Origin of the sequence: Vibrio splendidus 12E03 (assembly GCF_000272105.2) — a bacterium.
GTDB classification, from domain to species: Bacteria; Pseudomonadota; Gammaproteobacteria; order Enterobacterales; family Vibrionaceae; genus Vibrio; species Vibrio splendidus_I.
Window position 1 is genome coordinate 1 of sequence record NZ_AJZD02000215.1, and the last position, 57,671, is coordinate 57,671.

Annotated in this window: 49 protein-coding genes (1 of these 49 running past the window's edge); 35 read left to right on the top strand and 14 right to left on the bottom strand. The window is 44.5% G+C overall.

Annotation, left to right across the window (positions count from 1 at the left end):
• The 15 genes from A142_RS14475 to A142_RS14545 form a co-directional block, all read left to right on the top strand.
• Nucleotides 1–441: prepilin peptidase (locus A142_RS14475; protein WP_019824850.1), on the top strand; the 441-nt coding region annotated here is incomplete at its 5' end.
• Between the two features lie 37 nt (nucleotides 442–478).
• The gene (locus tag A142_RS14480; RefSeq protein WP_019824851.1) at nucleotides 479–1,828 is read left to right on the top strand and encodes an ATPase AAA; all 1,350 of its coding nucleotides are present in this window, start codon (nucleotides 479–481) and stop codon (nucleotides 1,826–1,828) included.
• A complete protein-coding gene (cpaB, locus tag A142_RS14485) occupies nucleotides 1,821–2,570 on the top strand; it encodes a Flp pilus assembly protein CpaB (protein ID WP_019824852.1) in 750 nt (249 codons plus the stop codon). The genes A142_RS14480 and cpaB overlap by 8 nt, the downstream gene beginning before the upstream one ends.
• An 8-nt stretch (nucleotides 2,571–2,578) precedes the next feature.
• Nucleotides 2,579–4,033 carry a type II and III secretion system protein family protein gene (locus A142_RS14490; RefSeq protein ID WP_019824853.1) on the top strand — a complete coding sequence of 485 codons (1,455 nt, stop codon included), beginning with the start codon at nucleotides 2,579–2,581 and terminating at the stop codon, nucleotides 4,031–4,033.
• Entirely contained in the window at nucleotides 4,023–4,292 is a 270-nt protein-coding gene (locus tag A142_RS14495) for a hypothetical protein (protein WP_029405622.1), read from the top strand. Before A142_RS14490 ends, A142_RS14495 begins: the two co-directional genes overlap by 11 nt.
• A gap of 16 nt (nucleotides 4,293–4,308) precedes the next feature.
• Complete coding sequence (locus A142_RS14500; protein ID WP_019824855.1) at nucleotides 4,309–5,571, top strand: pilus assembly protein TadG-related protein; 1,263 nt, start codon at nucleotides 4,309–4,311, stop codon at nucleotides 5,569–5,571.
• Between the two features lie 2 nt (nucleotides 5,572–5,573).
• The gene (locus A142_RS14505; protein WP_019824856.1) at nucleotides 5,574–6,002 is read left to right on the top strand and encodes a TadE/TadG family type IV pilus assembly protein; all 429 of its coding nucleotides are present in this window, start codon (nucleotides 5,574–5,576) and stop codon (nucleotides 6,000–6,002) included.
• Nucleotides 6,002–6,499: a TadE/TadG family type IV pilus assembly protein gene (locus A142_RS14510; RefSeq protein WP_029405623.1), complete on the top strand. Its 498-nt coding sequence runs from the start codon at nucleotides 6,002–6,004 to the stop codon at nucleotides 6,497–6,499. Before A142_RS14505 ends, A142_RS14510 begins: the two co-directional genes overlap by 1 nt.
• A 26-nt stretch (nucleotides 6,500–6,525) precedes the next feature.
• Entirely contained in the window at nucleotides 6,526–7,746 is a 1,221-nt protein-coding gene (locus A142_RS14515; protein WP_019824858.1) for an AAA family ATPase, read from the top strand.
• Between the two features lie 33 nt (nucleotides 7,747–7,779).
• A complete protein-coding gene (locus A142_RS14520) occupies nucleotides 7,780–9,231 on the top strand; it encodes a CpaF family protein (RefSeq protein WP_029405624.1) in 1,452 nt (483 codons plus the stop codon).
• A 9-nt stretch (nucleotides 9,232–9,240) separates the two neighbouring features.
• Nucleotides 9,241–10,206, top strand: a complete 966-nt coding sequence (locus A142_RS14525) for a type II secretion system F family protein (RefSeq protein ID WP_019824860.1) — start codon at nucleotides 9,241–9,243, stop codon at nucleotides 10,204–10,206.
• Nucleotides 10,207–10,209: 3 nt separating this feature from the next.
• Complete coding sequence (locus A142_RS14530; protein WP_019824861.1) at nucleotides 10,210–11,181, top strand: type II secretion system F family protein; 972 nt, start codon at nucleotides 10,210–10,212, stop codon at nucleotides 11,179–11,181.
• Nucleotides 11,178–12,182: a tetratricopeptide repeat protein gene (locus A142_RS14535; RefSeq protein ID WP_019824863.1), complete on the top strand. Its 1,005-nt coding sequence runs from the start codon at nucleotides 11,178–11,180 to the stop codon at nucleotides 12,180–12,182. Before A142_RS14530 ends, A142_RS14535 begins: the two co-directional genes overlap by 4 nt.
• An 18-nt stretch (nucleotides 12,183–12,200) precedes the next feature.
• Nucleotides 12,201–13,982: a hypothetical protein gene (locus tag A142_RS14540; protein WP_019824865.1), complete on the top strand. Its 1,782-nt coding sequence runs from the start codon at nucleotides 12,201–12,203 to the stop codon at nucleotides 13,980–13,982.
• The gene (locus tag A142_RS14545) at nucleotides 13,975–14,895 is read left to right on the top strand and encodes a glycosyltransferase family 2 protein (protein WP_019824868.1); all 921 of its coding nucleotides are present in this window, start codon (nucleotides 13,975–13,977) and stop codon (nucleotides 14,893–14,895) included. The genes A142_RS14540 and A142_RS14545 overlap by 8 nt, the downstream gene beginning before the upstream one ends.
• A gap of 150 nt (nucleotides 14,896–15,045) precedes the next feature.
• On the opposite strand, the gene chrA is transcribed toward A142_RS14545, so the two are convergent.
• Nucleotides 15,046–16,194 carry a chromate efflux transporter gene (chrA, locus tag A142_RS14550; RefSeq protein ID WP_019824870.1) on the bottom strand — a complete coding sequence of 383 codons (1,149 nt, stop codon included), beginning with the start codon at nucleotides 16,192–16,194 and terminating at the stop codon, nucleotides 15,046–15,048.
• 101 nt (nucleotides 16,195–16,295) lie between these two features.
• Here chrA and A142_RS14555 point away from each other — a divergent pair, with 101 nt between their 5' ends.
• The gene (locus A142_RS14555; protein ID WP_019824872.1) at nucleotides 16,296–17,222 is read left to right on the top strand and encodes a LysR family transcriptional regulator; all 927 of its coding nucleotides are present in this window, start codon (nucleotides 16,296–16,298) and stop codon (nucleotides 17,220–17,222) included.
• Between the two features lie 271 nt (nucleotides 17,223–17,493).
• On the opposite strand, the gene A142_RS14560 is transcribed toward A142_RS14555, so the two are convergent.
• The 8 genes from A142_RS14560 to ebgR all read right to left on the bottom strand — a co-directional run bounded on the left by A142_RS14560 (nucleotide 17,494) and on the right by ebgR (nucleotide 31,503).
• A complete protein-coding gene (locus A142_RS14560) occupies nucleotides 17,494–18,834 on the bottom strand; it encodes an MATE family efflux transporter (protein WP_019824874.1) in 1,341 nt (446 codons plus the stop codon).
• 392 nt (nucleotides 18,835–19,226) lie between these two features.
• Entirely contained in the window at nucleotides 19,227–21,602 is a 2,376-nt protein-coding gene (gene ygjK, locus A142_RS14565) for an alpha-glucosidase (protein ID WP_019824876.1), read from the bottom strand.
• Nucleotides 21,603–21,617: 15 nt separating this feature from the next.
• Nucleotides 21,618–22,682: a protein YgjJ gene (gene ygjJ / locus A142_RS14570; RefSeq protein ID WP_019824878.1), complete on the bottom strand. Its 1,065-nt coding sequence runs from the start codon at nucleotides 22,680–22,682 to the stop codon at nucleotides 21,618–21,620.
• 350 nt (nucleotides 22,683–23,032) lie between these two features.
• Entirely contained in the window at nucleotides 23,033–24,466 is a 1,434-nt protein-coding gene (locus tag A142_RS14575; RefSeq protein ID WP_019824880.1) for an amino acid permease, read from the bottom strand.
• A 577-nt stretch (nucleotides 24,467–25,043) separates the two neighbouring features.
• Complete coding sequence (locus A142_RS14580; protein WP_019824882.1) at nucleotides 25,044–26,468, bottom strand: amino acid permease; 1,425 nt, start codon at nucleotides 26,466–26,468, stop codon at nucleotides 25,044–25,046.
• 141 nt (nucleotides 26,469–26,609) lie between these two features.
• Nucleotides 26,610–27,062, bottom strand: a complete 453-nt coding sequence (locus tag A142_RS14585) for a beta-galactosidase subunit beta (protein ID WP_019824884.1) — start codon at nucleotides 27,060–27,062, stop codon at nucleotides 26,610–26,612.
• Between the two features lie 3 nt (nucleotides 27,063–27,065).
• Nucleotides 27,066–30,197, bottom strand: coding sequence for a beta-galactosidase subunit alpha (gene ebgA / locus A142_RS14590; protein ID WP_019824885.1), 3,132 nt, complete (start codon nucleotides 30,195–30,197; stop codon nucleotides 27,066–27,068).
• Nucleotides 30,198–30,519: 322 nt separating this feature from the next.
• A complete protein-coding gene (ebgR, locus tag A142_RS14595; protein WP_019824887.1) occupies nucleotides 30,520–31,503 on the bottom strand; it encodes a transcriptional regulator EbgR in 984 nt (327 codons plus the stop codon).
• 394 nt (nucleotides 31,504–31,897) lie between these two features.
• Between ebgR and galE the strand changes: the two genes are divergently transcribed.
• The 4 genes from galE to galM all read left to right on the top strand — a co-directional run bounded on the left by galE (nucleotide 31,898) and on the right by galM (nucleotide 36,865).
• The gene (galE, locus tag A142_RS14600; RefSeq protein ID WP_019824889.1) at nucleotides 31,898–32,908 is read left to right on the top strand and encodes a UDP-glucose 4-epimerase GalE; all 1,011 of its coding nucleotides are present in this window, start codon (nucleotides 31,898–31,900) and stop codon (nucleotides 32,906–32,908) included.
• A gap of 319 nt (nucleotides 32,909–33,227) precedes the next feature.
• Nucleotides 33,228–34,280, top strand: a complete 1,053-nt coding sequence (locus A142_RS14605) for a UDP-glucose--hexose-1-phosphate uridylyltransferase (protein WP_019824891.1) — start codon at nucleotides 33,228–33,230, stop codon at nucleotides 34,278–34,280.
• Nucleotides 34,281–34,519: 239 nt separating this feature from the next.
• Nucleotides 34,520–35,680 carry a galactokinase gene (gene galK, locus A142_RS14610; RefSeq protein WP_019824893.1) on the top strand — a complete coding sequence of 387 codons (1,161 nt, stop codon included), beginning with the start codon at nucleotides 34,520–34,522 and terminating at the stop codon, nucleotides 35,678–35,680.
• A 105-nt stretch (nucleotides 35,681–35,785) separates the two neighbouring features.
• Nucleotides 35,786–36,865 carry a galactose-1-epimerase gene (gene galM / locus A142_RS14615; RefSeq protein WP_019824895.1) on the top strand — a complete coding sequence of 360 codons (1,080 nt, stop codon included), beginning with the start codon at nucleotides 35,786–35,788 and terminating at the stop codon, nucleotides 36,863–36,865.
• A gap of 224 nt (nucleotides 36,866–37,089) precedes the next feature.
• Here galM and A142_RS14620 read toward each other — a convergent pair whose 3' ends face one another.
• A complete protein-coding gene (locus tag A142_RS14620; RefSeq protein WP_019824897.1) occupies nucleotides 37,090–38,088 on the bottom strand; it encodes a substrate-binding domain-containing protein in 999 nt (332 codons plus the stop codon).
• A 197-nt stretch (nucleotides 38,089–38,285) separates the two neighbouring features.
• On the opposite strand from A142_RS14620, the gene A142_RS14625 reads away from it, so the two are divergent.
• Nucleotides 38,286–38,618, top strand: a complete 333-nt coding sequence (locus A142_RS14625) for a tRNA-binding protein (protein WP_008218676.1) — start codon at nucleotides 38,286–38,288, stop codon at nucleotides 38,616–38,618.
• A gap of 121 nt (nucleotides 38,619–38,739) precedes the next feature.
• Here A142_RS14625 and A142_RS14630 read toward each other — a convergent pair whose 3' ends face one another.
• Nucleotides 38,740–39,294: a gamma-glutamylcyclotransferase family protein gene (locus A142_RS14630; RefSeq protein WP_019824899.1), complete on the bottom strand. Its 555-nt coding sequence runs from the start codon at nucleotides 39,292–39,294 to the stop codon at nucleotides 38,740–38,742.
• Between the two features lie 288 nt (nucleotides 39,295–39,582).
• Between A142_RS14630 and A142_RS14635 the strand changes: the two genes are divergently transcribed.
• Nucleotides 39,583–40,767 carry an NnrS family protein gene (locus tag A142_RS14635; protein ID WP_019824901.1) on the top strand — a complete coding sequence of 395 codons (1,185 nt, stop codon included), beginning with the start codon at nucleotides 39,583–39,585 and terminating at the stop codon, nucleotides 40,765–40,767.
• A 73-nt stretch (nucleotides 40,768–40,840) separates the two neighbouring features.
• Here A142_RS14635 and A142_RS14640 read toward each other — a convergent pair whose 3' ends face one another.
• Nucleotides 40,841–41,851, bottom strand: a complete 1,011-nt coding sequence (locus A142_RS14640) for an adenosine deaminase (protein WP_019824903.1) — start codon at nucleotides 41,849–41,851, stop codon at nucleotides 40,841–40,843.
• A 352-nt stretch (nucleotides 41,852–42,203) separates the two neighbouring features.
• Between A142_RS14640 and A142_RS14645 the strand changes: the two genes are divergently transcribed.
• Nucleotides 42,204–42,521: a DUF3622 domain-containing protein gene (locus tag A142_RS14645; RefSeq protein ID WP_004741494.1), complete on the top strand. Its 318-nt coding sequence runs from the start codon at nucleotides 42,204–42,206 to the stop codon at nucleotides 42,519–42,521.
• A 171-nt stretch (nucleotides 42,522–42,692) separates the two neighbouring features.
• Here the strand turns inward: A142_RS14645 and A142_RS14650 are convergent, their stop codons facing one another.
• Nucleotides 42,693–43,739, bottom strand: a complete 1,047-nt coding sequence (locus tag A142_RS14650; protein WP_019824906.1) for a succinylglutamate desuccinylase/aspartoacylase family protein — start codon at nucleotides 43,737–43,739, stop codon at nucleotides 42,693–42,695.
• Between the two features lie 272 nt (nucleotides 43,740–44,011).
• Between A142_RS14650 and A142_RS14655 the strand changes: the two genes are divergently transcribed.
• A complete protein-coding gene (locus A142_RS14655; protein ID WP_004741496.1) occupies nucleotides 44,012–44,551 on the top strand; it encodes a DUF3332 domain-containing protein in 540 nt (179 codons plus the stop codon).
• 123 nt (nucleotides 44,552–44,674) lie between these two features.
• Here the strand turns inward: A142_RS14655 and A142_RS14660 are convergent, their stop codons facing one another.
• Complete coding sequence (locus tag A142_RS14660; RefSeq protein ID WP_019824910.1) at nucleotides 44,675–46,147, bottom strand: aminoacyl-histidine dipeptidase; 1,473 nt, start codon at nucleotides 46,145–46,147, stop codon at nucleotides 44,675–44,677.
• Between the two features lie 1,064 nt (nucleotides 46,148–47,211).
• Here A142_RS14660 and A142_RS14665 point away from each other — a divergent pair.
• From A142_RS14665 to ribH, 11 genes are all read left to right on the top strand, one after another.
• The gene (locus A142_RS14665; protein ID WP_017060789.1) at nucleotides 47,212–48,501 is read left to right on the top strand and encodes an NCS2 family permease; all 1,290 of its coding nucleotides are present in this window, start codon (nucleotides 47,212–47,214) and stop codon (nucleotides 48,499–48,501) included.
• Between the two features lie 84 nt (nucleotides 48,502–48,585).
• Entirely contained in the window at nucleotides 48,586–49,050 is a 465-nt protein-coding gene (gene tet(34) / locus A142_RS14670; protein WP_009847475.1) for an oxytetracycline resistance phosphoribosyltransferase domain-containing protein Tet(34), read from the top strand.
• A gap of 89 nt (nucleotides 49,051–49,139) precedes the next feature.
• A complete protein-coding gene (frsA, locus tag A142_RS14675; protein WP_017060788.1) occupies nucleotides 49,140–50,393 on the top strand; it encodes an esterase FrsA in 1,254 nt (417 codons plus the stop codon).
• Between the two features lie 144 nt (nucleotides 50,394–50,537).
• The gene (gene crl / locus A142_RS14680) at nucleotides 50,538–50,927 is read left to right on the top strand and encodes a sigma factor-binding protein Crl (RefSeq protein WP_017060787.1); all 390 of its coding nucleotides are present in this window, start codon (nucleotides 50,538–50,540) and stop codon (nucleotides 50,925–50,927) included.
• Nucleotides 50,928–51,003: 76 nt separating this feature from the next.
• Nucleotides 51,004–52,188, top strand: coding sequence for a glutamate 5-kinase (proB, locus tag A142_RS14685; RefSeq protein ID WP_019824916.1), 1,185 nt, complete (start codon nucleotides 51,004–51,006; stop codon nucleotides 52,186–52,188).
• A 66-nt stretch (nucleotides 52,189–52,254) separates the two neighbouring features.
• Complete coding sequence (locus A142_RS14690; protein ID WP_019824918.1) at nucleotides 52,255–53,505, top strand: glutamate-5-semialdehyde dehydrogenase; 1,251 nt, start codon at nucleotides 52,255–52,257, stop codon at nucleotides 53,503–53,505.
• Nucleotides 53,506–53,661: 156 nt separating this feature from the next.
• Nucleotides 53,662–54,111 (top strand): transcriptional regulator NrdR, encoded by a 450-nt coding sequence (gene nrdR, locus A142_RS14695; RefSeq protein WP_004734394.1) that lies wholly within the window; start codon nucleotides 53,662–53,664, stop codon nucleotides 54,109–54,111.
• Between the two features lie 40 nt (nucleotides 54,112–54,151).
• Complete coding sequence (gene ribD, locus A142_RS14700) at nucleotides 54,152–55,228, top strand: bifunctional diaminohydroxyphosphoribosylaminopyrimidine deaminase/5-amino-6-(5-phosphoribosylamino)uracil reductase RibD (RefSeq protein ID WP_029405627.1); 1,077 nt, start codon at nucleotides 54,152–54,154, stop codon at nucleotides 55,226–55,228.
• Nucleotides 55,229–55,300: 72 nt separating this feature from the next.
• Nucleotides 55,301–55,957: a riboflavin synthase gene (locus tag A142_RS14705; protein WP_010436361.1), complete on the top strand. Its 657-nt coding sequence runs from the start codon at nucleotides 55,301–55,303 to the stop codon at nucleotides 55,955–55,957.
• Nucleotides 55,958–56,065: 108 nt separating this feature from the next.
• Nucleotides 56,066–57,175, top strand: coding sequence for a bifunctional 3,4-dihydroxy-2-butanone-4-phosphate synthase/GTP cyclohydrolase II (gene ribBA, locus A142_RS14710; protein ID WP_019824919.1), 1,110 nt, complete (start codon nucleotides 56,066–56,068; stop codon nucleotides 57,173–57,175).
• Between the two features lie 295 nt (nucleotides 57,176–57,470).
• Nucleotides 57,471–57,671 carry the 5' portion of a 6,7-dimethyl-8-ribityllumazine synthase gene (gene ribH, locus A142_RS14715; RefSeq protein ID WP_004741508.1) on the top strand. The gene runs 270 nt beyond the window's last position, so 201 of the gene's 471 nt are visible here — the first part of the coding sequence; its start codon is at nucleotides 57,471–57,473; the stop codon falls past the right edge of the window.

Below are 57,671 nucleotides of genomic sequence, written 5' to 3' on the forward strand. Positions count from 1 at the left end.
TTAGTTCCACTGAATTACGCAACAAAGCCAATGTTTAACCGCAATTACACCTTTGATGTTTTTTTAATGTCCTTCGTTGGATTCGTGGTGTTTTTTTGTTTTGGATTACTCTTATATTTTTTAAGAGCTATGTCTGCAGGAGATGTGAAGCTATTAGGTATTGTAGGGATGTATCTTGGGTGGGGACAATTACTTGATGCATCGTACTTTATCTTAATTTCTGCTGGAGTGATCGGGACTTTCTACTTGCTATATAACTTTTCCAACTCGAACAGTCTTAGTATCAAAGGCTATTTTGAAAATAAGCTAATTGTGCTTGGTGGAGTAGCACCAGTATCAAATGAAAGTACTAGTTTGCACGCTAGGTATTCAAATAAGGTGACAATGCCTTTTGCACCCTCTGTTGTTATGGGATTAGCGATGTATAGCTACTTTACTTAAACCTGTTGTTGGTTAGCTTTGTGGAGAGGAATAATATATGGATATTATAGGGCATACTGCTCCAACAACTTTGAAGCCTCAAATTTCAGCCCCGGCGGTTCCTACATCTATTGATATGTTGGGGGTTCCTGAAGTCGTTATTGAAAACCTCGTACTCAAGCATTTGTCAGCTTACCCTAAGTCGGATGTGTTAGAACTCTCTAATTATATGTGTGTTGTCACCCATATTGTGGAAAGTGCTCTGGCCGTTTTAAGGAAAAAGTCGTTAATTGAGGTATTTCAGCCTACCTCAGATATTTCTCTATCATCAGTATCCCATAGTCATGTCCGTTACTCCCTTTCTGAGAAAGGGCTGGAAGAAGCTGATCTTGCCTTTAAACGTGATGCTTATTTAGGTCCCGCACCAGTTTCACTTACCCAATATAGTGATGTGGTAAAGCAGCAAGACCTGAGAGCAGAGCTAGTGACTCGGCCACATGTCGAAGCAGCACTGAATGATGTATATGGTGTCGACAAAATGATTTCGGTATTGGGGCCAGCAATAAATTCGGGACGAGCTTTGTTGCTGTATGGGCATGCTGGGACTGGTAAAACATTTGTAGCGTCGCGCATTGTCAACGCGCTGCATACGTCGGTTTTCATTCCTTATGCCGTTTATGCATTAGGAAATATCATTAAGGTATTTTCCGCACAACATCATAAACCGTTGGATAGTAACGGCAGCGATCAGAGTATTTCCCTCAAAGATCAATACGACAAGCGTTGGCTTAATTGTGAAAGGCCGAATATTCAGGTGGGTGGAGAACTGACTATGGATATGCTTGAAGTGAATCATTCTGAGAACAGTCGTGTTTGGTTAGCACCTGTACAAATGATGGCAAATAATGGGATTTTTATCATTGATGACCTTGGTCGTCAGCCTATGCCGGTGGATGCGCTTCTTAATCGTTGGATTGTACCGATGGAGTACTCATTCGACTATTTGTCGCTGCCTAATGGTCAGCAGATAACGATGCCATTTGTATTAACTCTTGCCTTTTCTACCAATCTAAATCCCAAGAAAATCAGCGATCCTGCCTTTTTACGTCGTTTAGGTTACAAGATTGAATTCAAGCCACTTAATCAGCGAGATTATGAAGCTTTATGGATGAGCGTCGTTGCTGATAAAGAGGTCGAGCTTCAAGACGGTTTTTTTGAGCGTTTGTCTCAAATGCACACGCTGCTTAAGGTGCCACTTTTCCCATGTTTACCGAAAGATCTCGTTGGTATAAGCAAAGATATTCTTTCGTTTGAGCAGCTACCACCTGTTATCACATTCGATATTCTTTCCATGGCATGGGAAGTTTATTTTACCTCTGATGGACACGAGGAAGAGAATAATGAATAAGAGTCAAGTTTTCCTACTGTTTTTACTGTCCGTAGTATTCGGCTTAGCGGCTGTATTTTTTGCTAAGCAGTGGATGGATGATCAAGTTCAGCCAACCGTTGAAGTTGAGACTGTGGAGCGTCATCCAGTCGTGGTGGCATCACAAGAAATTGAAGCCGGAACTATTATCGAGGATCAGTTTTTAACCACCAGATTGATGGAAGTTGATTGGATTAATGAAAATAACTACTCGGATAAAGCAGAGCTGATTGGCAAGGTTGTTGCGAATACTGTCTATGCGGGAGAGGTGCTTCACAAGTTACGATTTACTGTACCAGGAGAAGGGTCAACGCTTGCAGCTCTTATCCCTGAAAATAAACGTGCGGTAACGATACGTGTTGATGATGTTATTGGTGTGGCGGGTTTCTTATTACCGGGTAACAAGGTTGATATTCTCAATACCGTTTCTTACGGAAAAAATTCTGCCACGACTCAAACAGTATTAAAAGACATCAAGGTTTTGGCTGTCGACCAAACGGCTAAGACGAAAGAAAACAGTCCGATTATTGTACGAGCGGTAACACTTGAGATGACGCCGAAAGAGGCAGAGAAACTTCTCACGGCTAAAAGCAAGGGCGATATTCAGCTGACTTTGAGAAACCCACATGAAGTTGAGAAAAAAGTGGTTCGTCGATATGTGCCTAGACCGAGTGTCACCATTATCAAAGGTACAGAAACATCTAATGTGCGCGTCAAGGATTGAGGTGAAATATGAGAATATTAATTGCGTGTGTTTTGAGCCTGATTTGTATTTCGACGGCCAGTGTTGCGGCGTTACAAACGGGAAAAACAGTCACGGTTCCACATCATAAATCTACGCATGTCGTGCTGTCGGGAAAAGCGGCGAAGGTTTCTCTTGGTGATCCTGAAGTTTTAGATATTGTAATTTTAAAATCAAATGAAGTGTTTTTAATTGGTAAAAAATTAGGTGCGACAAACCTAATGGCTTGGGACTCTCGAGGTCGGTTAATTGAGTCTATTAACATTGAGGTTACTCATGATCTTAATAGCCTCAAAGCTAAATTATATGAATTCCTTCCAGATGAAACTATCGAAGTCCACAGCGCACAGAATCGTTTGTTGTTGAGTGGTCAGGTGAGTAATCAACAACAAATGAATGTCGCGATGCGAATTGCAGAAACGTATTCATCTGGGCAAACCGCTGACAAATCAAATGAAAGTGGTAGCGAGCAAGCCGCTGCTACCGGTGTTATCAATTTGATGTCCATTGGCGGGGCTCAACAAGTCATGTTAGAGGTGACGGTTGCCGAGGTGCAAAGAAGCTTGGTGAGAAAGTTTGATGCAAACTTCCACTTCTTCCAAACCAGTGGGTCTGACTTTTCTTGGGGGGCGTCTTCAGTCCCTGCTGGTGTGTTAGGTGCAACCCCAATTTTCAATATTCCTACCTCTACCGATTACGGCATTTTAGGTTCTTTCATTGATAGTAATACATTGTTTACTTTCGCACTGGACGTAGCAAAACAAAACGGGGTCGCTAAGGTATTGGCTGAACCGAACTTAACCGCATTAAGTGGTTCTAAGGCTGAGTTTTTAGCTGGTGGGGAGTTTCCAATTCCAGTGCCTGATGAGGATGGTATTACGATTGAGTACAAAGAGTATGGTGTGGGTTTAAAGTTCATCCCAACGGTACTCAGTGACAAAAAAATCAACCTAAACTTAGCGGTTGATGTGAGTGAAATTGCCAATAGTAGCTCGTTAACGATTGATCCTGGTACTACCAATGCGACTTACTTTATCCCTCCAATTACACGAAGAAGTGCGTCATCGACGCTTGAGTTAGCCGACGGTCAGACCATCGGTATTGCGGGGTTGTTGAGTGAGAATGTTAGGGACATCAGTAACAAGATGCCAGGCTTTGGCGATGTGCCGATTTTAGGTCAGCTTTTCAATAGCCAAGAGTATGTATCTGGTGAAACAGAGCTCGTTATTCTTGTTACTCCTCGACTCGCAAAGCCTATTGATCGAACGAAAGTGACGTTACCAACTGATGCCTTTGTTGACCCTAATGACTTGGAATATTACTTATTGGGTCGAAGCGCTTATATAGCTGAACCGTCTGAGTCTGATTCAGAACAGTCTCAAGCTTCACAGGATATATCACCGACCGATGGTGGTAGCGAAGGCTCATTTGGGCATGATTTATAAGGAGATAGATATGATTAGAATAATGATGGTCTTTCTCGTGATGGTGTTAGTTGGCTGTGCAAATGATGCTCGTTTAGGGCACTCAGTCGCACTGGTGAAAACAGAGCAAACGTATAACCCTAATGCGACCCAAGAGAATTTACTCGAAGTACCTGATGGTACAGGGGAGCGGATGCAGACTGGTTACGACAGATATGTAGGCAGAGGTGAAAATGATCTGTCCGGAAGTAGTAGCCAGATCTTAGAAGATTTTAACTAAATCTGGAGGTACTCACATGTTGTATCGAGTATCACAAAGCCCGAAAAAACAACAAGGCTTAGTTGCGGTGATGATTACTGCTGCCTTGTTGGTTTTTCTAGCTGTCTCAGCGCTAGCTGTAGACATAAACCATATGGTCGTGAATAAAACGCGCTTACAAAATGCAGTCGACTCTGCAGCGCTGGCTGCCGCAACCATATTAGACAATAGTAAAGATAAAGACGCTGTAGACGCAGAAGTGGGTACGGCACTTAATGCCATGGCGGCTTCAACTGGGAACCAAGAAATTGATTTCTCTACCGCTTCTATAGGTATTGATTATTCCAATGATCCACAGGACTTTACTGGCAGCGCAACTTTTGGTGCAAATGATGATGTTTATGTGCGTGTTCGCGTAGATGCACTAGAAATGGACGAATTCTTTATTCAACTGTTTGGCCTTGAAAAAGTGGTATCGGCAAGTGCTGTCGCAGGACCGAGTTCAGGCCTCGCTTATAATAATGTTGTACCAATTGGAGTGTGTATTGGTGATGGTACTTCTGATAATGATGTTAATGAAGATGGTTATCATGACGAAACCGGTGAAGAGATAACCAATGTGTTCGGTTATGAAGTTGGAACCGTTCACGCCTTAAAGGTTGGAGACAGTAGTCTATCTGAAATGGGTAATGGTAATTATCACCTGCTGGACTTTGGTTCTGGTGGTAACACTATCAAAGAAGGCTTAGGTGGTAGTTATGATCAGCCAGTTAAAATTGGTGAAGATATCACAACCAAACCTGGCGGCACGGTTGGTCCGACAGGTGATGGCTTAAATACTCGTTTTGGTGATTATGGCGGTGGATTATCGGCATCTGATTACCCTTCAGATTATGTGACCACAGAACCTACCAATGAAATAACGATTGATGCCAATACCGGAGAGATCACTTTCGATGATAGCTACGATTACGCTCAATATAAGTTAGATACCAATGCCTGTATAGCAAGTGGCGGTTCTGGGTGCGCATCTAATGGTGTTGCTTGGCGTCGTATTTTACCTATACCTATGGTGGACTGTTCGGGTAAAAGTGGCGGCTCTACCGACTTTACAGTGAATAAAATTGGCTGCTTTTTCTTGTTGCAAAAAGCACCAACGAACAACTCAGGTACACCAGCCGTTTTTGGTGAGTTTATACATTCTTGCAGTGTTACTGGTGGCTCTAGTAGTAATCAGTCGACAACCGAAGGAGCTTACAGGATTGTTTTGTATAAGGATCCTGATAGCGGGGAGTCGTAATTATGACACTATCTAATAAACATCAACGTGGTTTTGCTGCTGTAGAAATGGTCATTGCGACCCCTGTGTTACTGTTTTTTTTGGGGTTGGTGATCGAGCTTGGCAATATTTTGATTCACTACAATGTTATCTCTAAATCTGTACAAAATGGCGCACGATATGCTGTTAGTGAGGTTTACGATACCAAAGGTGGCACTATTGCCCCAACGTTGGAGATTCAAAATGTGGTGGTTTATGGCCAGAGCAGCGTAGGGACGGCAGTGTTATCTACATTGACGACATCAGATGTAACGGTAACACCACCCTCTATTGACAGCTATGTACGAGTCAGCGTGACATATGACTATGTGCCGTTGTTTTTGTCTATTCCTTTATCCGCCACAAGTTTTTCTATTCCGTTAAGTGTCACTTCGGTGATGAGGGTACTGTGATGAAAAGGTTTAAAGGACGTGTCAAAGGGCTTGCCATCATTGAATTCACTTTAGTCTCATCGTTAATTTTTCTACTGCTCTTTCTCATTTTAGCGTTGGGTGCCTATATATTTTCGCTACAAATGGTCAGTGAGGCGACGAGGAAGGCCGCTAGGTTAGCGACAGTCTGTTACGTCCTTGATAGAGATAATATTGCGGGAATGGTGGTGAATGATATTCCTCTTGTTGGGTTTACTAATGCGAATTTAGAAGTAGCTTACTTAGACGCGAGCGGTAGTGAAATCACGTCTGGTTACGAGACTAATCCCGGATTTGGCACCATTAAATTTGTGCGTGCTAGGGCTACGGGTTATGGCATTCAGTTAATCAGTAACCTAAGCTTTCTAGGAAATAATGGATTTCTTGCAGCCCCTGCGTTTGAAACAATACTGCCAGCAGAAAGCTTAGGGGTGGTAAGGGCTGAAGCTGGCACAGACATCAAAAATCGGTGCCCATAAGCGGTTATTTAAAAGGAGATGAATATATGGGGGAAGCGATCAAAATAACGCCTAATGAAAACGATAAGGATATGACGCGTTTAAGAACGAATCTAAAGATTTGGTTAGTCTACAGCACTGACGCCTTTCATTCGCATATGACTCAAGAGCTAAAAAAATGCCGAAATGTTCATGTGACGTCGTTTTCTCTTGCGGCAATGAGTGAGGAATACTTAAAAAGTGCGGATGTTCCAGAGCTTATTTTCGTTGAAGCTCACGGGAATTGGGCGCAAAAAATGGTTGAGTTGCAAGGGTATGATTTGTCTTTAGAAGACAAGGACTTGTCTTTAGTTGTGCTCGGTGATGAAAGTGATAATGGGTCACTAAAAATCGCACTGCGTTTAGGCGCTTCAGATTTTTTGTCTCACAATGTGACCCTATCGGACCTACTACCACTCTTGAAGAAAACGGCCTCTGAAAAGCTTGAGAACGCCAGTTACGGAGAATTTATCTTGTTTTTGAACACTAAAGGAGGGATGGGAGCAACCACCTTAGCGTTAAATACTGCCATTGAGATGGCCACGCAACATCCTAATGAAGTACTTTTGCTCGATATCGATCTTCAATTTGGCGTGATACCTGATTATTTGAACATAACTCCCACTTATAGTGTTTCGGATGCGATCAACAGTTCTAATGATTTGGATGAAATGTCTTTGGGGTCATTGGTAAACAAACATGAATCGGGTCTGCATGTTCTAAGCTTTAAGCATGAAAATAACGCAGATGATTTCGAACAGGCTCAGAAAATTGGCAGATTACTTCCAATTCTGCGTCGTTTTTACCCTTATGTGATCATTGATCTGTCTAGAGGCTTAGACCACGTGTTTGCATCAGCAATATCACCTGCGACGAAAGTACTTTTGGTTTTACAACAGAGCCTAGTGTCAGTAAAAAACACAAGTCGACTAATTAAGTCTCTGAAGTTTGAGTATGGCTTACAAAGTGACTCAATAGAGGTCATTCTCAACCGTTATGAAAAGCGACATTCAATTAAGTTAAAAGATGTAGAGCAGGCGGTGGGTAATCACAATATCCATCTTATGCCTAACGATTTTAAAGTTGCGCTGGAGAGTGCCAACTTGGGGCAGCCGTTAGTTCAGTCGAGAAAGAAAAGCTCTATTACTCGCTCTATCATTGATTTGTCTCATGTTCTATCACCACCAGAACAGGAAGAGAAAGGGTGGCTGAAAAAGTTGTTTTCATAATGGGTTGATGAAAAGTAAACACGAGGGATTGTGATGTTCTTTAAACGAAAAAATGTAAATCCAGAGTTTGAAAAAAAAATAGAACAGATTTCGCATGATTCAGAAGATGCCAATCCTGTTGACCGTTTATCCAATATTGAGGCGTCTAGTCACTCTCGAAATACGGAAGCGAGCGTTGAAAAAGAGAAGGCGATTGATGAGGCTCGAAAGATTTTAGAGCAGGAGCTATCAATCAAACACTTCTTTCATAAGCAGCTGCTGGAGACTCTAGATTTAGGGTTACTTTCTAGCTTGGAGAAAGAGCGCGCTAAGCTCGATTTACACGAAGCCATCGTACAGTTAATGGCTGAAGATGGTAGCCATGCATTGAGCGCGGAAGGGCGCAAGCGGGTTATCAAGCAGATAGAAGATGAGGTTTTTGGCCTTGGTCCGTTAGAGCCTTTATTAGCTGATCAAACCGTGTCAGATATATTGGTCAACGGCCCAAAAAGTGTTTACGTTGAGCGAAGAGGTAAACTCGAAAAAACGCCCTATACCTTTCTTGATGACCGCCATCTGAGAAACATTATCGACCGCATAGTAAGCCAAGTAGGGCGCCGCATAGATGAAGCGTCACCTATGGTAGATGCGCGCTTAGTTGATGGTTCACGTGTTAACGCAATTATCCCGCCTCTCGCACTTGATGGTCCTTCCGTTTCTATCCGTCGCTTTGCTGTTGACCGTTTGACTATGGATAACTTGATTGACTATGACTCAGTGTCTCCTCAGATGGCTAAGTTTGTCGAAGCTGCGGTTAAAGGTGAATTAAATATCTTAATCTCCGGAGGAACAGGGTCGGGGAAAACAACCACACTGAATATCTTTTCTGGCTTTATTCCTCGAGATCAACGAATTATTACCATAGAAGACTCGGCGGAATTACAACTTCAACAACCTCATGTCATTCGCTTAGAAACCCGCCCTGCCAACCTTGAAGGGAAAGGAGAAATCAGTCAGCGCGAATTGGTTAAAAATACCTTACGTATGCGACCTGATCGAATCGTGGTCGGGGAGGTACGTGGTAGCGAAGCCGTTGACATGTTAGCGGCGATGAACACGGGTCATGATGGTTCACTTGCCACCATTCACGCGAATACCCCTCGTGATGCCTTGAGTCGTGTCGAAAACATGTTCTCGATGGCTGGGTGGAACATATCAACCAAAAACTTACGAGCTCAAATAGCTTCGGCTATCCACCTTGTTGTTCAAATGGAACGCCAAGAAGATGGTAAGCGTCGTATGGTGAGTATCCAAGAGATCAACGGCATGGAAGGTGAGGTGATTACGATGTCTGAAATATTCCGTTTTCAGCGTAAAGGTATTGATGAAGATGGCAATATTATCGGTTATTTCACAGCAACGGGGGTTGTGCCTCAATACCATGACCAGTTAGTCAAACGTGGACTCGATCTGCCTTTCGAGCTCTTTAGTGAGACCAAAGGTTAAGGAGAGATTATGGACAATGTAAGCGTTTCATTAGGCCTATTGTTTATCGCAGTACTTTTTATTTCCCAAGCGTTGTTGTTACCTGCTGCAGGTAAGAAAGCGAAGCATAAAGAGCTGTCTCGTCGCTTGAAAGAGACGCAACGTAATATCGATGCAGAGAGTTTGTCATTACTCAAAGAGCACTATAACAAAGAACTCTCCCCGCTGGATCGTAAGCTCATCGTTATCTCTTTTTTCGCAGGCTTGAAAAAAATGTTGGAACTTGCAGGTATGAAAGTGGCATTAAGCCGATTCTTACTGATTATTTCTCTTTGCGCTGTATTGCTCTCATTGATATCGATAATGACTAACCAAGTGTGGTTCATAAGTGTCGCGGCGTTCATTTTCGTTTGGGTTATTGCTTACTTGTTTGTGCAAAACCGAGTGACTTACCGAATGGCTCGATTTGAAGAACAACTTCCTGAGGCGTTGGATATTATTCGACGTGCTTTACAAGCAGGGCAACCGCTCGTTCAATCATTTAATGAGGTTGGCGAAGAGCTTCCTGACCCAATAGGTACCGAATTTAAGAACACCTATAACTTACTTAATTATGGTTATGATTTACGTCTAGCGATTTTACAGATGACAGAGCGAGTACCCACTGTATCAATGTTGGCTTTTTCTAGTGCCGTAATGTTGCAAAAAGAGACTGGGGGTAATTTATCTGAGAATCTGCAAAAGGTATCAGAAGTACTTAGAGCGCGTTTTAAACTGGAAAGGAAGGTAAAAACACTCTCTGCTGAAAGTCGCTTATCAGCATGGATCTTAACATTATCCCCTTTTGGTTTGTTTTTCGCATTACGGGTGGCTAGTCCCGAATATATCGAGCCACTTTATAAAGACCCACGCGGTTTATCGATGGTCAGTGTCGGTATTATTCTTTTGGCCATTGGGGCCTTGTGGATTAAAAAGATCATCAGCATAGAGATTTAACTTATGGAACTACTCAATATTGAAGTCTGGAAGCAGATGTTAGAAGAGTTTGGGATCAGCTCTCAGGTGGTTATTTATGCGATGATTTTGCTCACTACTGTCTTGTTTACATTGACTGTTGGGTTTCTGTTTTTAGGAGCTCGATCTCCTTTAGACAAGAAGCTAAGACAAATATCTGAAGAGGGAAGTGTTGGTGGCCGCAAACCCTATGATTTCTCAAATACGCTTGAATCATTAAGCCCTTTTATAAGTAAAGGTAACAAAAAGGATAATGAAACTTACTCAGAAAAGCTGATGCATGCTGGGTTCCATGAGAAGAGTTCATTATCAGTTTTCTATGCGTTGAAGGTTTTATCTAGCTTAATAGGTATCGTCGCTGCTTTTATGGTCTATTACATATCGTTGGGTGGAGACTACAATAACTTACTCATCATGACCTGTGTTTTTCTTGGAACGTTTACGCCAAATATTGTACTGAGTAAGTTACAAAAAGAGCGTCAGAAAAAAATTAGAAACGGTGTCCCTGATGCGCTTGATCTTCTTGTTGTGTGTACCGAGTCTGGGCTTGGTTTTAATGCTGCCCTTGGACGTGTCGCATCTGAGCTCTATGTCTCTCAGCCGGAGCTAGCGGATGAACTAGAGACTGTGTTTGCTAAAATCCAAGCGGGTGTCACCATGCCTGATGCGCTTAGGCAGCTTATCGAACGAACCGGTTTAGTCGAGTTGGAAGGTTTGGTTTCTTTGCTTTCTCATGCGTCGAGAATGGGGGGGAGTTTAGCGCAAACACTCCGTGATTATACAGAAGACTTTAGAGATAAACGTCAGCAAGCTGCTGAAGAAATTGCTGCAAAAATACCGACTAAGATGTTATTCCCCATGTTGATATTTATTTGGCCTTGCTTTTTCATTGTCGCACTTGGCCCAGGACTATTGATCGTAATGGACGCATTAACTGCGCCGGGAGCAAGTTTATGATGTTATACAATAAGTTTCTTCTACTACTGTTGCCTATTTTGTTACTTGGTTGTGCTTCATCGGATGAGCCGACCAATCAATTTGATGCAGAATTGTATTCGGGTAAACCAATCGATTCTTTAACTAGTGATGATCCACCGCTAAATGAAAAAGAAGCAATTATGCGCGGTGACATTGCTCTGCGAGACAACAATATAGACTTGGCTTTATATGAATATATACGCTCTTTGTCCTTCCCTGAAAAAGAGTTTCACGATAAAACCTTGTTCACTATTGGCCAAATACATTCGTCTCGCGGTAACTATGCGTTGGCCGAGAAAGCTTACCTAGCAGCGCTAGATTTTAATCCTGCCCACACCGAAGTATTGGAGCAGTTAGGTGTTTTGTATACCAAGCAACGCCGTACCGATGAAGGTCGAAGCTATTTCTTTAAAGCGATAAATTCAGACCAAGTTCGTTTAAAAAGCAGCGAAACTATCCAAAACTACCAAGCGTTGAGCCAAAGTGAAGTGGCCAGTTTGAAGGTAGACAGCATGTCTCCAGCATTGGCTTATATGGGGATTGGTGTACTGGAAGATGTTGACGGAAAGCATCAGATCGCACAAGAGTACTTCAAAAAGTCACTGACGATAGATAAAAGCTCAGTCAAAGCTTTGTTGAATATGGGCTACTCCCACTACATGTATGGTAACTACAAGGAAGCGTATCAATACACGCGTTCAGCCTTAGAGTTAGAACCGAATAATGAAAAAGCTCAGAATAATCTAGCACTTATTTATTTAGCCTCTGGGGATATTAAAAAGGCAACCAACGTGTTCATGAGGCACATGGATGCCCCGGAAGCGTTGAATAATGTTGGCTACTTCCTAATCTTACAAGGAAAACCTGATCAGGCGGTTCCATATCTACAGCAAGCTATCGATAAAAAATCATCTTACTACAAAGTAGCAAATGAAAACTTAAACAGAGCACTAGCGGAAGTGAGAGAGATGGAACAATAGTGAATTGATTTTGGCTTAATGAAAAGGATATTCATATTGCCTAAAAGTGAGAGTTTTAACAAAGACATCATAGCTATTTCTGTAATTTGGCTCGTATGTGCCATTTTTATATTTATTTATAAGTGGGAGAGCATTTCAATACTCAACCTGAATGACAATGACGATTATATGCGTTTTGTTCAGTTTCAGGAGTGGATGAGGAATGGTCATTGGTACCTAGAGCCAATGAGTAACTTTAATGCCGATGACGGTATTATTATTCATTGGTCTCGATTTCCTGATCTAATGCTCTCTTCAGTCGCTTTCCCATTGATATTTATGGTTGATGATAGCCTTGCTTATACTATCTCGATTTCTATTGTCCCTTTGCTTTATTTATTGTTCTTCGCATTATCGTGCTTTTACCTATGCGAACGTTTCTTAGGCGCTAAGTACCGCTTTATCAGCACGATGTTTGCTATTTTTTCTCCTGCGATAATACACTTCTTACCTGGTTCTATTGACCATCATAATATTCAACTTATTTTGGCAACGCTCTTCTTATCAGTAACACCGACTTCTATCAACAACCTAAGGCAATCATGGCGAGTGTATGCTCAGGCCGTTTTCGTGTCTCTATCTCTATGGACTGGGATGGATAATGTTTTGTTGTTTATGATTTTCTTAATTATTTATACTGTGTATTACTGCTTCGTTCGTGACGAGTGGTTTAGTTATGTCTCTAAGTTATACGTAACTTGTTCGATTTTTGGAGCTTGTGCTGTTTTATTAAATAGGCCTTATGATGAGTTCTTTGCTTTTAAATATGATGAAATCTCATTTATTATCATCATTCTTTTTTTTAGTGGTTGGGTGTTTGTCAATGCTTACAACCGATTGAACGATAATAGAAAAAACTTAACTCAAAGGTTTTTGTTGTTTGTTTTTCTTGGTTTGTTGTGTTTACTTCCGGTTGTTATTCTTTACCCCTCACTGACTAGTGCTTTGTTTATTGATTACCCACCGATACTAAAGCTGTATTGGCTTGACCAAGTTGCCGAAGCTAAATCTGTCGCTACATACATAGCAATGAATGGCTTTTTTTCAGTGGATAATTATTTGTTGCTATTAGTTCCCGCAATGTTGTATCCATTCTTTCGAAATAAAAACCCGCACTGTGCAATCTTGTATCTCATTTTTATGTTTAATTTAGCCCTTGCGATGTTTTGGCAGATTAGAGTGATGAGGTTGTGTTTTGTTTTGGCTGCACCTTTCCAAGCATATTTTGTAATTAAGGTGTCTGAATACGTTAGTTATTCACTACTGAAAGTGCTGATTATTTTCTCAGGTACTCCATTGGTGTTAGCGTTTGTCATTCTCGTTTTGTCTCCAGCAGAGGAAGTGACTACCAAACTTGATGAGACCGATAAGTTACCGGTCATCTTTAAGGTGCTAAAAGATAACGGTATTAACTCTCATACAATTCTTTCAGGAATAGAAACAGGTGCACCTGTATTGGCCAAAACGAACAACAATATAATCGCCGCGCCCTATCATAGAAATATTGTGGGTAACCAATTTTTAATCGAAGTGATGTTAGAAGAGGACATGCTTCTAGCAAGAAACAAAATAGTCGATAAAAAGGTTGATTATATATTGATCGGTAATGACCCACATTTAACTCTCCTAAAGGACTCTGGAAGCGAGGACTCTTTAGTTAGGAGACTTCATGGGGATAATATTCCGGCTTGGTTAGACGTTACATATGATGGAATTGAGGATGGTTATCGAGTTTTTAAAGTAAGGAGTGAGCATGAATAAACAGAAAGTCGCAGTATTACTCCCATGTTATAACGAAGCCGGAGCCATTGGTGAAACGGTCACGTCTTTTCAACAAGCCTTACCTGATGCATCCATTTATGTTTATGACAATAATTCAACCGACAACACGGTCAACGAGGCGTTACAAGCAGGGGCGATTGTGCGACATGAGCCGCGCCAAGGTAAAGGGGAAGTTGTGAGGCGGATGTTTTCTGATATCGACGCCGATATCTATGTGATGGCTGATGGTGATGATACTTATGACGCCTCAATATGCCCCGAGCTGATCGACCAACTAAATAATGAAAAGCTCGATATGATCATTGGCAGTCGCGAGCGAACTTCAATGGCTTATCCCAAGGGACATATCCTTGGGAACAAGATGTTTTCATCTCTGATTAACTTAGCATTCAGTGCGCAATTGAATGATGTGTTTTCTGGTTATCGAATTATGAGCCATCGATTTGTCAAAACCGCACCTATCTTCAGCGATGGCTTCCAAATAGAAACAGAACTCACCGTGCATGCGTTACACCATAATATGTCAATCAAAGAAGTCTCGACTCAATACCAATCTAGACCTGAAGGGACTACCAGCAAACTGAACACCTTGAGCGATGGTCTCAAGATTCTAAATTTTATCTTGTTCTTATTGAGAGATGTAAAGCCGATGTTTTTCTTTGGTTCTCTCTCGATATTGCTTGGTTTTATTTCATTGATCTTGGGTATCCCCGTCATTGTTGACTTTGTTGATACAGGGTTAGTTGAAAGGTTACCTACAGCTGTTTTGTCTAGCTCAATAGCTTTGATCGCGGTGATGTCTTTTTTCTGCGGTTTGATACTCGATAACGTATCACGAGGTAGGCGAGAGATGAGAATACTCTCTATTTTAAGATTTAAGGACGATGAATGACTTGGCTGAGATATTTGACTAAGAAGTCAATACTCGAGAGCATGAGCTTTGAGATGGAATTACCAATTATATAGCGGGTGCTAGGTAGATTAAATTATGAAAGACGAAAGTAAGAAGCAAGCGACTTGCTCACTTCTTACTATAAATCTTTTAGACTGCTAAACCTGTCATTGCGCCAAAGACCATGAATAATCCGACAAGTCCTACAATAGGTAACTTCACGGTTTTCAATAACCACACACCAACAATGATCAGAGCGAAGTCTATGCCGCTGCTTACTGCGCTTGTGAAGATCGGTTGATATAGCGCTGCCAACAATAAACCGACAACCGCCGCATTCACACCAGTAAGAGCGCCTGCCACCAAAGGTTTGCTTGCAATCGCCTGCCAGTTCTTCAGTACACCCAGTAGCAATAAGAAGCCCGGTAAGAACACAGCAATCGTTGCGAGTAGTGCGCCTGTTATCGGTGCCGATGGCATCAATACATAACCTAGGTAAGTCGCAAGTGTAAACATAGGCCCTGGTACTGCCTGTGCTGCTGCATAACCTGTTAGGAAGGCATCTTGAGACAGTTGGTCACCAATACCATTTTGTAGCAACGGAAGTACCACGTGGCCGCCACCGAATACTAAGCTACCAGCTTGGTAGAACAGGCCAAACACTTCAATATCTTGAGAGTAAGCACTGAATAGAGGCAGACCAACCAGCAAAGCAACAAAAATCACGAGAGGTGTTACCGATATTTTTTGTGTTGAAGGTGTCGTTTTTAGCTCTTGAGACGTCAAGAACTTACTACCAACCATCGCTGCAAATAGAAGCACTAAAACTTGAGGCCAGATGCCTGGAATCAGTAGCAGGACAATCGCGGTAATCACACATAAGGCGGTCGCTATCTTCGATTGGCAAAAGTTTTTGTACATACCAAAGGTTGCATCAGCGACAACCACTACTGCTAATAACTTAAGCCCGTGAATGATTGAATTGAAAAGTGGTGCTTCCAATAGCTGATTGCTCACCAACGCCAATATCAGCATCAGAATCACAGATGGGGAAGTGAAGCCGACAAATGCAGCAATAGCACCTGTTAGTCCACCTTTTTTGTAGCCAACCGCAAAGCCAACCTGACTTGAACCTGGGCCCGGCAGAAATTGGCTAAGAGCGACAATCTGCCCGTACTCTTCGTCGGACAACCAATTTAGTTTCTCAACAAAGGTTTTACGGAAGTAGCCGATGTGTGCTGCTGGTCCACCAAAGCTAATCCAGCCAAGCCAGAAAAAGGTTTTAAAAATTGAAAGCATGATCGATTCCAGATAAATGTTTAGCGTAATTTAGGTGGAGTTAAACTATGATTCAAATTAATTGTTTTAATTATAACTATGAATGAAATGGGTTGTTTGGCATGGCTGATTTTAATTGGAAAGGGATCGACCTTAACTTGTTGATTTCAATGCAGGCTTTGTATAAAACGAATAGCGTGAGTAAGGCTGCTGAGCGTTGTTATGTCAGCCAATCTGCGATGAGCCATAGCTTACAAAGGCTACGAAAGTTGTTTGATGACCCTTTGTTTGAGCGTGTAGGTAGCAAGATGGAGGCGACCGACCGAGCCATTGAACTATCAAGTACCGTGGACGCACTACTGAATACCATCCAGTCTGAAGTTCTGTTATCTAAATCGTTTGATGCAGAGACTTATAAAGGGACTTGGAAGATTGGTCTCACTGATTATGCCGAGCAGATGTTCGCTCCAATATTGTTTGACCTGATTAAGCAATCCTCTCCTTATTCCCAAGTAGCGTTGTTCAATGTAAACCGGAGTAACTACCAGCAAGTCTTTGACGATGCCAAGCTTGATATGACGATAGGCAGCTTTGGTGAGGTACCAAAGCAATATCGAACAAAGCATTTATACACGGAGCAACATGTTTGTTTACTTGATCAATCGGTTCTAACTATTGAGGAGCCGATGTCGCTAGAACAATTTGTTGCTGTCGAGCACGCGCTCGTTTCCCCGGCAGGGGCTTTAAAGACGGGAGTGGATACTCGTTTAGGTGAACTCGGTTTAAGCCGGAAAGTCGCGATATCTTCCAGTAACTTTTTAACTGTTAAGCGGCTCATTCGTGGCAGAGAACTATTGTGTATTGTCCCTAAACTAGTGGCGCGCAAGGATATGGATAGTGAAGAAACCTTACTAGCTGTGAAGCCACCAATTGATGTTCCAGATTTTGATATCCAGCTTGTTTATAGGAAGGCAAAGCATTTAGATGATAAAAATAAACTACTTAGAAAGCTGATTACTAATGCGATCTCATCTGTGATTTCCGAATAGTTTATTGTGTCGGTTAATCGTCAAATTCATATGAATTAATTTTAGAAAAATCCGGTTTATTATAAGAACCCGACTATACTTAATTTACGACTTAAAGCAGTCGTAAAGAATAGGCTTTTTGATTTACCTAAGTAAAAAAAATTGGTTATATCTTCATGATATAGCTTAAAAATCTACCAGGCTAAACGGACTTAGTTGGTCTTAAAAGCGCTAGCTCCCCCTAGCGCTTTTTTCTTTTGGTCGAGATAAATTTAGACGTATCAACAACAACCTAAAAAGAGAATCGAGTCCATTTCTTCGCTCGCCAGCGATAGGCCATGATGATTCCACGGAACCACTCGTCCATCGCTATTGCCATCCAAGCCCCTAATACGCCATAACCCCAATGCACGCCAAGCAAGTAGCTCATGGCAACCCCAATGCCCCACATGCTGAGAATACCCATTTTGATCGGGAATTTAATGTCGCCAGCGGCCTTTAGACAAGAGATAAAGATCAGGTTAAATACTCGGCCAGCTTCAAGAATGATGGAACCTGCAATCAGCGCGGCAGTTAGCGCAACGATCTCTGGATCTTGCGTGAACAGATCGAGAATTTCGAAACGGAACACATAAACCATGCAGGTAATCGCGGTTGAGGCGATAAAGCCAACCACAAAGTAACGTTGCACGCGCTTGGTGATCTCGTCGATCCAACCCTTACCAATGTAATAGCCTGTTTGGATTTGGCTGCCTTGACCAATTGCCAGTGCAAACGCAAAAGAGAGGCGAGCTATGTTTTGTGCGTAAGTAAACGCAGCCAGTGAAGACGTACCCATCTGCACGACAAAGAAGGTAATGCTGATCTGAGCCATGTTATAAGAGAGCACTTCTCCGGCGTTCATCGAGCCGATCTTAATGATTTTTTGATAGATGGCTTTCGGCACAGATTTAAACTGCTTCACTGGTAGATCAATCCCTTTGCTTCTGACCACACCAATCAAGATCAACATTCCGATTACTTGGCTAATTACGGTCGCGGTCGCAACCCCTTGCACGCCGTATACAGGCAAACCAAAAGGTTGATATAGGGCACAGTAGTTACCGAATACGTTGATGACACCTGCAATCATGTTGATCACCATCGGTGACTTTGAATAGCCATGACTGCGCAAAATAGTGGTGAGAACCACACCTATGGTTACATTGAAGGTGAGAGCACCACTGATGAACAGGTATTCTTGCGCATACTGTTCGACTTGAGGTTCGAGTTGATAAAGCGGGATAAAATATTCAGCAACAAGAACGGCAATAACACTGAGTAGCACACCGGCAATAATGGCAAGAATGATACTTGCTACACCCACGTGAGCGCTCTCTTGAGTGCGGGAGGCACCGTTGTACTGCGCGATTAAAATCCCTGTACCACTGCTGACCATAGTTGAGACAATGATCAGGAAAAAGGATATCTGAGAAATAACACCAACGGCAGACACGGCTTTGTCCGAGTATCCCGATAACATGAATACATCACTGGTGTTGAGTGCGGTTCTTAAAAGAACTTCGATAAAAATCGGCCAGGTGAGCGCAACGATTCCCATACGTTTGTTTAGGGTGGAATCAGCATTAGGCATTTAGGTTTTCTCAAAAAAGGGGTAGGCGACACTATAGTTTAGCGATTATTTAGTAAACGACTATCAAATTAATGTCCGGAAGACTAATAAGGATAAATAAAATTCGAATAAGTCTTCAGAACCCAATATTTCAGTGAGAGTGATGAAATTTTTGAGTGGGATTTCATAGCAAGAGCACTCTTTGTTTTTTGTGAGTAAAAGGTTGCCCGTGTTAGCGGAGTACAGCGAATAGAGTAAAAGGATCATAGTAGGCCAAATAGTCTAAATACTTGTTTGTTCGATTATTTGGCTTCAAATGTAAAAAAGGCACTCAGCGAGATACTGAGTGCCAAAGCCTGAAATTTATGAGGTTATGGTTTCATTGAATTCCAGAAGACAGGTATAGGTTTGATTTACTCTGCGTCAGTAAAGAAATCGTTGTACAGCATGTACAGGTGAGCTGCACTCCAAGAGAAGTTTGGTGCGCCTTGTTGTTCACCGTTCAATGGGTTGTAGTTCTCACGGATAGGACCGTCTTGAACTAATCCATCGGCGTGGTCAAAGAACGCTCCTGCCATTTCAATCGCATCGTCACGGTAGCCGTAGCTGTCCATGCCTTTTAGGCCGAAGTAGAATTGGTCTACCCAAACGCGTCCGCGCCAGTAAATGTCTGGGCCGAATGCTGGGCTAGAAAGCGCTGCTGTGCCTAGTGGAACGTAGGTATTGAACTCTTCCGTATCTTTCATCACAGAGACAACCGCATCAGCGTGCGCTTGCGTTGCTGCGCCATTGAACAGTGGTGACCAACCCTCAGGGCCTTTACCACGTTCTACAATCGGTTTGCCTGCACAGCCATTGGATAATGGTTTGTCTTCAATGCGAATGTCGTAGAAGAAGTTAGTGCTCTCATCGAACATACAAGTGTTGATGTAGTTCGATAGGTGCTCTGCTTTTTCACTGAACTCTTTCGCTTCTGCGTCTTTACCTAGAATATCAGCCATTTCGGCTAGGTACTTGTTATCGCTGTACATGTAGCTTGCTTGGTCGACAGATTCTTGCAGTAGCGAGTAGCCTAGCAGTGTGCCGTCTTCTGCGCGGTTTTGAGCGAACTCAACATCCCAATCGCTGCGCTTACCGCCGTTGGCGACATACGCGTCTAGCTGGTCTTTATCGATGAAACCAAATGCAGCGGCATCGTCACGACCTGACTCCCAAGACGCGGCAGTTTGTGCTGGGCTTTCGATGTAATCGTAGTTACCTTCTGCAATCACTTTATCCAGTGCAGCTTGGCCTATAACTGTCTCGTGCTTATCGCCACGAACCACAGTGAAGTACATTTCGCCTTCAGGCGTGTTGTGTGCTTTATCGCGTGCTGCGCCGTATTCAGGTACGCCGTTGCCGTTGTTGTCACGGTTGCGCAGCCACCAATCGTGGTATGCCACTAGCTTTGGATACATCTCTTCGAGCCAAGCTTCATCGCTGGTGGTCTTATAGACTTCCATTACTGCCCATGCTGCTAGGCTTGGTTTGGTGTTACGCTCATTCCAGTTACCGCCGTCGCCGCCACGTTCTGGGCTTAGGTTGTAAGCGAGTAGATCTGGCACGTAGCCCTCATCCCAAGGGCGAACGGCATCGTCGGCTTGGATTTGGTAAGCGAACATTGCACGGATGTTATCTTTCGCTACGTCTGGGTTGAAGTGAGCCATTGCGTAGGCTTGTTTCCATGTGTCCCACGGCCAAGTTTGGTTGCCCGAGAACCAACGCGCCGTTACTGATGGTGTTACAGAGTCAAACTCCATCGCACCTGCAGCGCCGCGCCAGTTACCGTTTAGGGTTTCCATCGCCTTAACCGCAACACGCTCTTGTTCTGGTGTTGCGTTCGGGTTGGTTAAACCCATCTCAAGATAGCCTTCCCAACGCTCTGCTGATGCAGCTAAGAAATCGGTAGGGTTTGCCATGATCTTTTTGATTTCGGGCTGTTCTGCTTGCGCTTCTTCTGCCGTTAGAACATGCGAGTAAGTCGTGTAAACAGTGGTTGATTCTTCAATGTTTGCGGTTGAAGTAAACGCTAGGCCGTCAACAGTCGTTTTCGTTGGAATCGACTTATGAACTTGGTATTCAGATTCGCCAGAGGTCAATAGATCCCACGTTGAACGCACCTTACCGAAAGTCACTTTTAAGCCATCGTCGGTTGCGACGATTTGGCGGTTGTAGTCAGGGTAAGTCTCGGCAATGGTTTTGTCGGTTTGCGCTACGCCTTCTTTAGCGTGTGTTTTTTCAAGCAGTTCACCGTCCCACACTAACTCAACTGGCGAGTCAGTGGTGATTTTCGTTTCTAGCAGAGAGGTACGGTTAGAAGCAAAACGCATCGTCATCTCTACTGTCACATCGTCAGATTTCAGCGTCTGAACTAATGCGCCCGGTAGGCTGTAAGCTTCCATGGTGAATGCGACTTTTTTGCCATCTTTGAACACGCTTAGGCGGTCAAAGTTATCTGCCATGAAGTTAATGTATTCTTCAGTAAGCAGCGCTGTACCCGGGAAGCCGCCCATGCCTTCAGCCGTGTCTGGCAACAAGTGACCGTGCCATGCACCTAGGTCGAAGAAGGGGTTAAAACGTTGGTGGTCATCGAAGTCGTAGTCACGCATGTATTCTGGTGAACCAGTGCGGTCGATAACGTTCTTAAATTGGTTCGCTTGAAGCTCTTCAGAGCCTGTATTTGTAGCGCAACCAGTAACAACAAGTGCTGCACCGATAGCGAGAGCTGCGAATGATTTATTCAGTTTCATAGTGAGTTCCTGTTATTACCAGTAGAAGTATTGCATTGCGAACACCTGAGCGTCGCCGATTTCAGTATCGCTGCCTACGCCAAAGCGGCTATCGAAAGCAGTCGCAAATGTGCCGTTGCCGTATTCGTACCAAACGCCCGCGTTGATGAAAGAAGTGATCTCTTTGTCGCCGTTATCGCCATCAAAATTGGCGTAGTTATATGCAGCAGAAAGATAAACGCCTTGTGCTGCTTCATACCAAGCACTGGTTTGAATGCCTGATTCGCTACCGAAAGACTCTTGGTTACCTTTATCGGTGTCGTGCCAAACACGCGTAGCGAAGTTCTTGTATTCAGCACCCAATAGCAATAGTTCACCGCCATCGTTGTTACGAACTTCACCACCACCCATTAGAGTTAAGTCGTCAGTCAGATCGTATTGGAGGTAACCGTTGACCATGGCGTTCTTATCTTTCCATTGGTCTGCGAAGTTGTCGTATTTACCGAAATGAACCAGAGCATCGTCTTCAGAGAAGTCAGATTCTGGCGCGAAAGAAACGCTGTAGCGTAGCTTGCCTTCTAGGTTTTGGATCTTCACACCAACATGTACGTCACGCGTGTTTGAGATCGCGTAGCCGTACTCGACGGTAGGGTCACCCCACCATTGAACGTCATCCAATGAAGAGTCCATACGACCAACAATAAATTCTGTTTTAGCGTCGGTGCGGTAGCCAGCGTAAAAGCGGTTAAAACCACCTTCGAAGCCGCCCCAACCGTGGCCAGTAGCCCATGCATTGCCTTCGTCATCGGCTTGAACTGTCCAGCCTTCCATGTAAGCAAGACCAAACCAATTGCCATGCTCGATAGCCAAGCCAGCTTCAATGTAAGTGCCGTCTGCGTAGCGGCCTTTGTCATCACCTTCTAGGGCAACATGACCACCAAGGCCAAGCTCACCATAGAAGTCAAATAGGGTTTCGGATTCTGTTTTAGGGGGCTGAGTGTCGCTGTGGTTAGCAGCGGTTTCATTAGCGTGGGCATTCGCCGTTAGAGCAGCAAAAATACAACTTGCAATAAGAGTGGTTTTAGTAAAACTACGTTTCATTTTATTCACTTCTGTTCCGGGTTGATAAATGAAGCTTCGTAGGTTGTTCTGACTTCTAATATGGGGTGCTCTTCAAGGCGTATACGGTCAGCTCACTTACGATCGCAAAACCGATATTAATGATTATTTTCGTGTTTAAAATTAAATTACTCTAAAAGTGTGAACTGTTTTTAGTAAATATTTACCTTGAATTGAATTTGGTTTTTAGTTGAATTTGTACGCTGATGGCTGGTGATGGATGTATTTGGTTTGTGAATTTAAATCTGATGGATGAATTGGATGGGTAAATAAAAAGGCACTCACCAAATGGGGGGAGTGCCTTAAGGCTTTAACGAGAGCGCAGGATTAACTTAAGCGTTCGCAGGCTCTGGTTTTGCTTCTAGCTTTTTCTCTTCTGGAGACAAGCTTTTCTCGTATTGACCGTACTTCCACCATGCGTAACCCAAGAAGATCACGATGCCGCCGACGTTATAGAAGATGATGGTCATGATGTCAGCACCCGTTGGGAAGGTCGATGCGAAGAAACCCACGGTAAAGATGCTGATCAGAATCGATACCGCAGCGATACCAACAGGGCGGGAACCCATGCGGAAATCACGTGGTAGGTGATCGAGCTTTAGGCGCAAGTGCAGGTACGCGATCATGATGAACAGTGGCGGTAGCATAGAAGCTGCTGCAGTCATGTTGATGATAGTGCTCATCAAATCTTGAACGGTGTCAGACGCCAACGTTGGGATGAACATCAGTGGAATCACGATGAAGAACTGAACCCAAGCTGCACGCTCTGGTACACCTTGTTTGTTAAGCGCGACAGTCTTCTCGCCAAAGATGCCTTTAGGGATTTCAGAGAAGAAGATCTTTACCGGTGTCGCCGTCCACATAAGTAGAGAGCCCAACATCGCAGTGAATGAAACCACACCAACGAAACGGTTCATCAGGATTTCCGACAGTCCAAAGTGTCTTGCTAGTCCTTCAAATACCTGAACAGAGCCGCCAGTGAATTTAAGTTCTTCACGAGCAACAAATACGTTCGCTAACACAGATCCTACCGAATAAAGCGCACCGATGAAGATACCTGCGATGATGATCACTTTAACGAAAGACTTGTGACCGCCTTTGATGTCGTTAACGTAAACCGCGACCGATTCTGCACCGCCTGCCGCCATGAAAATCCAAGTGATTACGCCAAGGAATGCCCAGTTGAAGCTTGGTGTCATTGCTTCGATGGTGATTGGATCAGCTGGCTCGATACCGCCTACCAAAGCCCCGCCAGATAACAAGATGTAAGACATCGTTAGCAGCAGCATCAGTGATGATGTTAGTGAGGTAATAGGGCCCAGTAATTTCGCGCCGTTGTTAGAGATATGAGTTGCGACCGCAAATAAAATGGTACTCAGAATTGCGGTGGTCATTGGCGTGAAGATGTACTCGAAACCTAAGAACGCATAAGACGCGTAAGCGATGATTCTAGGCAGCAGAGAGGTGAAGAAGAACAGGTTAACAAACCAGTAGGTGTAAGCTGAAATAAACGCCCAGCGGCCGCCTAGAGAACTTTTAACCCAAGAATAAACACCCGCTTCAGAGTCTTTATTCAGTGACACAAACTCTGCAACGATCAAACAAAATGGCACAAAGTAAAAGATGGTTGCTAGAAAGAACATCGGAGCCGAGGAAAGGCCGATCTCGATGTTGTTATTAATGATGTTATTGAAGCTGTATACCGCCGCGAAGGTCATAGACAGTAGGGCAAATTTGCCTATCGTACTGCGTTTATTTTCGGACATGATGTTCTCCGGTGAATCACGTTGATGATCGTTATAACTTGGTCCTAGAGAGGGAAGCTCTAAGCCGCACTTTTATTGTTATGTTGGTTTGGCAAACACCCGCTTTGTTTTGTCAGGGTTGGCTCATTTTTGTTTTTATAGATTTACGATCGGACTTCTTTGGGCTTTTTTCTCTGGTATTTCAGTAAAGTTATTACCAAAACAAAGAGTTAAAGATTAAGAAGTTCACTGAAGAGATTGCTGGTTTCATGAGCGACGATTTATAAGGCTTGTAGGGGCTTTTTGTCGCTTTTTTTATATGAATCAGTTTGTCTCTTCAGCAAGAAGATTAAAGATTAAGCGGCGGGAAGTTAATCGAAATTGATCAAATATGTGACCTTGAGTAAATAAATTTAGTTAATGTTTTACCTTGGTTTTTATTCGAGTTTTATTACCTATTAATTGGTGTTTTTCGTGAACTGAAACCTTGACGGAACGCCGTTTTTATTTTTTTTGTTTTGTCGTTTAATTTTATGATTTAAAACAAAAAAAGCGCCTTGGTAGGCGCTTTTAAAGTTGGGGGGGGGGATGCAGAGAGCTACGATTGCTTAGCTGTTTCTAGCTTTGCGTCTTTACCTGCCTGCTTTTTTTCAAAGCGCGAGATCCACCACCAAGCGAGACCAGAGAATACCGCGGTCATGAATACGTTGATAAAGAAGGCTTGAACTAGGTCAACACCTGTTGGGAATGCAGATGCCGTCATACTCACAACGAAGATGCCGATAAGTACAGATACAACAGCCATACCTTGCACTCGAGTACCCATGCGGAAATCACGCGGTGTGTCGTCATGCTTCAAGCGGAATACAAAGTACGCCACCATGATGAAGATAGGCGGAAGCATTGCTGTACCAGCCGTTAGGTTGATTGCTGTGTTCATCATGTCTTGTACTGATTCAGAGCCGAAGCCGTTCACCACAAGCATCACGAATACAAACGCGAACTGCCACCAAGCTGCACGTACTGGTACGCCGTGTTCGTTAAGCTCTGTTGTCTTCTCACCGTAAACACCTTTAGGGATTTCAGAGAAGTGAATTTTTACTGGAGCTGCTGTCCACATCATCATCGAACCGAACATGGCAACGAATAGGATAATACCGACGAAGCGACCCGTTAGAGATTGTGAGATGTCGAAGTAGTTTGCCATACCTGTGAAGATTTCAACCATGCCGCCAGCGTAGGTCAGTTCATCACGAGCAACGAATACGTTTACTAGAAGAGAGCCAACTGCGTACATTGTGCCGATTGCGATACCTGCACCAATGATAACCTTGATGAAAGACTTGTGACCGCCCTTAACATCGTTTAGGTAGGCGGCTGCGGTTTCAGCACCACCGGCTGCTTGGAAGATCCAACACATGATACCTAGCGTTGCCCAGTTGATGGTCGGTGTCATTGCTTCAAGCGTGATTGGTTCTACTGGTTCATGGTTGCCGCCCAGTGCCATTAGTGCGCCGATAACGTAGATTGCAAACAGGGCGAATACGCCGTAGGCCACGATCTCGGCAATCTTACCTAGCCAGCTCGCGCCTTTGGTTGAGATGTGTGTCGCTGCTGCAAACAGAGCAATCGAGATAGCCGATGTGACGACTGGCGAGAAGGCGTATTCATAGCCCAACATCGCGTAAGACGCATAAGCGATTACGTTTGGTAGCAGAGATACAAACCAGAAAAGGTTTACGAACCAGTATAGGAACGAACCTAGGTAGGCTGCTTTTGAGCCTAGCGGTTTTTTAAGCCAGTCGTACATGCCTGACTCAGAATTTTTATTTGCAGATACGAATTCAGCAATGATGAACACGAATGGAATGAAGTAAATAAGGGTAGCGAGCAAAAAGATAGGGGCTGAACTCAATCCCAATTCGATGTTGTTGTTTACGATGTTGCGAACGTTAAATACCGCTGCAAATGTCATGGAGAGTAGGGCAAATTTGCCTAACTTACCGCGTACAGATTCAGACATAGTGTCCTCCAGGGAATCACATAATTATAGTCGTTATTTCCCTATGCTTCTTTGTAGGGAAGAAGCACAGAGGTTTTGTTCAGTCTATTTGAGCCTTGAACGGCAAGGCTCAAACGCGCTGTGAGTTAATAGGGTTATTGCTTACTTATTAAGGAAGTAACCGTCTTCAATGGTCACTTTCAGTACCACTTTTCGAACTCGGTTATCACCGTGGAAACGGTAAGCCTGATTGTTGTCAAAGATCGCCACTTGGCCTTCAGCTAGCTCACGAGTTTCACCGTTCCCCATTAGGTGTTCGCGGTCGGTTTCATCGCTATAAGCTTGGATCTGCTCTAGCTCTGATTTCGCTGCGAATTCAACCTTTTCACGGCCTTCTAGGTAGTAGTGCACGTCGAAGTAACGACGATTACCTGTGAAGTTTTCTGTGTTCCGAGCCACACCGTCTTCAATCATGTAAGCCAGTGAATCACCAATGGAATACATCACGCCATCTTTGATGTTGCCGATGTTTTCAATCGCTTCTACACAGCGTTGCCATTTACGACCATCGCGGTAGACGACTTTAAATTGTTCTAAGTTCTCTAAAACGATCATCGCTTATGCCTCGTTCAGTTGTGGTTGAGCTTTTGGTGCATCCACCGTAAAAAACTCATCGCCAAAGTTGTGATTGATTAGGTGCTGCGCATCGCAATCGCCTGCTTGGAATGGAATCAGAGTTAAACCGTAGCGGAACTCGTCCATGTAAACGCGGTAAGAATCGAGCACTTCGCTGCCCCAAGAGTTAGAGCCTAAGCCCATCACTTGGTGATCTAGGTTTAACGTGATGTAACCGCTTTTCTCTAGCTCAATGGTGTGTTGTGCTTGGTGCAGGTTTTGGTTGGTGTAGAACCACGCGCTGAAGTTGATTTCTTGCTGTGGTTTTACTGCAATACCATTACCCGCGCGGCTTGAAAGCGCAGCCCAACGAACGTGTTGGCGGTTGCCGTTGTTCTGTGGGAACGGGTAGTTCTCGAACATGTCTGCAACGGTTGATTGGTACACATCAATCATGTTGGCTTGCTTGCTGTCTTGGTAGTTCTCTTCAGGGCCGCGACCGTAGTATTGAACTTGGTCGAAGTCGCCATTAATGCCCATATCAAAACCAATCACAGGAATTACATGAGGGTACTCACCGTAACGTTCGCCGCTTAGCTCAACGTTCAATTGGCCTTCAGCATTAACTTGGTAGCGATATTCACAACGCATGCCGAAATCGAATACTGGTGGAGCAATGATGCTGGTGGTGGTGATCTCTACCTTGCCGTTTACCTGTTCAACGTTAACGCATTCAAGGTCAATGCTACGGAAGTGCTCCTGCATAATTTGCAAGTGTGCAGGCTCCCAGTAACCATCGTGCTCTTGTTTATGGTTATCGATCATTGGCTTGAAGAAGTTGATTCGTGGTTCTGACTTAATCATCTCTTCGCCATTGACCAACCATGACGTCAGCTTGCCGTTCACTTTCGAGAAGTTCAGTGCGAAGTTGTGGCCTTTGATTAGGTAAGCTAAACGAGACTCTTCCACATTCAGTGCTGTCGCATTGTTGTTAGTGAAGGCTTCTAGCTGTGCTGTGTTCTCTTTCACTTGGAATTGATACACCGCGATGTCGTGGTTCGCTTCGCTGTAAGGCGTACGAGAATCCTTGCGCACGGTAAAGTTCACAAACACTTCGCGCTCATCAAGTTGTGGCAAGTTAAGTGTCAGTTCACGGCTCGAGTTTTCTGCCAGTTCTTCAATCTTGATGTGTTGCACAGCGATGGTTTCACCTTCAGCACGGATTTCCGCAGTGATGGTGTAGTCATCGATGTTTGAGAACCAAAGTTTGTTATCAACGGTGAAGGTGCCGTCTTCAGTATTGAAGTCACGGATCTTCACTGGGGCGATAACCTGCTTGTACTCTTTTAAGCCTGGGCCTGGTGTTTGGTCTGGGTAGATCAAACCGTCCATGCAGAAGTTGTAGTTGTTCGGGTAGTCACCGTAGTCACCGCCGTACTTATAGAACTCAGTACCCGCTTCATCACGCGCTAGAATGCCATGATCACACCATTCCCAAACATAGTGGCCTTGAATTGCATCGTGCTTGTAGAACACGTTTTGGTATTCGGTCAAGCCACCTGGGCCGTTACCCATTGCGTGTGCGTATTCACAGATAATGCGTGGTTTTTCGTGTGGGAATTCACCGAAGGCATTCATCAGTTGAGCGCGTGAGTACATGGTTGAAATGATGTCGACCACTTCAGCATCGCGGTCTTCTTCATAGTGAACCAAGCGGGTGTCATCAATTGCTTTTGCCGCATCGTACATAGAGCGGATGTTGCAGCCGTAGCCTGATTCGTTACCTAAAGACCACATGATGATAGAAGGGTGGTTCTTTTGAGCGTGGATATGACGTTCGATACGTTCAACAAACACCGCTTCCCATGCTGGATCGTTAGTGATGCGGCTTAGGTCGCCAACGTTAGCAAAGCCGTGAGTTTCGACATCGGTTTCACCCATCACGAACAGGCCGTAGATGTCACACAGTTCGTAGAAACGTGGGTCATTCGGGTAGTGCGCAGTACGTACTGAGTTGATGTTGTGTTGCTTCATCAACACCAAGTCTTTCTCAACGCGATCCATGCCGACAGCGCGACCTTTCAGGTGGTCGTTGTCGTGACGGTTTACACCATGCAGCATCACGTATTTGTTGTTGATGTAGAACAGACCATCGCGAACTTTAATGTCTCGGAAACCAACGCGCTGTGGAATCACTTCTAGCACTTTGCCGTCTGTGTCTTTTAGCGTCAGCAACAGTTGGTAAAGGTATGGGTTTTCAGCATTCCATTGAACAGGGTTCACGACATCGATAGAGAATTGAGTGTTCGCATTGCCGCCAGTCTGTTGGTTAGGAACAGTTAAGTTATCTACTGAGCCTTGGGAGATAACTTGGCTGCCATCAAGCAATGCGTACTCAATAGTTGCGTTAGTCGCTGCTGCTAGGTTTTCTAGAGCAACGTTGCACGAAAGGGTCGCGCTTTGGTAAGCGTCGTCAAAATCAGTACGAACCGTTAGGTCTTGAACGTGAAGTTGTTCTTTACCAACAAGGTAAACATCACGGAAGATGCCGCCTGTCCACCACATGTCTTGGTCTTCAATGTAGGTGGAGTCTGCCCATTGCATCACGCGAATAGAAAGTAGGTTGTTGCCCGCTTTTACGTGGCTAGAGATATCGAATTCAGCGGTGAGGCGGCTGCCCTTGCTGAAACCAACGTACTCACCATTTACGTAAACTTCGAAGTAGGTCTCTACGCCATCGAATTTAATAATGGTTTGTTTCTCGTTCCAGCTGTCGCCAAGGAAGAACGAACGTTGGTATGCACCTGTCGGGTTATCTGACGGTACGAAAGGTACATCAATCGGGAATGGGAAACCTTCATCTGTGTATTGAAGATCGCCGTGGCCTTCCATTTGCCACATGTTTGGCACCGTAATGTGGCCCCAATCGCTCATCTCTTGAGAGTAAAACTCTTCAGGAACCAAGAGCGGGTTAGTGAAGTAGCTGAAATTCCATTGACCACTTAGTAGTTGGAAGTGGCTGCTTAGTTCACGTTGAAATGTTTTAGCGGTTTTTTCTGATGCGTATGAGAAGAAGTAAGCACGTGGTGCCATACGGTTCTCATGTAAGTTCAGGAAGTTTTCCCAGTTGTTCACGTTGCCTCTCTCTCGGCCTATTTGAATGCTAGCCGACGTTCTTATGCGTAATTGGGTCGTAGTGAATACGAGTATTTTTTGGACTGAGGTAATTATTGGTAAAAGTTTTACTAAATGAAATTGGTGAAAACGTTTTACTTTAACTCCATCACGTTTTTTAGGGGCTTTTTACAGTGCTGTGTGATCCACTTAAAATAATGCTATTGGGTGCTTTAGGCGGCGGATTTTACAAGGGAGAATGCGAATGAAAAGTGATGTGGTATGCATAAAAAAGGCCACCCGACATATTGGTGGCCTTTAGTTATCTAATTGAAAGTTATAGTTATTTTGTTGTGTCTCTTAGTTTGAGTTTGCTCGGTACATACACTCGTAATGGGATGGTTCTGCCGTCACGAGATTTCTCAATCAATAAGTTAACACCTTGAATTCCCATCAGTTCAGAGTGAATACGAACGGTTGATAAAGATGGGAAGGTAAATTTAGCTGTTGGGATGTCGTTTACACTGATGAGCGCAATATCATCAGGAATGCTTAATCCATGCTCATGAACTGCACGTAAAACACCGATTGCAATTGAATCTGATGCAATAAACATCGCTTTTGGGTAGTCGCCACTTTCTAACATCTTCTTCGCTAGTTTGTAGCCCGAAGAGCTAGAGAAGTCGCCTCGGTAGATGTCTTGTTCGCTCACAACGTTCTTTAAACCGCCGTATTCTGCGAAGGCGATCTCACGAATATCAGAGGTGTTGATATCGTCCTGGCCGCCGATGAAACCAATGCGCTCATAACCTTGGTTGATGAAGAAATTGGTGATTTCTTTGCTGATACGAGCGAGATCGATATCAACAGAATCATAAGGTTCTGAGTGATCAGTGAAGTCAACGTAACAGATGTTATCCGTAAGCTTTTTCGCTTGCTCGATAACTTCTTGAGTCATTCTTCCTACGAGCAAAATGCCAGTAACTTGGCTTGAGTTGGTCTGTATTTTACTTTCATAACAGTTGGTTAGGTCGACATCCATCTTTTCGCACTGGGTTTCAATACCGTGACGAATTGATAGGTAGTAAGGGTCGTTAACTTCCGCTTCTTGCTTGTAGTTATACAGTGCAAGGAAGTGGTGGTGCTGCTTTTTGCTGCTAACCGTTTTACGTGAGCTGCTCGTTTTGTACTCCAGCTTCTCTGCAATTTCAAAGATACGCCTTTTGGTCTCTTCCTTGACGCTTAATGTAGGATCTTCATTGAGAACCCGAGAAACGGTAGCTAATGAAACATTAGCTTCAGTCGCGATATCTTTTAACGTTGCCATACTCACTTCCTGTTCTTGGAACATTGCGCTGCTTTGAAATTTGTCTTTAGTAAAAAAAGCAATGCACCTCTTTATTGTACAGACCTATTGTAATCAAACTGAAAGTCATTGCATTAACTTTTAGTAAAATAAATGCTCAACTCCTCTGTGATGTCTCAAATCTAACTATCTACAAATATCTCATTTAAATTCAATGAATTAGATGTCTATATCGATTTGTTTTTTCTATAACTTAATCGACGAGCTGTGTGTAACTTTGTGTAAACGTTTACACTTCGTGGTTCTGATCACAGAAATATTGCCAAATTGGCTGCTACTATTTCCGCAACAACGAACCAATACGCAGCGTATTGGGGCAGATTAAATCGTGAATGACAGCGAAGAGAGGTTGATTGTGAAAGTACTGGTTACAGGCGGTATGGGTTACATCGGGAGCCATACATGCATCCAAATGATGCAGGCAGGTATGGAGCCAATCATTGTAGACAACCTTTGCAATAGCAAAGAGCTAGTACTGGAGCGAATCAATGCGCTAACCGGTCAAACACCAACATTTTATTTAGGTGATATCCGTGATGAGTCGTTTTTAGATGGCGTGTTTGCCAAGCATGATATCCAAGCTGTGATTCATTTTGCAGGCCTAAAAGCGGTGGGTGAATCGGTCGCTAAGCCTTTGGAATACTACGATAACAACGTTAATGGCTCATTGGTTCTTGCTCGCTGTATGAAAAAAGCGGGCGTGAAAAGTATCGTGTTTAGTTCTTCAGCGACTGTCTACGGTGACCCTGAGATTGTGCCAATCACCGAAAGCTCTCCAACAAGTGCAACGACTAATCCTTATGGTCGAAGTAAGTACATGGTTGAAGAGTGTTTGAGTGATTTATTCAACGCTGAAAATGATTGGAGCGTGACGTTACTGCGTTATTTCAACCCGGTTGGCGCGCACCCCTCAGGCACTATGGGCGAAGACCCACAAGGTATTCCAAACAACTTAATGCCATTCATTGCGCAGGTTGCTGTCGGTCGTAGAGAGAAGCTTTCTATTTTTGGAAACGATTACCCAACACCGGATGGAACTGGCGTTCGTGACTACATCCACGTGATGGATTTGGCCGATGGCCATGTCGCAGCACTAAAAGCGGTCGGCGAAAAGGCAGGTTTGCACATTTACAACCTAGGGACAGGTAAGGGATCGAGTGTTCTAGAAATGCTGCAAGCTTTTGCTGAAGCATCAGGTAAGCCGGTTCCTTATGAAATCTGTCCACGCCGTGCTGGTGATATTGCGGAATGTTGGGCAAGCACGGAAAAGGCGGAACGTGAACTTGGCTGGAAGGCGACTCGCAGCGTGATGGAGATGACGGCGGATACGTGGAATTGGCAGTCGAATAACCCTAATGGCTATTAACTTGATGTAATTGAAAGCTGTAACTCCAACTTCTTTGGGGAATGCAGCGGTAAGAGATTAGAAAAGAGAGATTCCAGATATCTCGTACCTCGATTCTGGAATGACGGGTGAGTTAAAGGTTCTTGAGCGCTATAGGCTATTAGCTGATGCACCGAGCTATAGAGCTCTGGAAAAACGTCTAAACATAGAGGTTTAGACACTGAGTTTTATCAAACGTCATTCCAGATTCGAGGGACGAGCGTGATAGGGAATCTCCTCGCAGAAGAATTACTTATCTTGGTGAAAGTGCCAAGACACAAAAATTAAGAGCAATGTAAGTATGTCAAAAGTTGAATTTAACCCAGTAGACCACCCACACCGTCGTTATAACCCACTAACGGGTCAGTGGATCTTAGTCTCGCCGCATCGTGCGAAACGCCCGTGGAGTGGCCAAGATGAAAAGCCATCCACTGAGCAACTGCCAGCGTACGACAAAGAGTGCTTCCTTTGTCCAACTAACACGCGTATCTCGGGTGATGAGAACCCAGACTACGACGGAACTTACGTGTTCAGTAACGATTTCGCGGCGTTGATGCCTGATTCGCCTGACGCTCCAGAGTCTGACAATCCTCTATTTAAGACTCAAGGTGTTCGAGGGCTGAGCCGCGTTATCTGCTTCTCGCCAGATCACAGCAAAACATTGCCGGAACTACCGGTGAACAAAATTCGTTGTGTGATTGATACCTGGAATGAGCAGATAGAAGAGCTAGGAAAAGATTACCTATGGGTTCAAGCGTTTGAAAATAAGGGCGAGACCATGGGCTGCTCTCAGCCACACCCGCACGGTCAAATCTGGGCGAACAGCTTTCTGCCAAATGAGATTGAGCGTAAAGAGAAGCTGTTAAAAGAGTACTTCAAACAACAAGGCTCAAACCTATTAGTGGATTACGTTGAAGCAGAAATGAAAGACGGCTCCCGCACAGTGGTTGAAACCGAGCATTGGATTGCTGTGGTTCCTTACTGGGCTGCATGGCCGTTTGAAACTATGTTGCTACCTAAAACGCATATTCGCCGCATGAGTGAACTGACTGACGAGCAGCGTGATGACTTGGCACTTGCGATTAAGAAGCTGACCAGTCGCTACGACAACCTATTCCAATGTTCATTCCCTTACTCAATGGGCTGGCACTACGCGCCGTTCTTTGAAGAGGGCACCGACATCGACCATTGGCAACTGCATGCGCTTTTCTACCCGCCGCTACTGCGCAGCGCATCAGTTCGTAAGTTTATGGTGGGCTACGAAATGTTGGCAGAATCTCAGCGTGATTTAACCGCAGAGCAAGCGGCGCAGCGTCTTCGTGATTTGAGTGAGGTTCACTATAAAGAGCAGTAATAGGCTGCTTAGTAAATAACAAGCGAGATTCCAGATATCTCGTCCCTCGATTCTGGAATGACGGCAGATGAGAAGCCCAGAAGTTCGAGCTTTGGGCCTTCGAGTTTAGAAGCTTAGCAGCCGATGTTGTCATTCCCTACCGTGAGAGACGAACGAGATAGGGAATCTAAAAGAATTAAAGTGGTGCCGAGAAGGAGCCATTACCAATTGAACAAAGAGTTTAAGCAGAGAGTTTACTTATGTCTGATCTAATCCAAAACGTGAAAACATCTTTTGAGCAAGTCCTTGGTTACCAAGCGACTCATATTATTCAAGCACCAGGTCGTGTGAACCTGATCGGTGAACACACAGACTACAATGATGGCTTTGTCCTACCGTGTGCCATTAACTACCAAACCGTAGTCGCGGCGGCTAAGCGTGGCGACAACATGGTACGCGTAGTATCAGTGGACTACGGTAATGCAGTCGATGAGTTCGATTTAACTCAAGAGATCACCTTCCAACAAGACAAAATGTGGGCGAACTACATTCGTGGTGTGGTGAAGTGCTTAAAAGGTCGCGGCTTTGAATTTACAGGTGCAGACATCTCTGTAACGGGTAACGTACCTCAAGGTGCAGGTTTAAGTTCTTCTGCGGCACTTGAAGTGGTGATTGGTCAGACATTTAAGGTGCTTTACAACTTAGAGCTCACTCAAGCGGAAGTAGCATTGAACGGCCAGCAAGCAGAGAACGAGTTCGTTGGCTGTAACTGCGGCATTATGGATCAAATGATCTCGGCGGAAGGTCAAGCGAATCACGCGATGCTTTTGGATTGCCGTAGCCTAGAAACTCAAGCGGTTTCAATGCCTGAAGATATGGCGGTGGTGATCATCAATTCAAACAAGAAACGTGGTTTGGTCGACAGTGAATACAACACGCGCCGTGAGCAGTGTGAAGAAGCGGCTCGCTTGTTCGGTGTTCCAGCTTTGCGTGATGTAACGATTGAGCAGTTCAAAGCGAAAGAGTCTGAGCTGGATGAGATGGTCGCTAAGCGTGCTCGCCATGTGATTACCGAGAATGACCGAACGGTGGAAGCGGCTCAAGCTCTACGTACTCATGACATGAAACGTATGGGTGAGTTGATGGCGGAATCACATGCATCAATGCGTGATGATTTTGAAATCACAGTCAAAGAGATCGATACGCTAGTGGATATGGTTAAAGAAGTGATTGGCGACCAAGGTGGCGTACGTATGACTGGCGGTGGCTTTGGTGGTTGTATCGTGGCGTTGGTTCCGCCAACTTTAGTTGATGAAATTAAAACAACGGTAGAACAAAAATACCAAGCAGCGACCGGACTAAAAGAATCCATTTATGTGTGCCAAGCGAAAGACGGCGCTGGTCTAGTTGAAGTAATCTAACCGACAGACAAAAGGCTTATCACACAAAAAGATCATGGTAGGCCAAATGCTAATGCCTTTACCTTAAGGTAGGGGCTTTATTACTGGCAGTAGAAGGAATTTAGAATGACACAAGCGCAGAACCTGCATCAATCCATGACAGAAACTGCAGCCTATGATGGCCAACCTGCTCAGCTTGTCACACTGTCCAATGCACGCGGTATGGAAGTGACATTCATGGATATTGGCGCAACGTGGTTGAGCTGTATCTTGCCAGTAAAAGGAAATAGACGAGAAGTACTATTGGGTGTGAATTCACTGGATAACTTCGAGAAGCAAGCCAGTTATATGGGGGCGACAGTTGGTCGTTATGCTAACCGCATTGCCAATGGTCGTTTCAAGATTGATGGCAAGACTTATAAGCTGGCAACCAACCAAGCAGGGAACACCTTACATGGTGGTCCGAATGGTTTTGATAAACGTCGTTGGAATATTACTGAACAGACTGAAACATCGGTTGTGTTTAGCTTAGTTTCAGCCGATGGCGACCAAGGTTTTCCGGGGAATTTGAACGTGTCGGTTCGTTACGAAATCACCGAAGATAATCGAGTCTCTATCGATTACACAGCCAACACTGATAAACCAACCGTAGTGAACCTAACCAATCATGCCTACTTTAATCTGCTCGGTGCAGAAGCAGGGCACGATTGCTTGTCTCACATTGTGAGTATCAACGCGTCTCAGTTCTTGCCAACCAACTCTGTCGGCATTCCATTAGGCAACTTGAAATCGGTGAAATCGACCAGCTTCGACTTTACTCAGCCTATGATGATCTCAGAGCGTTTATTGGGTGATGAACAACAGAAAGCCGCTAAGGGTTACGATCACTCTTTCTTATTGGCTGACGGCTGTAAACGCACTCAATGTGCCGCGACTGTGACCTCGCCAGATGCGCTCGTCACTTTAAAAGTATTTTCAACCAAACCTGCGATGCAGTTGTACACCGGAAACTGGCTTGGTGGCACACCAAACCGAAGTGGTGGCAGCTATGAAGATTACGCAGGTTTGGCATTAGAAACCCAGTTCTTACCTGACTCTCCTAACCACCCAGAGTGGAAGCAGGACAGTTGTATTCTCCAGCCTGAACAAGAATACCACTATCGTACCTGCTACCAGTTTGAATTTTCGGGGGATTCTTCAAACTAGTACGCTCTAGCTCAAAGCGGTGATGCCATTGCTTTTGTTTATTGATGAATAGAGGGGTGTGACTTGTCATGTGTCTCTGGGGGAGATGAACCAAAGCGGCACCTAGCAATCATTTTGTCTAAATAGGAAGTGAGTGTTGGGTACTTGAGTAAGGTAAGAAAGCCCTAGCAGAAGTGATTCTGTTAGGGCTTTTTTGTTTCTTAGTGCGTTTTTTAAACGGTCGCTTAGGCTTTTTCTACCGAGTTACGGCGCACCAAAGTAGGAGAGAACATCATAGGCTCTGCCGAAGTTGTTTCCTCTTTTGCCAAGCTCAAGGCGAGTCGTGTTGCTTTCTCAGCCATCATTTGAATAGGGTAACGAATGGTCGTCAGTTTCGGGTGAACATAGCGGGCAATTAATCCATCATCAAAGCCGATGATCGACATGTTATCCGGTGCTTGAATGCCGTTCTCGTCGAGCACAGACAAGGCACCCGCGGCCATGTAGTCGTTGTAGGCCACAATACCGGTGATCGGTAGGGATTTAGTCAGCAGATTGGTCATCGCATACTCGCCGCCATCGCTGGTTGGCTGGGCGTGTTCAATATAACTTTCAGATAGCTCAATGCCGTACTCTTTCAGAGCGGCTTGGTAGCCCTCAACACGTTCATTTGCATCTTCAATGCTTGAAGAAGAGGCGATACAGGCAATGTTTTTATGGCCATGACGAATCAAATATTCAGTCGCGAGAAATGCGCCTTTCTTGTTATCAAGGAAGATGCAGCGTTCGGCAATCTCTTCGATATAGCGGTTGATCAACACTAAGCCTTTCACTTCTTTGGCGTAGCCGATCAGCTCTTCATCGGTTAGACCTTTTGAGTGAATCACAAGTGAATCGCAGCGGTTATTGATCAGCAGTTCAATGGCTTGCTTCTCTTCTTCACGGTCATGAGAGCCGTTGCCCACTAAGATGTGTTTGCCGTTTTCTCTTGCCACGTTGTCGACCGATTTAACGAGCGTGCCAAAGAAAGGATCCGAAATATCACCCACGAGTACGCCAATGGTATTGGTGCTTTGGCTTACCAGCGCGCGAGCATTGGCGTTGGGACGGTAGCCAAGCTTAGACATCGCTTTAGTTACTGACTCAATAGAGCTAGCACTCGCCTTAGGGGATTTATTGATCACTCGAGATACGGTTGCAACAGAAACACCAGCTTCCTTTGCTACATCTTTGATTGTCGCCATTTTTAACCTCATTTGATTGCTGTGCTTATTTAACACCGACAATGAGAGCAAGGCAATGAAACTCTTATTTTACTTCTATTATTGAGATCTTTACCGCTTGTAATTATTGAACTTAGTGCTAGTGTAAACATTTACATTTTACTTAATTTTAGTAAATTCTTGGTGGGTAAAAAATCAATCAATATAGGAAGTGAGAAATGGATACTATCTCTTATGGTGACTTTGCTAAGTTAGAAATGCGAGTGGGTAAGATCATCGAGGTTGTACGTCATGAAAATGCGGACAAGCTTTACATCGTGCAAGTCGATGTGGGTGAAAAGACGCTGCAAACAGTGACTAGCCTAGTGCCTTACTACACAGAAGAGGAGTTAATGGGTAAACAGGTCGTGGTGCTATGTAACTTAGCGAAAGCCAAAATGAGAGGCCACACTTCTGAATGCATGCTGCTGTGTGCAGAAACCGATGATGAATCTGAAAGTGTCTTGCTGACACCAGAGCGTGCAATGCCAGCGGGTATTCGAGTGGTTTAAGCGGTCTACTTAGTCGGTGAGCTCATTTGTTATAAGCTCATCGACCTCTATGTTCTCAAAGCTCCAAAATGACCAAAGATCCAAATTATTGCAGCTTCAACATCACCTAAGTCTTTAAAGGTTAGCCGCGCGCACTCAATATCAAACCATCAATTACACTGTGGTGGTGATCTGAAACACCTGCAAGGTTGCCATATTTAGGCTGGTGGCGGTCATTTTCTAATGGGTGGTGCCAACCTTGTGTGTGTTTGACAAAGTGCGCCGCAAAGCTTTCAGACACCTCTAAACACCCAGCTATAACGGTATCGACATAGGTTTGAACGATAGGGCTGTTCTCACAAGGCGCTTCAATCTCGTCTTTGATGTATACCCAGATCGATTGATCCGTTTTAAAGTCAGTTTGGCTCTCTATCTGCTCGGGTTTGAGTTCGATTCGGCGATAGCCACGTTCACGATGATCAAACTCAGCAAGCGCTACCTCGTCGACTTCAAGCAAAACACCATTCACTTGCCCTTCACCAAGGTTGACGATCAAAGGGGATAACACGTAACTGTCATCGATCTTACTCCAATGGCGCACTAAGCCATGAACAATCGCTGGGATTGCTTGACCTGTTTGACCTGTGAGTTGACGTGAAGATGAGTTGATCAAGCTGCCATAACCAAAAATATACATCGCGTTCCTTGTCTGTTCTTTTGTATTTGAGACTAGTCTTACTATATGTGGCGAGATGGCAAAAGTCAGTAAGTTTCTATTTACACATCTATATGTCTTTATGACTCTTTGGGTTGTGTTTTTTTGACTTGTTTATTGGCTATTGAATCTCGTGAGTGGCTGTTTTTTCTGGCTTTATCTAGTTGGCGCGTTTCATGCAACGTAATTTGCATATTGCATCGAATTTGATGCACACCAAATTTGGTTTAGGTAATACCTTGGCCGCTTATCTGAGAATTAGGAGCGAGTTTGTTAAATATCACAGATAAAAGTGTAGAAGACGCGATTCCAGCCTACCTGCGTTTAGGCTTTCGACCTTTCTTCTTTCTAGGCAGTCTCTATGCCGTGATTGCGATTGTGGCTTGGGTCATCATGTTTCAAAACGGTCAGCCTGAGGTTTTAAACGTTCCCGCACTGTGGTGGCACGTGCATGAGATGCTGTTTGGTTTTTCGATGGCGATTGTTGTCGGCTTTGTGCTCACTGCCGTGCAAACCTGGACAGGCGTCAATGGCACCAAGCATTATCGATTAGCCGCGCTAGTCGGTTTATGGTTAGCACCTCGTATTCTGTTTTGGACGCCGGCTCCGCTGTGGCTGATCTCTTCGATTGAAGCGCTGTTCTTAATCTTCGCGGCTTACGAGATCGGTTTTCGTGTAGTGCAGTCGAAAGGTTGGAAGAACTTGTTCTTCGTTCCGCTGTTTGTACTGGCGATTGTGGCGAATTTTGCGAGCTACGCGACCATTAAGGGAATGCCTCCGTTCCCATCATCAGCGGTATGGCAAGCCATGCTGTGGTGGTTTACCTTGCTGCTGTCTGTCATGGGCGGACGAGTGATCCCATTCTTCACTGCACGTCGCTTTAACTTTGAAAAAGCGCAGCCATTGGTGTGGTTGGAATGGCTTGCAAACCTGCCTTTGGTAGGACTGTTTGTGCTGAGCTTCTTCCCTCTGGCCTTTGCTCAAATGGGCAGCGGATTAATGGTTTTTGCCGGTGTTGCTCAACTGGTACGCTTCATCCGTTGGAAACCCTGGACAACCCTATCTGAACCTTTGGTGTGGTCACTGCATGCGGCTTACTTGTGTATTCCTCTAAGCTTGTTGTTACGTGGCCTGTTAGAGAACCCATTTGCCAGTCATAACATGCTGCACTTGTTCGCAATTGGTGGCTTGAGCGGTTTGATTCTGGCGATGATAACCCGAGTGACAATGGGACACACTGGTCGTGCGATTTACAAAGGACCAAGCATGGCGCTCGCATTCTCTGCAATTTTTGTGGCAGCGCTAGTACGTAGCTTAGGTGTCACCTTCTTCCCTGGTTATTTGTTTGAGATGGTGAACCTAAGCGCAGGCTTATGGACGTTGGCGTTTGGTCTGTTTATTTGGAAATTCGGCATGATGTTACTTACCCCACGAGTGGATGGTCATCCGGGGTAAACTGATTTTGGTATATTGATAAAAAGGGAAGCGTTGAGCTTCCCTTTTTTGATTGAACTACACACTTATGAACTTATTGAGTGTTCGCTATCAAGTATTGGCGTACCTGCGTAATCAGGTCTTCTTTGGCATGAGGGGAGATGAAACTCGCTTCCACCGCATTAATACTGAACTGCGCTAACTCTTGATGAGTGACAGGGTGGGCGTTGGCAACCGCTAGGAAATTATCATTCATGTAGCCACCAAAGTAAGCCGGGTCGTCGGAATTGATGGTGACACAGAGTCCTTTTCTCAGTAGTTCGACAATGTTGTGCTGCTCCATGGTATCGAAGACTTTTAGCTTGGTATTCGATAGTGGACAAACCGTCAGTGGAGTACGTTTGGCTATTAGTTGCTCCATCAGTTCTTTATCTTCAACACAGCGAACGCCATGATCAATTCGTGTAATACCTAACAAACTCAATGCATCGATAATGTTTTGCGCAGGGCCTTCTTCTCCGGCGTGTGCGACAGTCAGGAAGCCTTGGTTGAGCGCTTCTTGGAATACATGCTTAAACTTCTCGGGTGGGTTACCTTGTTCTGATGAATCTAAACCAACCGCAATGATTTTATCTTTGTAAGGCAAAGCCTGTTTGAGTGTCTCGAACGCGCTGTTTTCATCAAGGTGACGCAGAAAGCACATGATCAGTTGGCTGCTTATCCCAAGTTCATGTGCAGCTTGGTCGAGTGCTCGAGTAATGCCTGTGATAATAGTGTCGAAGGCGATACCGCGCTCAGTGTGGGTTTGCGGGTCGAAGAAAATCTCAGTGTGGACCACATTGTCTTGTTGGCACTTTAATAGGTAGGCCCAAGTGAGGTCGTAAAAGTCTTGTTCATGAATCAGTACATTGGCGCCTTGATAATAGATGTCGAGAAAAGACTGCAGGTTGTGGAATTGATAGGCATCTCGCACTTGCTCTGGGTTCTCAAAGGGGATCGATACGTTATTGCGCTTGGCCAGTTCGAACATCAGCTCTGGTTCCAATGTGCCCTCAATGTGTAAGTGCAGCTCAACCTTCGGTAAATTTTTGATGAAGCTATCCATAGCAACTCCTTAGCTATTTTAATTATGGGCGGAGTAGGGGAAGATAATTAACGCCTACCAAGCTAACGGGTTAGACGACTCATTTATCTCTGTTTGAGCATAGTTCATTTGATGGTTGCCGATGAAATGAGACTGAAATTGTTAGGGATTAGAGGCTGTTGAGTGCTTAAAAATGAGCCGCAAACGATTTGCAGCACTAGAGTGTGATCCGCTGCAAATATTTGCAGCAATATTCGTTGATTTGTGCTCTAATACCGCGCTTACCAAGGGATGGTGTTAAAAGATGCTCACTTAGATGGAGTTATCAAAGTTGACCGATCCCATAATGATCTCCCTTAGGAAAAAATAGAACATGTCTAAGAACAAAAAATTTGATATCCGCCTTACAGAAAAACGCAACGGCTGGTGTGCAGAGATTACTCGTCAAGTAACGTCTCGCAGCACAACAGTATCTAAGCGTGAGTCTGGTTTCGAAACAGAAGCGCTTGCACAAGAGTGGGCTGAGAAAGAGCTAGCATCTTTCATCGCAAACCAAGCTGAACGTAACGAGCGTAAAGCGGAGCAACGTAAAGAGCGCGATGAACTACGTCACGCTAAAGAGCTTAAAGCTGAGCAAGCACGTGAAGCACGCGCTAAAGCTCGTGCAGAAGAGCAAGAAGACGCTGAGTAATTCGGTGCACGATTAATTTATAGGTCCCTTAATTTTAAGATAAGGGAGTTATAAAAAAGCCCCAATATAGTCACCTATATTGGGGCTTTTTCGTTTGTGGAGTTCGTTGCTATTTGCTTAAGAGCGACGGTTTTGGCTTCTCGCTTTTTACATCGCTCTCTCAAGCCTTAATCAGTTGTTTAGCGCAGTTAGCCAATCATCTTCTGCTACTTCTTCAATGTAGCTTTCTACTGTTTGTCCCACTTCTTCATCGTCTTGCTTGAAGTAAGCGATGTGGAACACAGCATCACCTTCGTTCACCAAAGGTAGCGTTTGTTGGCCAATCACGATACCGCCTTTAGTCGTGATAACTTGGCTCTCTTGATGACCCAGTGGAGAACTGATGTAGGCAAGAGTTTGTCCTGCTTCAACTTGTTCGCCTAGTCTCACCATGTTACGCAAGATACCGTCTGATTCTGCACGAATCCAGCTGGTGGATTTGCTCAATACTGGTTCTGGCAGCTTCTTACGGTTCGGACGCAGCATGCCGATTTCTTTCATTACTTGGTGAATGCCAAGGTAGCCTGCACGAATCGCTAGGTGATCAAAGCGCAGTGCCTCACCACCTTCGTATGTCAGTACTGGAATCCCCAACTTTTCCGCTTCACTTCGTAGTGAACCATCACGCAGAGGTGAGTCGATGATCACTGGGGTCGCGAAGGCTTTTGCGATGCGCATGGTTTCTGGGTTCGAAAGGTTCGCACGAATTTGTGGCAAGTTCGTACGGTGAATCGCACCCGTGTGTAGATCCAGAATGAAATCACAGTGCTTAGCCACGTTCTCGAAGAAAGTGTAAGCGATACGTGATGTTAGCGATCCTTTCTCACTACCTGGGAAGCAACGGTTTAGATCGCGACGGTCTGGTAGGTAACGAGACTTATGGATGAAACCGAACACGTTAACGATAGGCACGACAATCAAGGTACCTTTCAGTTTCTTTGGATCGATAGCGTTCGTCAGCTGTCGAGCAATCTCAACACCATTTAACTCATCACCGTGAATCGCTGCGTTTACCATCAGTGTTGGACCTGCTTGGCGACCGTGAATGATTTCAATCGGGATTGAAAGTGGAGAGTGCGTGTAAAGCTGAGCTGCTTGCAGTTCAATCTCCATTCGCTGTCCTGGCTGAACAGTAGAACCAAGTAATTCGAATGGTTGATTAGGTTTTAGTCTTGCCATTTAGGTTGTTCTCAACATGGTGATAATTCGTTAACACGGAATGTAGCAATCGTTGATTTTTAGTACGAATCAATCGGTTTACGGTAACGACAAAACTTTTTTGTGGAGGCGCATCGGGAACGGTATTCCATGGATGGCGCCCTCTTTGGAATACGCTTTTTATTTGTAAGGTTTCTGACAATTTATTGATTTAACTCTGATAATTGTGTTTTTCGCACTTGCTATTATCCATCGCCATTTTCTGGCGGCCAATTTCAAATATCGAGATGAAAATGAAAAAAACAATTTCAAAAGTTGTAGCACTTGCAGTGGTATCTGTTGCTTTATCTGGCTGTGTTGGTAGCAACGCAGTAACGGGTTACCTAATGAAGTTCAACCTTAAAGCCGTTGATAACCGTTACGCACGTGGTGGCTTAAACTTACTGTTGGCACCGGCATACGGTCTAACGGTTGCAGCGGATTACCTGGTATTCAACTCACTAGAGTTCTGGACTGGTAGCAACCCACTAACGGGTGCGCCGCATATCTTTGATACTAAGGTGGATACTTACATTGATATCAACCATCAGCTAGATCCGTCTCTAACGGAAGCGCCTGTAGGTCCAATCACTAATGTAAATATGATCGAAAAAGGTCAGATGCAGCAGATTGATGAAAACACTATCCAAATGGATATCACTTACCAGTCTGGTGAGCGAGCGACACTAATCGGTGTTCGTGATGGCGAGATGGTAACGTACTTTATCGATGGTGAAGTCGTTGCACAAACGTCAATTGATGAGCTAGAGAGCTACGCAGCGTCACGCGCTTAATGTCTTAGCTGGTTGCAAAGATTAGATACAAAAACAGGTACTCATTGAGTACCTGTTTTATTTTGTCTGAATAAATGGTGTTTACTGTAAACACCATTTATTGAACAAACGTAGCTTATCGAATTAAGCTTTTTCTGGGATTGCTTCTAGTAGCGCGACCATTTGGTTCCAGAATAGCTCAACCGTATCAATCTTCACTTTCTCATCTGGAGAGTGAGGGAACTTGATAGTAGGGCCGAAAGAAACCATGTCCATGTTCGGGTAAGGTTCTTTGAATAGACCACACTCAAGGCCAGCATGGATAACCATGATGTTTGGCTTGTGACCGTAGATGCCTTCGTACATGTCGCGGAAGATGTGCATGATTTCTGAATCTGCATCTGGCTTCCAACCTGGGTAAGCGCCAGAGAACTCGATGCTCGCACCCGCAAGCTCTGCTACAGAGTGAAGCATGCTTTCAACTTGGCTACGGCCAGAGTCGATCAGAGAGCGGATTAGGCAAAGTACAGTGATTGAGTTCTCTTCTGTCGTGATAACCCCCACGTTTAGAGATGTCTCAACAACACCTTCAATCTCATCACTCATACGAATCACGCCGTTTGGCGCCGCGTTAAGTGCTGCGATGAAGCGAGCTTGGTCAGCAGCTGCAAGTGCGCCCATTTCAACTGAAGCTTCTTCGTTGAAAGTAACAATGCTGTCTTCTACTTTACCTAGCTCAGTTGAAAGAAGCTCTGTGTAGTCGTTGTATAGAGAAGCCAGTTTCTCTTGGTTTGCAGCAGGTACTGCAACCGTTACGAAACCTTCACGAGGGATCGCATTACGTAGGCTACCGCCTTTGAATTCGACGATGCGTAGGTCTAGCTCTTTCGCGTGACCCGCTAGGAAGCGAGCAAGCAGTTTGTTTGCGTTTGCACGGCCTGTGTGGATATCACAACCAGAGTGACCGCCTTTTAGGCCTTTTAGCGTTAGCTTACGTGTTACGAAGTCAGCTGGAATCGCGTTACGAGCAATTTCAAATGTCATTGCGCCGTCGATACCGCCAGCACAACCCATGTACACTTCGCCTTCTTGCTCTGAATCGGTGTTAAGAAGGATATCGCCTTCTAACCAACCCGCTTCAAGACCGAAAGCACCAGTCATGCCTGCTTCTTCATCTACTGTTAGTAGAACTTCGATAGGGCCGTGCTGGATTTCGTTTGAAGCAAGAACCGCTAGGCAAGAAGCCATGCCCATGCCGTTATCAGCGCCAAGCGTTGTGCCTTTAGCTGTAACCCACTCACCATCAATGTATGGTTGAATTGGATCTTTAGCAAAGTCATGAACTGTGTCTTCGTTCTTTTGTGGAACCATATCGATGTGAGCTTGTAGCACTACACCTTTTTTGTTTTCCATACCCGCCGTTGCTGGCTTTTTGATGAATACGTTACCCGTTGGGTCACGACGTACATCTAGGCCTTGCTCTGTTGCCCAAGCAATAATGTATTGAGCAAGCTCTTCTTCATGCTTAGAAGGGTGTGGGATTGAGCAAATCTTATCGAAGAACTGCCAGATAGGGGCAGGGGATAATTTACTGATCTCAGAATGGAATTCAGACACGGATGACTCCTTTTTTATTTAATAACCATATATTTAGGTTTTGTATGGGTAAAAACCTAGAACAAAAATCTAAAATATGGGTCTGTTTTGATGGCAACAGCATACCACTTGAGCGTTTTGACGAGTAGCGGTTCTAAACCTCAAATAGCTCAAATTTTGAATGCGATCTTGTCCATCTGATCATGGCTAAGCACCTTGATACTTATAAATGGCGCAAGCAAACGTTTGTTTAATCCTGTTCTGTAATTTTATTACAAAAATAAGTTTGCAAAATGACCGTAAATAGCCAAAAGTGTGACGCATAGCAAAAAATACTTGTAATCTTTTTTCTTTAGGGTATATTAATAACCAACTTCTGAGATGAAGAGTAAATGCTCAAAGGATGAGTCCGTTTTATCGCCTCCAAGGAACCGAGAAATCAAATTCGTTTTTTATTGATTTATTAAGGTGATAGTTATGAAAGGTTTACCATCTGCAATGTTCTGGATTAACAGCTCTGTTTACACTAGCAACTTTGCATACCCTACAAGCTTTGGTTACTAATACCGTAAGCATGTGACTCGAACAGTTTTGTTCACCCCTATATATTGGAATTCTTTTACAGCCCTTTTGGTTGACAGATTCTACCGCCACTCAGTTTTGAGTGGCGTTTTTTTTGCCTGCTACTTTTCCAAACCGCTTTATCTCGTCTCTTTTCCTGCTGCTCTGCGTGGTTGTTTTTTAAGCGCCAAAATATCAATTTGCGCCTTATTACTGATCCTGTTGAAAAATACACAACTCTTGTGGGTTTGAATTCAGAATTTAATGGCTAGATTCTCTATCAAAATAACCGATGGTCGAAAAAGTAACCAAGATTTTTCATTGTGCTTAATGGGCTTAATTAACTGTTTATTATGATTATTCCTTGGTAATTACTGCGTTTTTAATCGCTTTGTTTCATACGGCATTCTGATAAATATCGATTAGAGCCTTAATTCTATCTGGAATTTGTTATTTGATAACTTTATAATCCACAGCCAATCGATTACGCAACCGTTTACTTTTTACCCTTATAGGATTCGATAATGTTCGAAAAGCTATTCAAACTCAGTGAAAATGGCACCAATGTGCGCACTGAAATCATCGCAGGTCTAACAACCTTCCTAACAATGGCTTACATCATTTTTGTAAACCCAATGATTCTAGCTGATGCTGGTATGGACCATGGCGCTGTATTTGTAGCAACCTGTTTAGCGGCTGCTATTGGCTGTTTCATCATGGGCTTTGTTGCTAACTACCCAATTGCTCAAGCTCCAGGCATGGGTTTGAACGCATTCTTTACCTACGCTGTTGTAATGGGTATGGGTTATACGTGGCAAGTTGCTCTGGCAGCGGTTTTCGTATCAGGCGTAATCTTCATCTTCTTAAGCATCTTTAAGATCCGTGAATGGATTATCAACTCGATCCCTATGTCTCTGCGTGTTGGTATCTCTGCAGGTATCGGTCTTTTCCTAGCGTTTATTGCGCTTAGCAATGCAGGCATCGTTGTCTCTAACCCAGCAACTAAAGTTTCACTGGGCGACATTACCGCGATTGCTCCTATCCTAGGCTCACTTGGTTTCTTCCTAACGATTGCTCTTGTTCACCGTGGCGTGAAAGGGGCAGTAATGATTGCGATTCTAGCTATCACAGCTCTTGGCATTGTTATTGGTGACGTTCAATACGGCGGCATCATGTCTACACCACCAAGCCTTGCTCCGACATTCATGCAGCTTGATTTCTCTGCTGTATTTGAAATCGGTATGATTTCAGTGGTATTCGCATTCTTGTTCGTCGATTTGTTCGATACAGCGGGTACTCTGGTTGGTGTTGCAACGAAAGCAAACCTAATCAAAGAAGACGGCAAACTACCTCGCTTGAACAAAGCACTGCTTGCTGACTCTACAGCAACATCTATTGGTGCACTGCTAGGTACATCAAATACTACTTCTTATGTTGAGAGTGTTGCGGGTGTTGCTGAAGGCGGCCGTACCGGTCTAACGGCTGTTGTTGTTGGTATCTTATTCCTACTGGCTCTTTTCTTCTCGCCACTTGCAGGTATGATTCCGGCTTACGCAACATCAGGTGCACTTTTCTATGTAGCAATTCTGATGATGTCTGGCCTAGTTGGCATTGATTGGCGTGATCTTACGGAAGCAGCACCAGTCGTGGTAACATGTTTGCTTATGCCGCTGACGTACTCTATCGCTGAGGGTATCTCACTAGGTTTCATCGCTTACGCTGCAATTAAGCTGCTAAGTGGTAAAGGTCGCGACGTTTCACCTGCTGTGTGGGTAATGTCGGCTATCTTTATTCTTAAATACATTTTCGCTTAATCGTCTAGGTTTCTGCTTAATCGCTGAAGAGGCTATGTTTGAGATAGCCTCTAATAACATGACAAAATTATTAGGTTTTATACTATGAGCAACAAATTCGTTATCACTTGGGACAACATGCAGACTTACTGCCGTCAACTTGCTGAAAAGCAAATGCCAGCAGAGCAGTGGAAAGGCATCTGGGCTGTAAGCCGTGGTGGTTTGGTTCCTGGTGCAATCTTGGCTCGTGAGCTAGGTATTCGTCACGTAGATACGATTTGTATTTCTAGCTACGACCACGATCACCAACGTGATATGACAGTAGTTAAAGCACCTGAAGGTGATGGCGAAGGCTTCCTAATCGTTGAAGACTTGGTTGATAGTGGTGACACTGCACGTAAGCTTCGCGAAATGTACCCTAAAGCGAAACTGATCGCTGTATGTGCAAAGCCATCTGGCGCTGATTTGCTAGACGAGTACATTGTTGATATCGCTCAAGACACATGGATTGAGCAACCTTGGGATACTAGCCTAAGCTACGTTGAGCCAGTAAATCGCAAGTCAAAATAAGCGTAAACTTAGTTTTTTGAGAAATGACCCTTTATAGGGTCATTTTTTTTTATATTATTAGTGACAACCATTTCTTATTAAGTATCCCAATGTCTGAACCAGAAGAAACGAGCTCGAACCTTTCGGAAACTTTGTTTGTAAAGCACAAACAGGCGAAAGAGACCTCAATGTTGACACAATACATGCCAAGCTCTGAAGCGTTATTGGATGAGAAGCGTGAACAGCAAAACTCATCATGGTACCGAAACCTAAGACGTCTTCAGTGGGTATGGCAAGGCGTTAATCCAATAGAGCAAGAAGCGGTATTGGCTCGCATCGCGTCATCAGATAACTCTCGTACAACCGATGAGTGGCTTGATACGGTTATGGGTTACCGAAGTGGTAATTGGGCATACGAATGGACCAAGCTGGGTATGCAACATCAGAATCGTTCTAATGAAAAGAACGGTGAAGAGATGGCTGAAGAGCTGTTTTCAGCATCGTTGTGTTTCAGTATTGCGGGTTACCCACATCTCAAGAACGACAATTTGGCAGCTCAGGCCCAAGTGTTGGCCAACGCAGCCTATTCTGAAGCGATCAAGCACACTAAGTTGATCGTCAAGCAGATTGATATTCCGTACCAAAACAAGAAGATCAAAGCGAACTTGCATCTAACTAAAACAGACAAACCACAACCAGTTGTGATTGTCAGCGCGGGTCTCGATAGCTTACAAACTGATATGTGGCGCTTGTTTAGGGATTATTTAGCACCTAAGAACATTGCTATGTTAACGGTAGACATGCCATCGATAGGGCACAGTGCGCATTGGCCTTTGACAGAAGACTCGTCTTGTCTTCACCAAGCTGTGCTGAATGAGCTGCCTAACATTCCATGGGTGGATCACCACAAAGTGGGTTTATTTGGCTTCCGCTTTGGCGGCAATGCGATGGTCAGATTATCTTTCCTTGAGCAACATAAGATAAAAGCATGTATCTCTTTAGGCGCGCCAATTCACGATATCTTTGTTCATGCCGACAAACTGAAACAGATGCCTAAGATGCATTTGGATGTGTTGGCTTCGCGTCTTGGTAAAGGGGCGGTCGATATCAATAGTCTTTCTGGGCAATTGATGGCGTGGTCACTGAAGGTGCAAGGTTTGCTGTCAAACAGTAAAACCAGTGTTCCTATCTTGGCATTGGCCTTAGAGGGTGATCCTGTATCACCACCGATGGATAATCAACTGGTTGCTATTTATAGTGATTACGGAAAAGCGAAGAAAATCAAAGCTAAGTCAATTACACAAGGTTATGAGCAATCCCTCGAATTGGCGATAAAGTGGCTTGAGGATGAATTATTTAGATGACATTTCTCCTAAATTAGTTAAGCATGAAAAGTGTACAAACTAAGTACCTGATACTCAGCAATAATTTATAAAATCCAATTGCGTAGTTTCTACGTATAACAGTCTGAGTAACGTCATTCTTAACATTGAAAATGGAGATTCAATATGTCAGAAGTGACACAACAACCTACGCATTACCGCTTGTTGAATGTTTTAAAGGCGATTGGGCCATACTTGAGGGAACCGCAATCAGAAGAAGGTCACTATATCTTTGATTGCTTGTCTGTATGTGTGAACGATAAAAAATCACCAGAAGAACGCGAGTTTTGGGGCTGGTGGCTGGAGTTGGACAAGTCGGAAGAGGGATATTCGGCGAAGTACAATATCGGTAAATACAACATCGATGGTAACTGGGATTCTTTGCCGTTACCTAAAAAGGCGGTCGCTGAGGTCTCTCGAACTCAAGAAGCCTTCCACAAAAAACTGGTTGATGAACTTCAAAGTAAGTTTGAAATCAGCATCCAATTAGACGAAGAGTCTGTCGAATTCGTCTAATTTTAAAGGTTACTCTTCTATATAAAGCAAAAAGGTGCGATTTCGCACCTTTTCTGCTTGTGAATTCCCCTTTTGATTGCTAAAACATCACCTCTTATTTGTTTTATCCATAAAAGACTTCATGACAACAAATCATCAAAGCGGGACAACAACACAGCGTAAAACTGTCGTTGTTAAACTGGGTACCAGTGTCTTAACAGGTGGAACATTGGCATTAGACCGCGCTCATATGGTTGAGCTGGTTCGTCAATGTGCTGAATTAAAAAAACAAGGCCACTCTGTGGTTATGGTTTCGTCTGGCGCAATTGCAGCAGGACGTGAGCACCTTGGTTACCCCGCACTTCCCAACTCAATGGCGAGCAAACAGTTGCTTGCGGCAGTTGGGCAAAGCCAGTTGATTCAAGTTTGGGAGTCTTTGTTTGCTATCTATGGCCTTAAGATTGGCCAGATGCTACTGACTCGTGCTGATCTCGATGATCGCGAGCGTTTTCTTAATGCACGTGACACGATCAACGCACTTGTTGAACACGATATTATTCCGGTAGTAAACGAAAACGATGCAGTAGCCACCAACGAAATTAAAGTGGGCGACAATGATAACTTGTCGGCCTTAGTAGGTATTTTGTGCGGCGCTGATAAGCTTTTGCTACTAACAGACCAAAAAGGCCTGTTTACGGCTGACCCTCGTAAAGATCCAAATGCTGAGCTCATCAAAGAAGTGAAAACTATTGATGACACACTGCGTAAGATCGCAGGCGGCAGCGGTACGACATTAGGTACCGGCGGCATGGCAACAAAACTGCAGGCGGCTGACATTGCTCGTCGCGCAGGCATCGAAGTGATTATTGCGGCGGGCAGTGCTGAAAATGTGGTGTTTGATTCACTGAGTGATAACCCACAAGGCACACGTTTCTTGCCTTTATCGGAAGCGCTTGAAAACCGTAAACGCTGGATTTTAGCGGGCCCTGCTTCAGCAGGTGACATCGTGGTTGACGACGGCGCAGTAAACGCAGTCAACACCAAAGGCAGCAGCTTGTTGGCGAAAGGGGTTGTTCGAGTTAAAGGCGAATTCTCTCGTGGTGAAGTTACCCAAGTCACAGACAGTAAAGGCAAAGTAATTGCGCGTGGTATCGCCAGTTATTCAAGCCAAGACCTAGCAAAAATTGCAGGTAAGCACAGTAAAGATATTGGCGACATTCTTGGATACGATTATGGGTCAGAAGTCATTCACCGTGACGACCTTGTTGTAATCCAAGAATAGCTCGTGATGATAAGGCGAATCGCCTTTTTGCATCCAAAGACAGACAGAATTTAGGGAGAGTTAAACGTGGATTTAACTAACATGGGTATCGCAGCAAAAGACGCTGCTTTCCACCTAGCGACCGCATCTACGGCGCAAAAGAATAAAGCATTGGCGATCATCGCTGATGAGCTAGAAGCAAACGCAGCAACGATTTTAGAAGCGAACGCGAAAGATATCGAATTAGGTCGCGAAGCGGGTTTAACTGACGCGCTGCTTGATCGTCTACTTCTTAATGAAGAGCGCTTAACCGGTATCGCTAACGATGTGCGTAACGTGATTAGCCTGAATGACCCAGTTGGCAGCGAGATTGACAGCAAAGTACTGGAAAACGGTATGTCGCTGTCTCGTCGTCGCGTACCACTTGGTGTGGTGGGTGTTATCTATGAAGCGCGTCCAAACGTAACCATCGATATTGCAGCTCTGTGTCTGAAGACAGGTAACGCAAGCATTCTACGTGGTGGTAAAGAGACGTTTTTCTCGAATATGGAACTGGTTAAAGTTATCCAGTCTGCATTAGAGAAAGCGGAGCTTCCAGCCGCTTCTGTTCAGTACATCGAGAAGCCTGATCGTGAACTCGTTTCTCAATTGCTTAAACTGGACGACTACGTGGATATGATCATTCCTCGTGGCGGCGCTGGCTTGCACAAGATGTGTAAAGAGAACAGCACCATTCCAGTTATCATCGGCGGCTTTGGTATCAGCCATATCTTCGTTGATGAAAGTGCTGATCTTGATAAATCTGTCGATGTGGTCGAAAACTCTAAAGTTCAGCGCCCATCAGCGTGTAACTCGTTAGATACACTGCTAGTGCATGAAGCGGTTGCTGAAGCTTTCTTAACTAAGCTGAAACAGCGTTTAGCAGGTAAGGTAACCTTGGTTGCAGATACCAGTGCAAAATCACTGCTAGCGGATTTTGAAGGCCAACGTGATGCGGTTGAGGGCGACTTTGACACTGAATGGCTAAGCTACACGCTCGGCGTGAAAGTGGTAGCGGATGTGACAGAAGCGATTGACCACATGCGTGTACACAACGCGAGTCACTCAGACGCGATCATGACTAACAGCCTAGAGAGCTCAGAGCGTTTCATTAACTCTGTTGGTTCTGCAGCGGTTTATGTGAATGCATCAACACGTTTCACTGATGGCGCACAGTTTGGTTTAGGCGCTGAAGTCGCCGTGTCTACTCAGAAATTGCATGCTCGCGGCCCAATGGGTTTAGAAGAGCTGACAAGCTACAAATGGGTAGGTAAAGCGAACTATTTGGTCCGCGGTTAACGCTGGTCGTTAATTTTACTCCTCAGCTCATTTTTGAAATGGCGATCGAGTAGCAATAATCAATGAATCACCACACAAAAGGGCCTTAATTGGCCCTTTTTCTTTCCTAACGTTTGGCAATTCCGTTACACTGATATTCAATTATTTGGAGGTGATATGCATTGTCCTTTTTGTTCAGAGAACGACACTAAAGTAATCGATTCAAGACTGGTAGCCGATGGCCATCAGGTACGTCGTCGCCGTCAATGCCTTGCATGTAGTGAACGTTTTACTACGTTCGAATCGGCAGAACTTGTGATGCCTAAGGTCATAAAGTCGAATGGAAACCGCGAACCATTTAATGAAGATAAAATGGTGGGTGGTGTACAGCGCGCCCTAGAAAAACGCCCAGTGAGTGCTGATGCGATTGAACTTGCGATCAGTACGATTAAGTCACAACTCCGTGCAACTGGTGAGCGTGAAGTACCAAGCGAGATGATTGGTAATCTTGTGATGGGCCAATTGAAAGAATTGGATAAAGTGGCGTACATTCGTTTTGCCTCTGTTTACCGCAGCTTTGAAGACATCCGAGAGTTTGGCGAAGAAATCGCTAAATTAGAGGATTAACGCCTCAATCATGTCAAACTTTACTCCCCTAGATTTTCAAATGATGTCGCGTGCTATTCAGTTAGCAAAACGCGGCATTTACACTACTGCACCAAATCCGAATGTGGGTTGTGTCATTGTACAAACCGACGGTCAGATCGTTGGCGAAGGTTTTCATGCCAAAGCTGGCGAACCTCATGCTGAAGTACATGCCATGCGAATGGCGGGCGACAAAGCAAAAGGTGCGACGGCTTATGTCACGCTAGAACCTTGCTCTCATTACGGTCGAACGCCGCCTTGTGCTGAAGGTTTGATTAAGGCTCAAGTAGTCAAAGTGATTTGTGCCATGCAGGACCCAAACCCAAAAGTCGCAGGTCGTGGTATCAAAATGTTACGCGATGCGGGTATTGAGGTTGAAATCGGTTTGCTAGAGCAAGATGCTCTCGACTTGAACCCTGCATTTATCAAGCGTATGCAAACTGGCATGCCATTCGTTCAGTTAAAGATGGCCGCTAGCCTTGATGGCCAAACAGCATTGGAAAATGGTCAAAGCCAGTGGATTACATCGCCAGAAGCGCGTTGTGATGTTCAGAACTACCGAGCAAAATCAGGCGCTGTGTTGTCAACTAGCCAGACGGTGATTGAAGACAACGCGTCGTTGAATGTTCGTTGGGCAGAGTTGCCAAGCAGTATCAAAGATCATTACGCTGAAGACGAGCTGCGTCAGCCGATTCGCGTGATTCTTGATCGTCAAAACCAACTGCGTCCTGAGCTCAAGTTATTCCAGACTCCAACATCAGTGTTGAGAGTTGCCGAAGCGTCTGCTGATATTGAAGTCGCAACTACAGATGCTGGTCAGCTCGATTTGCACGATCTGATGCGTCAATTACCTGCGAATCATATCGACCATATTTGGGTCGAAGCGGGCGCAACATTGGCAAAAAGCTTGATTGAAGAGCAGTTGGTGGATGAGCTAATCCTCTATTTAGCACCTAAACTTATGGGCAGTGACGGACGAGGTTTGATGGGCGCATTAGGGCTCACTTCAATGTCTGAAGTTATTGACCTAGAAATTAAAGATGTTCGACAGGTTGGTGTGGATATTCGCATCGTTGCGAAACCCGTATTTCGAAACTGATAGTAACGAAACCATAGTGGAAATAGTTACTCCAACTGCATACGTGTCGTTGACAACAAAAAGAGTTTTAAAATGTTTACAGGAATTGTAGAAGCCGTAGGTACATTGAGTGCAATCACTCCCCGCGGAGAAGACATCACCGTAACGGTTAATGTTGGTAAGCTTGATATGGCTGACGTTAAGTTAGGCGACAGTATCGCTACCAATGGTGTGTGTTTGACAGTTGTTGAGTATAACGACCACAGCTACAGTGCAGACCTTTCGCTTGAGACCCTGAAAAAGACGGGTTTTGTCGATTACCAAGCAGGCGATAAAGTTAACCTTGAGAAAGCAATGTTACCAACCACGCGTTTCGGTGGACACATCGTGTCTGGTCACGTTGATGGCGTGGGTGAGATTGTTGAACGTAATCAAGTCGGTCGTGCGATTGAATTCTGGGTAGAAATGCCAGCAGAAATCTCAAAATACGTGGCTCAAAAAGGCTCAGTAACGGTCGATGGCATCAGCCTGACTGTGAACGATTTACGCAAGAACGCATTCAAGCTGACTATCGTCCCTCACACTTCTTCAGAAACCACCATCGACCAATTCAATGTCGGTCGTAAAGTGAATCTAGAAGTTGATGTATTAGCGCGTTACATGGAGCGTTTACTGCAAGGTCAGCAACAAGAGTCTGAGCCTGAATCTCGATTGACGATGGAATTCTTACAGCAGAATGGTTTTGCCTAACCGTTGAGACAAAGTGCGTCAAGCGAGACTTTGTAAAGCGAAGCAATATCATCAGGTTTAAATAGTGTCGGTTCTAGGAAGCAGAACCATTTCAAAGGATATAGAACAATGCCAATTAGTACTCCTCAAGAAATTATTGAAGACATTCGCCTAGGAAAAATGGTTATCCTGATGGATGATGAAGATCGCGAGAATGAAGGCGATCTGATCATGGCAGCAGAACATGTCACGCCAGAAGCGATTAACTTCATGGCGATGTATGGCCGCGGCTTAATCTGTCTGACGCTAACCAAAGAGCGTTCAAGCCGTATGGGTCTAGCCCCTATGGTTCAAGACAACAATGCACAGTACACCACGAACTTTACGGTTTCGATTGAAGCGGCTGAAGGTGTAACGACGGGTATCTCTGCATCAGATCGGGCAGTGACGGTTCAAGCGGCAGTGGCGAAAGATGCAAAAGCGGCAGACCTTGTTCAACCTGGTCATATTTTCCCACTGACAGCGCAAGATGGCGGTGTTCTGACTCGCGCAGGGCACACAGAAGCAGGTTGTGATTTAGCACGTCTAGCAGGCTGTGAGCCAGCATCTGTTATCGTTGAGATCTTAAACGACGACGGCACCATGGCTCGTCGCCCAGATCTTGAAGTGTTCGCAGAAAAGCATGACATCAAGCTAGGCACCATTGCAGACTTGATTGAATACCGCAACAACACAGAAACAACGATTGAGCGTGTAGCACAATGCCATTTACCAACAGAGTTTGGTGATTTCGAGTTGGTGACTTACCGCGATACAATTGATAACCAGATCCACTACGCGATGCAAAAAGGTGACCTATCTGAAGGTGCTCCTTTGGTACGTGTTCATCTGCATGACACGTTCACTGATCTGCTTCATTCAGACCGTGGTACTGAACGCAGCTGGTCGCTAGATAAAGCAATGAAGCGCATTGGCGACGAAGGCGGTGTGTTGGTTATTCTTGGCAACGAAGAGTCGTCTGACTCTTTGATTCACAAAGTGAAGACATTCGAAGCGCAAGACAAGAACGAGCAGCCAACTATGGCGAAGAAGCAGGGTACCTCGCGTCGTGTTGGTGTCGGTTCTCAGATTCTTCAAGACCTAGGCGTGCACGATATGCGTCTGCTTTCTTCAAGCTCTAAGCGTTACCACGCATTGGGTGGTTTTGGTCTTAACGTTGTTGAGTACGTTTGCGAATAAATCATGCGTCAGCGAGCAGACGTTTCTCCGTTTGTAGCGACATAGTTTACCGATGATTTCAGTGGCTCTTTTGGTGATAAGTTTTGCCAAAAGGGCAAAGTAGCCAAGTTCGACTCAAAACGTGTTCAATACACAAACTTGGCTCCTCGCTGTTGCTATATGCTTGGGATCAGCGCTGCATTATCATCTTTACATTGCCAGTGTCTGTTCTTCTAAATTACCATTAGATATTGCTCACAGTTTTGTGCTAGAATCCGGCGATTCTCACTTGATGAAAATAGTTAAAGGAAGGCTTATGAAAGTGATCGAGGGTGGCTTCCCAGCGCCAAATGCAAAAATTGCTATCGTTATTGCTCGTTTCAACAGTTTTATTAACGAAAGTTTACTTTCTGGTGCAATCGATACTTTAAAGCGTCATGGACAAGTAAGCGAAGACAACATCACTGTTGTTCGTTGCCCTGGTGCAGTAGAACTTCCACTTGTAGCGCAGCGCGTT

Bases quoted from the DNA above. Each gene is read 5' to 3' on its own strand.
- A142_RS14505 (WP_019824856.1), top strand. From the start codon at position 5,574: ATGACACTATCTAATAAACATCAACGTGGTTTTGCTGCTGTAGAAATG.
- frsA (WP_017060788.1), top strand. From the start codon at position 49,140: ATGTCTGAACCAGAAGAAACGAGCTCGAACCTTTCGGAAACTTTGTTT.
- A142_RS14630 (WP_019824899.1), bottom strand. From the start codon at position 39,294: ATGTATATTTTTGGTTATGGCAGCTTGATCAACTCATCTTCACGTCAA.
- ribBA (WP_019824919.1), top strand. From the start codon at position 56,066: ATGCCAATTAGTACTCCTCAAGAAATTATTGAAGACATTCGCCTAGGA.
- A142_RS14620 (WP_019824897.1), bottom strand. From the start codon at position 38,088: ATGGCGACAATCAAAGATGTAGCAAAGGAAGCTGGTGTTTCTGTTGCA.
- A142_RS14575 (WP_019824880.1), bottom strand. From the start codon at position 24,466: ATGTCCGAAAATAAACGCAGTACGATAGGCAAATTTGCCCTACTGTCT.
- ygjK (WP_019824876.1), bottom strand. From the start codon at position 21,602: ATGAAACTGAATAAATCATTCGCAGCTCTCGCTATCGGTGCAGCACTT.
- nrdR (WP_004734394.1), top strand. From the start codon at position 53,662: ATGCATTGTCCTTTTTGTTCAGAGAACGACACTAAAGTAATCGATTCA.
- A142_RS14650 (WP_019824906.1), bottom strand. From the start codon at position 43,739: ATGGCAAGACTAAAACCTAATCAACCATTCGAATTACTTGGTTCTACT.
- ygjJ (WP_019824878.1), bottom strand. From the start codon at position 22,682: ATGAAACGTAGTTTTACTAAAACCACTCTTATTGCAAGTTGTATTTTT.
- A142_RS14655 (WP_004741496.1), top strand. From the start codon at position 44,012: ATGAAAAAAACAATTTCAAAAGTTGTAGCACTTGCAGTGGTATCTGTT.
- A142_RS14555 (WP_019824872.1), top strand. From the start codon at position 16,296: ATGGCTGATTTTAATTGGAAAGGGATCGACCTTAACTTGTTGATTTCA.
- A142_RS14605 (WP_019824891.1), top strand. From the start codon at position 33,228: ATGTCAAAAGTTGAATTTAACCCAGTAGACCACCCACACCGTCGTTAT.
- A142_RS14530 (WP_019824861.1), top strand. From the start codon at position 10,210: ATGGAACTACTCAATATTGAAGTCTGGAAGCAGATGTTAGAAGAGTTT.
- galM (WP_019824895.1), top strand. From the start codon at position 35,786: ATGACACAAGCGCAGAACCTGCATCAATCCATGACAGAAACTGCAGCC.
- A142_RS14490 (WP_019824853.1), top strand. From the start codon at position 2,579: ATGAGAATATTAATTGCGTGTGTTTTGAGCCTGATTTGTATTTCGACG.
- A142_RS14585 (WP_019824884.1), bottom strand. From the start codon at position 27,062: ATGATCGTTTTAGAGAACTTAGAACAATTTAAAGTCGTCTACCGCGAT.
- crl (WP_017060787.1), top strand. From the start codon at position 50,538: ATGTCAGAAGTGACACAACAACCTACGCATTACCGCTTGTTGAATGTT.
- A142_RS14640 (WP_019824903.1), bottom strand. From the start codon at position 41,851: ATGGATAGCTTCATCAAAAATTTACCGAAGGTTGAGCTGCACTTACAC.
- A142_RS14495 (WP_029405622.1), top strand. From the start codon at position 4,023: ATGATTTATAAGGAGATAGATATGATTAGAATAATGATGGTCTTTCTC.
- A142_RS14520 (WP_029405624.1), top strand. From the start codon at position 7,780: ATGTTCTTTAAACGAAAAAATGTAAATCCAGAGTTTGAAAAAAAAATA.
- galK (WP_019824893.1), top strand. From the start codon at position 34,520: ATGTCTGATCTAATCCAAAACGTGAAAACATCTTTTGAGCAAGTCCTT.
- A142_RS14645 (WP_004741494.1), top strand. From the start codon at position 42,204: ATGTCTAAGAACAAAAAATTTGATATCCGCCTTACAGAAAAACGCAAC.
- A142_RS14510 (WP_029405623.1), top strand. From the start codon at position 6,002: ATGAAAAGGTTTAAAGGACGTGTCAAAGGGCTTGCCATCATTGAATTC.
- A142_RS14525 (WP_019824860.1), top strand. From the start codon at position 9,241: ATGGACAATGTAAGCGTTTCATTAGGCCTATTGTTTATCGCAGTACTT.
- ribD (WP_029405627.1), top strand. From the start codon at position 54,152: ATGATGTCGCGTGCTATTCAGTTAGCAAAACGCGGCATTTACACTACT.
- A142_RS14515 (WP_019824858.1), top strand. From the start codon at position 6,526: ATGGGGGAAGCGATCAAAATAACGCCTAATGAAAACGATAAGGATATG.
- cpaB (WP_019824852.1), top strand. From the start codon at position 1,821: ATGAATAAGAGTCAAGTTTTCCTACTGTTTTTACTGTCCGTAGTATTC.
- A142_RS14705 (WP_010436361.1), top strand. From the start codon at position 55,301: ATGTTTACAGGAATTGTAGAAGCCGTAGGTACATTGAGTGCAATCACT.
- chrA (WP_019824870.1), bottom strand. From the start codon at position 16,194: ATGCTTTCAATTTTTAAAACCTTTTTCTGGCTTGGCTGGATTAGCTTT.
- A142_RS14540 (WP_019824865.1), top strand. From the start codon at position 12,201: ATGAAAAGGATATTCATATTGCCTAAAAGTGAGAGTTTTAACAAAGAC.
- A142_RS14625 (WP_008218676.1), top strand. From the start codon at position 38,286: ATGGATACTATCTCTTATGGTGACTTTGCTAAGTTAGAAATGCGAGTG.
- A142_RS14665 (WP_017060789.1), top strand. From the start codon at position 47,212: ATGTTCGAAAAGCTATTCAAACTCAGTGAAAATGGCACCAATGTGCGC.
- A142_RS14535 (WP_019824863.1), top strand. From the start codon at position 11,178: ATGATGTTATACAATAAGTTTCTTCTACTACTGTTGCCTATTTTGTTA.
- A142_RS14500 (WP_019824855.1), top strand. From the start codon at position 4,309: ATGTTGTATCGAGTATCACAAAGCCCGAAAAAACAACAAGGCTTAGTT.
- A142_RS14580 (WP_019824882.1), bottom strand. From the start codon at position 26,468: ATGTCTGAATCTGTACGCGGTAAGTTAGGCAAATTTGCCCTACTCTCC.
- A142_RS14480 (WP_019824851.1), top strand. From the start codon at position 479: ATGGATATTATAGGGCATACTGCTCCAACAACTTTGAAGCCTCAAATT.
- A142_RS14545 (WP_019824868.1), top strand. From the start codon at position 13,975: ATGAATAAACAGAAAGTCGCAGTATTACTCCCATGTTATAACGAAGCC.
- A142_RS14560 (WP_019824874.1), bottom strand. From the start codon at position 18,834: ATGCCTAATGCTGATTCCACCCTAAACAAACGTATGGGAATCGTTGCG.
- ebgR (WP_019824887.1), bottom strand. From the start codon at position 31,503: ATGGCAACGTTAAAAGATATCGCGACTGAAGCTAATGTTTCATTAGCT.